General features: G+C 55.2%; 65 protein-coding genes, 1 tRNA gene and 1 other RNA gene (1 of these 67 cut by a window edge). 10 read left to right on the top strand and 57 right to left on the bottom strand.

Annotation, left to right across the window (positions count from 1 at the left end):
* Positions 1-218: part of a hypothetical protein coding region (locus J3U88_RS27805; protein ID WP_207862277.1), annotated on the top strand (this coding region is incomplete at its 5' end). Its footprint begins 1,710 nt before the window's first position; the window shows 218 of its 1,928 annotated nt.
* A gap of 381 nt (positions 219-599) precedes the next feature.
* Here J3U88_RS27805 and J3U88_RS35445 read toward each other — a convergent pair.
* From J3U88_RS35445 to J3U88_RS27785, 4 genes are all read right to left on the bottom strand, one after another.
* A complete protein-coding gene (locus J3U88_RS35445; RefSeq protein WP_423842089.1) occupies positions 600-947 on the bottom strand; it encodes an integrase core domain-containing protein in 348 nt (115 codons plus the stop codon).
* Positions 948-1,254: 307 nt separating this feature from the next.
* A complete protein-coding gene (locus tag J3U88_RS27795) occupies positions 1,255-2,325 on the bottom strand; it encodes a hypothetical protein (protein WP_207862275.1) in 1,071 nt (356 codons plus the stop codon).
* A 206-nt stretch (positions 2,326-2,531) separates the two neighbouring features.
* Positions 2,532-2,837, bottom strand: coding sequence for a hypothetical protein (locus tag J3U88_RS27790; RefSeq protein ID WP_207862274.1), 306 nt, complete (start codon positions 2,835-2,837; stop codon positions 2,532-2,534).
* Between the two features lie 299 nt (positions 2,838-3,136).
* Positions 3,137-3,436 carry a hypothetical protein gene (locus J3U88_RS27785; protein WP_207862273.1) on the bottom strand — a complete coding sequence of 100 codons (300 nt, stop codon included), beginning with the start codon at positions 3,434-3,436 and terminating at the stop codon, positions 3,137-3,139.
* Between the two features lie 204 nt (positions 3,437-3,640).
* Here J3U88_RS27785 and J3U88_RS27780 point away from each other — a divergent pair, with 204 nt between their 5' ends.
* Both J3U88_RS27780 and J3U88_RS27775 read left to right on the top strand, forming a co-directional pair.
* On the top strand, positions 3,641-5,323 hold the full coding sequence (locus J3U88_RS27780) for an acyl-CoA dehydrogenase family protein (protein WP_207862272.1): 1,683 nt from the start codon (positions 3,641-3,643) through the stop codon (positions 5,321-5,323).
* Between the two features lie 21 nt (positions 5,324-5,344).
* The gene (locus tag J3U88_RS27775) at positions 5,345-6,394 is read left to right on the top strand and encodes a metal-dependent hydrolase (RefSeq protein ID WP_207862271.1); all 1,050 of its coding nucleotides are present in this window, start codon (positions 5,345-5,347) and stop codon (positions 6,392-6,394) included.
* An 11-nt stretch (positions 6,395-6,405) separates the two neighbouring features.
* Here J3U88_RS27775 and J3U88_RS27770 read toward each other — a convergent pair whose 3' ends face one another.
* Positions 6,406-6,876 (bottom strand): cytochrome c-type biogenesis protein CcmH, encoded by a 471-nt coding sequence (locus J3U88_RS27770; protein WP_207862270.1) that lies wholly within the window; start codon positions 6,874-6,876, stop codon positions 6,406-6,408.
* A gap of 91 nt (positions 6,877-6,967) precedes the next feature.
* On the opposite strand from J3U88_RS27770, the gene J3U88_RS27765 reads away from it, so the two are divergent.
* On the top strand, positions 6,968-7,615 hold the full coding sequence (locus J3U88_RS27765) for a cyclase family protein (protein ID WP_207862269.1): 648 nt from the start codon (positions 6,968-6,970) through the stop codon (positions 7,613-7,615).
* Positions 7,616-7,830: 215 nt separating this feature from the next.
* Here the strand turns inward: J3U88_RS27765 and J3U88_RS27760 are convergent, their stop codons facing one another.
* The 39 genes from J3U88_RS27760 to J3U88_RS27570 all read right to left on the bottom strand — a co-directional run bounded on the left by J3U88_RS27760 (position 7,831) and on the right by J3U88_RS27570 (position 34,590).
* A complete protein-coding gene (locus tag J3U88_RS27760; RefSeq protein WP_207862268.1) occupies positions 7,831-8,544 on the bottom strand; it encodes a glutamine amidotransferase-related protein in 714 nt (237 codons plus the stop codon).
* 48 nt (positions 8,545-8,592) lie between these two features.
* Positions 8,593-8,991: a 50S ribosomal protein L17 gene (gene rplQ, locus J3U88_RS27755; RefSeq protein WP_207862267.1), complete on the bottom strand. Its 399-nt coding sequence runs from the start codon at positions 8,989-8,991 to the stop codon at positions 8,593-8,595.
* A gap of 6 nt (positions 8,992-8,997) precedes the next feature.
* A complete protein-coding gene (locus J3U88_RS27750; RefSeq protein ID WP_207862266.1) occupies positions 8,998-9,978 on the bottom strand; it encodes a DNA-directed RNA polymerase subunit alpha in 981 nt (326 codons plus the stop codon).
* A 75-nt stretch (positions 9,979-10,053) separates the two neighbouring features.
* Positions 10,054-10,452 carry a 30S ribosomal protein S11 gene (gene rpsK / locus J3U88_RS27745; protein ID WP_207862265.1) on the bottom strand — a complete coding sequence of 133 codons (399 nt, stop codon included), beginning with the start codon at positions 10,450-10,452 and terminating at the stop codon, positions 10,054-10,056.
* 18 nt (positions 10,453-10,470) lie between these two features.
* Positions 10,471-10,839: a 30S ribosomal protein S13 gene (rpsM, locus tag J3U88_RS27740; RefSeq protein ID WP_207862264.1), complete on the bottom strand. Its 369-nt coding sequence runs from the start codon at positions 10,837-10,839 to the stop codon at positions 10,471-10,473.
* Positions 10,840-10,880: 41 nt separating this feature from the next.
* The gene (infA, locus tag J3U88_RS27735; RefSeq protein WP_207862263.1) at positions 10,881-11,099 is read right to left on the bottom strand and encodes a translation initiation factor IF-1; all 219 of its coding nucleotides are present in this window, start codon (positions 11,097-11,099) and stop codon (positions 10,881-10,883) included.
* Between the two features lie 116 nt (positions 11,100-11,215).
* Positions 11,216-12,640: a preprotein translocase subunit SecY gene (gene secY, locus J3U88_RS27730; RefSeq protein WP_207862262.1), complete on the bottom strand. Its 1,425-nt coding sequence runs from the start codon at positions 12,638-12,640 to the stop codon at positions 11,216-11,218.
* A gap of 35 nt (positions 12,641-12,675) precedes the next feature.
* Positions 12,676-13,119 carry a 50S ribosomal protein L15 gene (rplO, locus tag J3U88_RS27725; RefSeq protein WP_207862261.1) on the bottom strand — a complete coding sequence of 148 codons (444 nt, stop codon included), beginning with the start codon at positions 13,117-13,119 and terminating at the stop codon, positions 12,676-12,678.
* A 12-nt stretch (positions 13,120-13,131) separates the two neighbouring features.
* The gene (gene rpmD, locus J3U88_RS27720) at positions 13,132-13,308 is read right to left on the bottom strand and encodes a 50S ribosomal protein L30 (protein ID WP_207862260.1); all 177 of its coding nucleotides are present in this window, start codon (positions 13,306-13,308) and stop codon (positions 13,132-13,134) included.
* Positions 13,308-13,784, bottom strand: coding sequence for a 30S ribosomal protein S5 (gene rpsE, locus J3U88_RS27715; protein ID WP_207862281.1), 477 nt, complete (start codon positions 13,782-13,784; stop codon positions 13,308-13,310). The genes rpmD and rpsE overlap by 1 nt, the downstream gene beginning before the upstream one ends.
* Positions 13,785-13,837: 53 nt before the next feature.
* Positions 13,838-14,200 carry a 50S ribosomal protein L18 gene (rplR, locus tag J3U88_RS27710; protein ID WP_207862259.1) on the bottom strand — a complete coding sequence of 121 codons (363 nt, stop codon included), beginning with the start codon at positions 14,198-14,200 and terminating at the stop codon, positions 13,838-13,840.
* A 15-nt stretch (positions 14,201-14,215) separates the two neighbouring features.
* Positions 14,216-14,767, bottom strand: a complete 552-nt coding sequence (rplF, locus tag J3U88_RS27705; RefSeq protein WP_207862258.1) for a 50S ribosomal protein L6 — start codon at positions 14,765-14,767, stop codon at positions 14,216-14,218.
* Positions 14,768-14,778: 11 nt separating this feature from the next.
* The gene (rpsH, locus tag J3U88_RS27700) at positions 14,779-15,180 is read right to left on the bottom strand and encodes a 30S ribosomal protein S8 (protein WP_207862280.1); all 402 of its coding nucleotides are present in this window, start codon (positions 15,178-15,180) and stop codon (positions 14,779-14,781) included.
* Positions 15,181-15,253: 73 nt separating this feature from the next.
* Positions 15,254-15,796 carry a 50S ribosomal protein L5 gene (gene rplE, locus J3U88_RS27695; RefSeq protein ID WP_207862257.1) on the bottom strand — a complete coding sequence of 181 codons (543 nt, stop codon included), beginning with the start codon at positions 15,794-15,796 and terminating at the stop codon, positions 15,254-15,256.
* Positions 15,797-15,839: 43 nt separating this feature from the next.
* On the bottom strand, positions 15,840-16,151 hold the full coding sequence (gene rplX, locus J3U88_RS27690; RefSeq protein WP_207862256.1) for a 50S ribosomal protein L24: 312 nt from the start codon (positions 16,149-16,151) through the stop codon (positions 15,840-15,842).
* A 36-nt stretch (positions 16,152-16,187) separates the two neighbouring features.
* Complete coding sequence (rplN, locus tag J3U88_RS27685; RefSeq protein ID WP_207862255.1) at positions 16,188-16,556, bottom strand: 50S ribosomal protein L14; 369 nt, start codon at positions 16,554-16,556, stop codon at positions 16,188-16,190.
* 29 nt (positions 16,557-16,585) lie between these two features.
* Positions 16,586-16,840, bottom strand: a complete 255-nt coding sequence (gene rpsQ, locus J3U88_RS27680; RefSeq protein ID WP_207862254.1) for a 30S ribosomal protein S17 — start codon at positions 16,838-16,840, stop codon at positions 16,586-16,588.
* 18 nt (positions 16,841-16,858) lie between these two features.
* The gene (gene rpmC, locus J3U88_RS27675; protein ID WP_207862253.1) at positions 16,859-17,056 is read right to left on the bottom strand and encodes a 50S ribosomal protein L29; all 198 of its coding nucleotides are present in this window, start codon (positions 17,054-17,056) and stop codon (positions 16,859-16,861) included.
* A 3-nt stretch (positions 17,057-17,059) separates the two neighbouring features.
* Positions 17,060-17,476: a 50S ribosomal protein L16 gene (gene rplP / locus J3U88_RS27670; RefSeq protein ID WP_207862252.1), complete on the bottom strand. Its 417-nt coding sequence runs from the start codon at positions 17,474-17,476 to the stop codon at positions 17,060-17,062.
* Between the two features lie 78 nt (positions 17,477-17,554).
* Positions 17,555-18,169 carry a 30S ribosomal protein S3 gene (gene rpsC / locus J3U88_RS27665; RefSeq protein WP_207862251.1) on the bottom strand — a complete coding sequence of 205 codons (615 nt, stop codon included), beginning with the start codon at positions 18,167-18,169 and terminating at the stop codon, positions 17,555-17,557.
* Positions 18,170-18,181: 12 nt separating this feature from the next.
* Entirely contained in the window at positions 18,182-18,523 is a 342-nt protein-coding gene (gene rplV / locus J3U88_RS27660; RefSeq protein WP_207862250.1) for a 50S ribosomal protein L22, read from the bottom strand.
* Between the two features lie 11 nt (positions 18,524-18,534).
* Complete coding sequence (gene rpsS, locus J3U88_RS27655) at positions 18,535-18,819, bottom strand: 30S ribosomal protein S19 (RefSeq protein ID WP_207862249.1); 285 nt, start codon at positions 18,817-18,819, stop codon at positions 18,535-18,537.
* Between the two features lie 25 nt (positions 18,820-18,844).
* On the bottom strand, positions 18,845-19,669 hold the full coding sequence (rplB, locus tag J3U88_RS27650) for a 50S ribosomal protein L2 (protein WP_207862248.1): 825 nt from the start codon (positions 19,667-19,669) through the stop codon (positions 18,845-18,847).
* A gap of 23 nt (positions 19,670-19,692) precedes the next feature.
* Positions 19,693-19,989 (bottom strand): 50S ribosomal protein L23, encoded by a 297-nt coding sequence (gene rplW / locus J3U88_RS27645; protein WP_207862247.1) that lies wholly within the window; start codon positions 19,987-19,989, stop codon positions 19,693-19,695.
* Positions 19,986-20,612: a 50S ribosomal protein L4 gene (gene rplD, locus J3U88_RS27640; protein ID WP_207862246.1), complete on the bottom strand. Its 627-nt coding sequence runs from the start codon at positions 20,610-20,612 to the stop codon at positions 19,986-19,988. Before rplD ends, rplW begins: the two co-directional genes overlap by 4 nt.
* An 11-nt stretch (positions 20,613-20,623) precedes the next feature.
* Complete coding sequence (gene rplC / locus J3U88_RS27635) at positions 20,624-21,247, bottom strand: 50S ribosomal protein L3 (protein WP_207862245.1); 624 nt, start codon at positions 21,245-21,247, stop codon at positions 20,624-20,626.
* Between the two features lie 39 nt (positions 21,248-21,286).
* Complete coding sequence (gene rpsJ, locus J3U88_RS27630) at positions 21,287-21,610, bottom strand: 30S ribosomal protein S10 (protein ID WP_207862244.1); 324 nt, start codon at positions 21,608-21,610, stop codon at positions 21,287-21,289.
* On the bottom strand, positions 21,607-23,709 hold the full coding sequence (gene fusA / locus J3U88_RS27625; protein ID WP_207862243.1) for an elongation factor G: 2,103 nt from the start codon (positions 23,707-23,709) through the stop codon (positions 21,607-21,609). The genes rpsJ and fusA overlap by 4 nt, the downstream gene beginning before the upstream one ends.
* A gap of 152 nt (positions 23,710-23,861) precedes the next feature.
* Positions 23,862-24,332, bottom strand: a complete 471-nt coding sequence (gene rpsG, locus J3U88_RS27620; protein WP_207862242.1) for a 30S ribosomal protein S7 — start codon at positions 24,330-24,332, stop codon at positions 23,862-23,864.
* 19 nt (positions 24,333-24,351) lie between these two features.
* Positions 24,352-24,732: a 30S ribosomal protein S12 gene (gene rpsL, locus J3U88_RS27615; RefSeq protein WP_207862241.1), complete on the bottom strand. Its 381-nt coding sequence runs from the start codon at positions 24,730-24,732 to the stop codon at positions 24,352-24,354.
* A gap of 482 nt (positions 24,733-25,214) precedes the next feature.
* On the bottom strand, positions 25,215-26,351 hold the full coding sequence (locus tag J3U88_RS27610) for a M20/M25/M40 family metallo-hydrolase (protein WP_207862240.1): 1,137 nt from the start codon (positions 26,349-26,351) through the stop codon (positions 25,215-25,217).
* Positions 26,352-26,552: 201 nt separating this feature from the next.
* Positions 26,553-27,080, bottom strand: coding sequence for a cysteine dioxygenase (locus tag J3U88_RS27605; protein ID WP_207862239.1), 528 nt, complete (start codon positions 27,078-27,080; stop codon positions 26,553-26,555).
* A gap of 476 nt (positions 27,081-27,556) precedes the next feature.
* Positions 27,557-28,273 carry a hypothetical protein gene (locus J3U88_RS27600; RefSeq protein ID WP_207862238.1) on the bottom strand — a complete coding sequence of 239 codons (717 nt, stop codon included), beginning with the start codon at positions 28,271-28,273 and terminating at the stop codon, positions 27,557-27,559.
* Positions 28,273-30,024 (bottom strand): GWxTD domain-containing protein, encoded by a 1,752-nt coding sequence (locus J3U88_RS27595; RefSeq protein WP_207862237.1) that lies wholly within the window; start codon positions 30,022-30,024, stop codon positions 28,273-28,275. The genes J3U88_RS27600 and J3U88_RS27595 overlap by 1 nt, the downstream gene beginning before the upstream one ends.
* A 216-nt stretch (positions 30,025-30,240) precedes the next feature.
* Positions 30,241-31,326 (bottom strand): molybdenum ABC transporter ATP-binding protein, encoded by a 1,086-nt coding sequence (gene modC / locus J3U88_RS27590; protein ID WP_207862236.1) that lies wholly within the window; start codon positions 31,324-31,326, stop codon positions 30,241-30,243.
* A complete protein-coding gene (gene modB, locus J3U88_RS27585; protein ID WP_207862279.1) occupies positions 31,313-31,999 on the bottom strand; it encodes a molybdate ABC transporter permease subunit in 687 nt (228 codons plus the stop codon). Before modB ends, modC begins: the two co-directional genes overlap by 14 nt.
* A 22-nt stretch (positions 32,000-32,021) precedes the next feature.
* Positions 32,022-32,708 (bottom strand): molybdate ABC transporter substrate-binding protein, encoded by a 687-nt coding sequence (modA, locus tag J3U88_RS27580; protein ID WP_341535202.1) that lies wholly within the window; start codon positions 32,706-32,708, stop codon positions 32,022-32,024.
* Positions 32,709-32,793: 85 nt separating this feature from the next.
* On the bottom strand, positions 32,794-33,942 hold the full coding sequence (locus J3U88_RS27575; protein WP_207862234.1) for a sensor histidine kinase: 1,149 nt from the start codon (positions 33,940-33,942) through the stop codon (positions 32,794-32,796).
* 360 nt (positions 33,943-34,302) lie between these two features.
* Positions 34,303-34,590, bottom strand: coding sequence for a hypothetical protein (locus tag J3U88_RS27570; RefSeq protein ID WP_207862233.1), 288 nt, complete (start codon positions 34,588-34,590; stop codon positions 34,303-34,305).
* A gap of 238 nt (positions 34,591-34,828) precedes the next feature.
* On the opposite strand from J3U88_RS27570, the gene J3U88_RS27565 reads away from it, so the two are divergent.
* Together J3U88_RS27565 and J3U88_RS27560 are read left to right on the top strand one after the other, a co-directional pair.
* Positions 34,829-35,542: a DUF445 domain-containing protein gene (locus J3U88_RS27565; protein ID WP_423842088.1), complete on the top strand. Its 714-nt coding sequence runs from the start codon at positions 34,829-34,831 to the stop codon at positions 35,540-35,542.
* A gap of 193 nt (positions 35,543-35,735) precedes the next feature.
* A complete protein-coding gene (locus tag J3U88_RS27560) occupies positions 35,736-36,203 on the top strand; it encodes a prepilin peptidase (protein ID WP_207862231.1) in 468 nt (155 codons plus the stop codon).
* 189 nt (positions 36,204-36,392) lie between these two features.
* Here the strand turns inward: J3U88_RS27560 and J3U88_RS27555 are convergent, their stop codons facing one another.
* The 10 genes from J3U88_RS27555 to J3U88_RS27510 form a co-directional block, all read right to left on the bottom strand.
* Positions 36,393-37,223, bottom strand: coding sequence for a TIGR00282 family metallophosphoesterase (locus tag J3U88_RS27555; protein WP_207862230.1), 831 nt, complete (start codon positions 37,221-37,223; stop codon positions 36,393-36,395).
* Between the two features lie 23 nt (positions 37,224-37,246).
* A non-coding RNA gene (gene ssrS / locus J3U88_RS27550) (6S RNA) lies at positions 37,247-37,426 on the bottom strand.
* A complete protein-coding gene (locus tag J3U88_RS27545) occupies positions 37,413-37,730 on the bottom strand; it encodes a cell division protein ZapA (protein ID WP_207862229.1) in 318 nt (105 codons plus the stop codon). Before J3U88_RS27545 ends, ssrS begins: the two co-directional genes overlap by 14 nt.
* Entirely contained in the window at positions 37,727-38,011 is a 285-nt protein-coding gene (locus J3U88_RS27540) for a hypothetical protein (protein ID WP_207862228.1), read from the bottom strand. The genes J3U88_RS27545 and J3U88_RS27540 overlap by 4 nt, the downstream gene beginning before the upstream one ends.
* A 33-nt stretch (positions 38,012-38,044) precedes the next feature.
* Positions 38,045-40,048: a phenylalanine--tRNA ligase subunit beta gene (gene pheT, locus J3U88_RS27535; RefSeq protein ID WP_207862227.1), complete on the bottom strand. Its 2,004-nt coding sequence runs from the start codon at positions 40,046-40,048 to the stop codon at positions 38,045-38,047.
* 2 nt (positions 40,049-40,050) lie between these two features.
* On the bottom strand, positions 40,051-41,073 hold the full coding sequence (gene pheS, locus J3U88_RS27530) for a phenylalanine--tRNA ligase subunit alpha (protein ID WP_207862226.1): 1,023 nt from the start codon (positions 41,071-41,073) through the stop codon (positions 40,051-40,053).
* Between the two features lie 179 nt (positions 41,074-41,252).
* Positions 41,253-41,612: a 50S ribosomal protein L20 gene (rplT, locus tag J3U88_RS27525; protein WP_207862225.1), complete on the bottom strand. Its 360-nt coding sequence runs from the start codon at positions 41,610-41,612 to the stop codon at positions 41,253-41,255.
* A gap of 30 nt (positions 41,613-41,642) precedes the next feature.
* Positions 41,643-41,840 carry a 50S ribosomal protein L35 gene (gene rpmI, locus J3U88_RS27520; protein ID WP_207862224.1) on the bottom strand — a complete coding sequence of 66 codons (198 nt, stop codon included), beginning with the start codon at positions 41,838-41,840 and terminating at the stop codon, positions 41,643-41,645.
* A 62-nt stretch (positions 41,841-41,902) separates the two neighbouring features.
* Positions 41,903-42,442, bottom strand: coding sequence for a translation initiation factor IF-3 (gene infC, locus J3U88_RS27515; protein ID WP_207862223.1), 540 nt, complete (start codon positions 42,440-42,442; stop codon positions 41,903-41,905).
* Between the two features lie 59 nt (positions 42,443-42,501).
* Positions 42,502-42,576, bottom strand: a tRNA-Val gene (locus J3U88_RS27510).
* 381 nt (positions 42,577-42,957) lie between these two features.
* Between J3U88_RS27510 and prfB the strand changes: the two genes are divergently transcribed.
* The gene (prfB, locus tag J3U88_RS27505; RefSeq protein ID WP_423842087.1) at positions 42,958-44,103 is read left to right on the top strand and encodes a peptide chain release factor 2; all 1,146 of its coding nucleotides are present in this window, start codon (positions 42,958-42,960) and stop codon (positions 44,101-44,103) included.
* A 252-nt stretch (positions 44,104-44,355) separates the two neighbouring features.
* Here prfB and J3U88_RS27500 read toward each other — a convergent pair whose 3' ends face one another.
* Both J3U88_RS27500 and J3U88_RS27495 read right to left on the bottom strand, forming a co-directional pair.
* On the bottom strand, positions 44,356-46,827 hold the full coding sequence (locus J3U88_RS27500; protein ID WP_207862221.1) for a DUF4388 domain-containing protein: 2,472 nt from the start codon (positions 46,825-46,827) through the stop codon (positions 44,356-44,358).
* 245 nt (positions 46,828-47,072) lie between these two features.
* Positions 47,073-49,622, bottom strand: a complete 2,550-nt coding sequence (locus J3U88_RS27495; protein ID WP_207862220.1) for a M14 metallopeptidase family protein — start codon at positions 49,620-49,622, stop codon at positions 47,073-47,075.
* Positions 49,623-50,357: 735 nt separating this feature from the next.
* On the opposite strand from J3U88_RS27495, the gene J3U88_RS27490 reads away from it, so the two are divergent.
* Both J3U88_RS27490 and J3U88_RS27485 read left to right on the top strand, forming a co-directional pair.
* Positions 50,358-51,293 carry a type 1 periplasmic-binding domain-containing protein gene (locus J3U88_RS27490; RefSeq protein ID WP_207862219.1) on the top strand — a complete coding sequence of 312 codons (936 nt, stop codon included), beginning with the start codon at positions 50,358-50,360 and terminating at the stop codon, positions 51,291-51,293.
* A 181-nt stretch (positions 51,294-51,474) separates the two neighbouring features.
* A complete protein-coding gene (locus J3U88_RS27485; protein ID WP_207862218.1) occupies positions 51,475-52,482 on the top strand; it encodes an NAD(P)H-dependent glycerol-3-phosphate dehydrogenase in 1,008 nt (335 codons plus the stop codon).
* 6 nt (positions 52,483-52,488) lie between these two features.
* On the opposite strand, the gene J3U88_RS27480 is transcribed toward J3U88_RS27485, so the two are convergent.
* Positions 52,489-53,376: a GumC domain-containing protein gene (locus tag J3U88_RS27480; protein ID WP_207862217.1), complete on the bottom strand. Its 888-nt coding sequence runs from the start codon at positions 53,374-53,376 to the stop codon at positions 52,489-52,491.
* 304 nt (positions 53,377-53,680) lie between these two features.
* On the opposite strand from J3U88_RS27480, the gene J3U88_RS27475 reads away from it, so the two are divergent.
* A complete protein-coding gene (locus J3U88_RS27475; RefSeq protein ID WP_207862216.1) occupies positions 53,681-54,967 on the top strand; it encodes an O-antigen polymerase in 1,287 nt (428 codons plus the stop codon).
* The last annotated feature ends 992 nt before the right edge of the window (positions 54,968-55,959 follow it).

Genomic DNA, 55,959 nt, shown 5'->3' with positions numbered 1-55,959 from the left:
ACGGCAGCCGCATCGAGTACGCCTACGACAGCGGGCACCGCCGCATCCGCGCCGCCACCGAGGGCAACCAAACCCCGCTGATCTTCTCGTACCAAGGTTCAAAACTGATCGCGGTAGGCCGCAAAGAAGGCGACGGAGAGCGCTGGACCCACGCGGTGGCCCACGACCCCTTCGGCCCAGCCTTCATCGTCGACCTAGAAAATTCCGACAAGATATGAAAGGCTATCTTCACAACAGATCGGAGCTTCAAGGAGTTATACTGAAGTATGGAGGACTCCTGTTGAGTAAATTGAGACCATTCGAGGGACTAGTAAGAAATCTAGAAGGAAAAATCCCTAAGAGCCAAACTCGTCTGTTCATGGAGAAAGAACAAGCTTATCAAACTTTAAAAAGGAAAACTGGTCAAGATTTTGGATTTGACTCAAAGCAGTGGCGCACTTGGCTCAAAGAGAACGGGTATCTTTAGTCTAAACTACTCACCAAGCTCATAATGTCCCAAAAATAACCGTGCCATCATTTCACACTATAATCCGCTCCTCGCAACGAGATTCAACAGTTGGATTCAGGGAAAACTGCCGATTATATTGTCAGAGAGTAGGCTATTTTTCGTGGAAACGTATTATTTGGACGCACCTCGGCCCCCAAATGCCAACCGAATCCACATTATTCACAACCTGAAACACGATCATAAAAACTGAGCAGACCACCCAGGCGGGTTCGTCGCCTGATCCTTCCCTCTGGCTGGTACTCTGCCGGCCGGACACCAGCCGATTCGCAAGACCATGGCGTGGGCGCTCCTCGTTGTAAAATTCGGTGTACTCACGCAAAAGGTATTCAAGTTGTCCTTTGGAGAAAATCACAAACCGATCCAGGCATTCTTCCCGAATGCTTCGAATCACCCGTTCCACATGTGCATTCAGGTTCGGTGATCGGGGCGAAAACTTCACCGTGGTCACTTCAGCCGCCGCCAAGGTTTGCTTAAATCGGTCACCGAAAACCGTCGCCCGATCATGAATCACATGCAACGCGCGGGGGCAGATCGAGGCACTCAGCCACGGGACCGAACAGCCCACCGCCCAGGCGCCGCCCACCGCGACAGAGGATCGCAACAACCTCAACCTGTACCTCGGCTACGATGCGCGGGGCCGCTTACAAACCAGCATCGACCCGCGCGGTCTGAAGCTCACCCGCGCCTAGTAAGGCGGGTAGGAAGATCTTCAACCGCGCACCCAACAACGCGAACAAATATGCGGGCTAACGGTTGTAGGGATCGCGAACCACCAAGGAGCCGCGTGCGTTTTTGAGGCGGAGGCGGTATTTGGCGTTTTTGCGTAGGCCGGTCGGGTGTTCGTAGGTGAGGGTGTAGTGGCCCGCCATGGTGCCGTTGATCATTTTGACGGCGCGGTTCGGCCAGCGGAACAGGCTCCAGTAGGCGCCGCCCGTTTGGACCGATAATTTGGCCATGCCCTCGGCCAATGAGTGGTAATCGGCAAGGGTCAGGTCGAGAGAGAATACCGAAACATCCGCCTCAATCAATTCCTCCACCGCGCGGTAGTAGGTCCCGTTGTAACGCATCCCGGCCGACGGGCTCCAGCTCCCGATGCCCCAACCGACAAAGATCAGGTTCTTGGCACCGTTAAAGTTGCGCAAGGCTCGGGCAAGTTCGAGAAATGCGGTCTCTACATCAGCCACCTCGCGGCCGCGTTCCTCGGAGAAATAAGGCGTGAGGGTTGGGTAATTAGCCGCGTAAAAAACGACCTCGGGATCGGACTGGACCGCTTCCCACAAGGCGTCTTCGAGTATGTCTGTATCGCGGGTGAAATCACTTTTCATCTGGAGGTGGCTGTGGAAAGAAAAAACGGCGGTATAGCCGTCAGTCGGCAAACTGTCCACGACCTGTTGCGTGAAGCCGCGGCTGCGCACCATACCCGAAAGGCGCTCGGGGTTAATCGAACCTTGGAAAAAGACGACGGTAAACTTTTCTTTGCCGTAGCCCGGCTCGCCGGGCAGGGGCCCCATCTCATCAATAAAGGCGTGGTCGGTTTGCTCAAGCTCCGGCTTCCAATCGGGGTCAACAACAGCCCGTTCGACCGGGAGACGACGGTCAACCCATTCACAATCGAGAATGGGTACCGCCTTTTTTCCAATTTTCAATTGGAAGTTCTCGGCCTGAAGGCCTGCGACGGGTTGGCCCAGGCGGTCCACGACACGCACCTCAAAAACGACCCGGCCCACGGTGAGATCTTCCTGGATTTCCAACTCTTGTGCCGAAAACCCGAGTGGGAATAACAACAACCCAATCAGCCAATGTACCTTGGAGACCACCACCACCTCCCTAGGGAGAAAACGTTGAACCGCGGAACGGGCAAACATACTCCTTAAAACGCGTCAACGGGGTTGCACCCCCAACGCGAGATCAGAAGCTGCTGATCTCGACGTTGTGAAGCAACCCCGCTGCACAGCACGTAAACCTCACAAGCGTGAGCCCTACGCGCCCAATTTTTGGCTTCAAGAAGTCCGACGGCGCAGCGTCAGTTCTTCAAAAACCCGTCCATGTCTTGCAAGCATTTACCAAGATCGGACATTAAGGGATGGTAACAATCCCAGGTCCATTGGAACGCCCGAAGCCGCTCTTCCTTGTTCATGCTTTCAAGCGCAAGACGAAAGACTTTATATTCACCGGAAAACAATTTCTGGTCCTGTGACTCACGCAGAATTTGTTTGGCCCAGTTACGTTGGAAGGCCTCATTGAGACGGCGCAGGTTGCGACTACGAATCGCCTGGCGCACGGCCTGCAACGTGGTGGTTTTTTCAAGGTCCGTATCGAGTTCAATCATCGACGGCCTCCAAAGATCGTCTTTCAAACTAAATCGACCGTGGCAACGAGAACCATAAGAAATGCGGCATGGCCATGCAATTGCGTTCTCACCACCCAAGACTGTGCCCGACAGAACTTGGTTCGATTCAACATTCTTTTTCATAAGAAAAAGCTTGAGTAGCTTCCATTTTAAGGGGAGGCCGGCGGTGCATCAAGACGCTTTGCGCCAAAAATTCTCAAAGTTGCATTGAATCCAACAACAACAAAAGATAACAGAAGACGGCTCTTCACCCGTGCTTCTGACATATCTGCCATGGATCACCGTGACGCCTTGAAAATAACTGCTAACTGCTTACAAAGGGTTTCATCAGCCAGGACATGACGCAAGGCACCTGCCCCGCCAAGCTCCTGAAACCGTTGGTACTCCAAGGGGTCTAACTGAAGAGCGACCACTTTTTTCCGTTGTTCGGGCGGCGCGGGTTTCGGTTCACGCCCGCGCGCACGCGCACCGGCGGTTTGCGCTTGGTTACGGTGACCCTCAAAGGTGTTTTCTTCAACCTCGTCATGCTCCTTGGGCCACGGTTGGGGTTGACGGGTCGGCTTCTTGTTCTCGCTCATGGCGCGCTCCTCACGGCGTTTGCCCCATTGTAACCACGGCGAGGCCGAAACCCAAGCACACCAAAACGGCACCGGAATAGTGAATTCCTTGCGTAGCGACAAAAGCGCAAGCGCTTTGGGCTACAATGATTCTTTCCCTATCGCGGCGCGGTTGCGCTTGTCGCGGTTACGCTTACCGCGGTAGCCGCTTATCATGGAGATGCCATGGATCCCTTTTTTCAAGAAGCCCCAACCTTGGGCAATCCCTTTGAACGGGACACCCACCTGCAAGCGGTCATCAAACGCTTTTGCCCACCGAACGATCATGCGGCCTTGCAGGCAACCTTATCCGACTTGGGTTCACGCGCGGCGGGCGATCTGGCCGCCGCGGCGGCTTCGGCCGAACGAAACCCCCCGCGTCACATTCCCTTCGATCCTTGGGGTCGCCGCATCGATCACATCGAAACCGATACGGGTTGGCGCCGCCTCCAGGACGCGGCGGCCGAGCTGGGTATCATCGCGGACGCTTACGAACGTCCTCACGGCGCTTGGTCGCGTTGGCACCAGGCCTTAAAACTGCTCCTTTACCATCCCTCTTCGGCGGTGTTTAGCTGTCCACTGGCGATGACCGACGGCGCGGCAAGGGCGTTGGAACTCTATGGCGCGGGCGACGACCAACACGCCGTTTTCAAACATCTGACCAGCCGCGAGCCGGCCCATTTTTGGACGTCCGGTCAATGGATGACGGAACGAACCGGGGGCTCCGATGTGGGTGGAACCCAAACGGTCGCCCGACCAGACGGTCACGGCGGCTATTTGCTTCAGGGTACCAAGTGGTTCACCTCGGCGACCACTTCCGAAATCGCCATGACCTTGGCCAGGATCGAAGGCGATCCGGCGGGCAGCAAAGGGCTCAGCTTGTTTATGGTCAAACTGCGCGACGCGAAGGGCGCACTCAACCACATCACGGTTCATCGTCTAAAAGATAAACTGGGTACCAAGGCGCTGCCCACGGCCGAGCTAACCCTGGAAGGCACACCGGCGACCTTGATCGGCGGCGCGGGTGGTGGCGTGCGAAAAATAGCGTCTCTATTTAACATCACCCGCATTTACAACGCTTTATGTGCGGTTGGCGGCATGCGTCGGGCGTTGCTCCTGGCCAAGGATTACGCGGAGAAACGCACGGCGTTCGGTAAACCCATCATGGAACATCCCCTCCACCAAACCACCTTGGCCCGCTTGGATGCGGAAGCGAGCGCCTGCCTTTTGCTGGTGCTGCACACGGCGCGGTTGCTGGGGAAGGTGGAGTGCGGCGACGCGGACGACGGGGAAACCAAGCTTCTGCGCATCCTGACGCCGATTGTCAAACTGTACACGGCGAAAGTCGGTATCGCGGTCACCAGCGAGGCGTTAGAGTGTTTCGGCGGCGCGGGTTACGTGGAGGATACCGACCTGCCACGTCTGCTGCGCGACGCCCAGGTGCTTTCCATTTGGGAAGGGACAACCAATGTGTTGTGTTTGGATGTATGGCGATCAATTGAACGGGAGCACAGCCTCCAGGCGCTGGAAACCGAATTTTCCACCCGCTATCAAGCGATCCAGGATCCGGCCTGTCGCGAGCTTGCCGATCTTTTCAAAACCCGTTTCATGGAAGCCACGGCATTTTACCGCGAGGGAATCGCCCAAAACCCCCGACAGATCGAGGCGGCCATGCGCGAGATCGTCCTAGACTGGTCTCGTGCCTATGCGGGGCTGCTCCAGGTCGAACACGCCCAGTGGGAACACGCCCAGGACGGAGGCGAGGTGGGTTTGGCGGCGGCCAAGTTCACGGCCTCACCCAGCGGCTCTGGTTTGCGGAACCACCCGAACATCGCGCCCGAAACCCTGCGTCAGTTGGCGCGACGTTAATCCGATTAGCACGAGGCAGTCATGGATTCACTCACCCAGATGGTGCTCGGCGCGACGGTCGGCGAAGCGGTACTCGGTAAAAAAGCGGGACGGCGCGCGCTTTTTTGGGGCGCCTTTGCCGGAACAGTCCCCGATTTGGATGTCCTGGTTTACCCCTTGTGGAACGACGTGGAACGGCTGGTATTGCACCGCGGCTTCAGCCATTCCCTACTCGTTCTGGCCCTTGCCGCGCCGCTCCTAGGCGGTGCGGTAAAGCGCATCCACGGGAATTTGGACGTCTCCTGGCGGGAATGGTCGTGGCTGATGTTTTGGTGTCTTATCACCCATCCCCTCCTCGACTGTTTCACAACGTACGGCACCCAACTGGCTTGGCCGTTCAGCAGCTACCCGGTCTCCTGGAACTCCATTTTTATTATCGATCCGCTGTACACCCTGCCATTGTTGTTTGCGACGATTACCGGGTTGTGGTCGCCCAAAGATCGCGATACCCGCACACGCATCATTACGATGTCCCTCCTACTCAGCAGTAGCTACCTCGCTTTAACCCAGTTCAACAAGCACCAAGCCCTGGCGGTTTTTCGAGAAGCCATTGTGAAAGAACCCCAACTACGCGGCGATGGTCGGTGGATGACGATGCCGGGGGTATTCAACAACGTGGTTTGGCGCGGTTTGTACCTAGAGGACGATACCCTCTACGAAAGTTATTACTCGTTTTTCGGGGACAAGGAAAGGGTGCGGTTTCGGGTCATTCAGCGCGGGAAAGCGGTGCGCGCCCGGCTCGGCGAGCACGAACAGCTAGAGCGGCTCATTCGGTTCAGCAAGGGTTTTTACCTGCTGCGCCAAGAACCGGATCGCGTCGTATATACGGATGTCCGCTTCGGCGGTCAGGATTATTACGCGTTTCGCTACCAAATCCACCCCGATCAAACAGACAAAGACCGACAGGTTACGCGGCTGCCAAGGGCAAAACCACCCGAGGATTATTTGGCGAATGTGTGGCGACTCCTTAAAGGCGAGCCCTATTTACCGGCGGAACAAGCAAGCAATCAGCCACCTATTCCTAAAGAATAAGCCACCAATGCCTAGTGCATATCTTTCATAACGCGCTCACGCACGGAATCGAGATCAAGGCTCTCTTGTTTCTTAGGGCGCCGGGTGCCCATGAGGATGTAACCCATCACACAGCACATCAAAAAGATGAACCCAAAAGGGGCCATCCAGGCAAGCATACCCAGCCAATTTTTGTCGGGAATGGCGAAAATAACGCGGGCTTCCTCGTTGCCTTCAAATCGCATATCGCGAAGCAATTGATGGATCTCGGCTTCGCTTTTGCCGCCAACCACCCCGCTTTTGATTTCAGCCAAAACATCTTGGGCCATGGGGCTCTCGTGAAAAGCCACGGGGATCATGTTTTTGCAGCAGGGGGCCACCACGGAAATGGCGACTTTCTCATAAAGTTTGGCCTGTTTGGCGTCCAGCTCTTTGGGCACCACCAACTGCTGTCCATAAACGGCGAATCCCATCAACAATAAGCAACCGATTAAACCACGCATGCGTCCTCCCAGCGCGTTATTATACCCGAAGCGGGCGAAACCAACCGGAAGCGACCCAATCTATTTCACCGGCGAGCCGGAAGGAGCAAGGATGCCCCACTATTTCGATATTTCGCCTCTGATTTCGCCTGAACTGGCGGTATTTCCCGGAGACACGCCCTTTGAACGATTGATCGCCATGGATTTTGATCGCGGCGACCATCTCGGTTTGTCCAGTATTCGCGGCACGGTCCATCTGGGCGCCCACACGGACGCACCCAATCATTACGATCCCAATGGGGTCGGCATGGACGGCGTCGATCCCACGCTTTACCTGGGTCGTTGTCAGGTTTTTCGCGTGGCTTGTGCATCGGGCGCGCGCATCTGTGCAAAGGATTTTGCACTTGATAGGGTGAACTGCGCCAGGGTGTTGTTTGCAACCGGAAGCTTTCCCGACCCCAATCAGTGGAACGACGATTTTAACAGCCTTGAGCCAAACCTCATCCAAGCCCTTTACGACAAAGGGGTTCGCTTGGTCGGCATCGACACACCGTCCATTGATCCAGCCACCTCGAAAGCGCTGGAGTCTCACCAAAAGGTTAAAGACTTGGGGATGGGCATTCTCGAAGGCGTGGTCCTCCAGGATGTGTCCCCCGGGGCCTATATCCTCTCCGCGCTGCCACTAAAAATAAAAGATGCGGACGCTTCACCGGTAAGGGCGTTGCTGTTTCCAGCCGATAGCGATTGGCGCACCTGGTAAGCGAAACGGGTTAGCCCGCATTTCTCACAAGAAATTCTGCGACGAATCCGAAACCCATGCGATTACGAGGGGGCGGCCATCCGCATTACTCGGTCGGGCCGCCTTCGCCTCAGCTGCTACGCCGAATGGTCGGACCCCTAGCCGTCTCTCGGTCGTAATCTTCGTACTCACAAGGTTTTCTGCTTCTCGCGACGAATCCTTGTGAGAAATGCGGGCTAGCGGTACAGGAACCGCTTAAGGAGACGCTGCCACAAGGCGCGGTCCGGGGGAATTTCGGCAAGGGTTTTCAAGGCAACCGCGGCTTGTGAACGCGGAATGAGACCTTTTTTGGCACGGGTCCGCACCAAGTCTTCCACGATTTCGGCGTAATACTCGGGGTGCCCCTGCATACAAAAAACCTGGTCACCGATCATAAAAATCTGGTTGGGCGACTGTGGCGTGGTCCCGAGCAAGAGGGCACCGGGAGGTAATTCGTGGACCTCATCCTGGTGAGATTCGAGCACGGATAAAGCGGGCGGGAACCCTTCACTCAAAGGAAGCTCGAAAAAGGCGGGTTCAAGGCGGATATCGATAACGCCCACTTCCCAACCTTTCACGGCCCGGTCGGAGCGACCGCCCAAGGCGCCGGCGACGGCCTGGTGCCCAAAGCAAAAACCCAACAACTTGTGGCCGTCGGCAAAACGGGCACGAATAAAATCCTTGAGGCGATGGATCCAGGGTTCATCGGCATGGGCGTCGGAAGCGCTGCCGGTAATCACCCACGCGGAGAAGACGCTGGGATCCTCGGGGTATTCCTCGGCGGTGGCGTCAAACAAAACCCAGTTGTCCGGTGAATCCGCCAAGAGCTCGATGAACATCTCGCCGTAGGTTCCATAGTTTTTAAGGGTGAACTCGGTAGGATGACCCGTGATTAAAACGCCGACTTGCACAACCGTCCCCCCAGAAATCAAAAAAGCCCCGTTGCCGGGGCTTCTTAATTAAGCTTCGGCAGTTTCTTCCGAAGCTTGACCTTGCATGGGGTCGTAACCGACCAATTCGATGAAGGCCATTTCAGCACCATCACCTAAGCGACGTCCTTTTTTCAGGATGCGCGTGTAACCGCCGTTGCGGTCTTTGTAGGTGGGGCCGTATTCATTGAGCAATTTTTTGGTGATTTCTTTGTTTTGCAAACGAGAAAAAACCACCCGGTGTGCGTTGGGCGTCTGCTGTTTAGCGATGGTGATCAAACGCTCAGCATAACGACGCAGTTCCTTTGCTTTAGCAACAGTCGTAGTAATACGACCATGCTCGAACAAGGAAATCGCGAGACCTTTCAGCAAGGCTTTGCGCTGATTGGTGTTGCGGTTGAGTTTTGAGTATCCCTTTCTGTGTCGCATGATCTGTTACTTCCTAAGATTTTCTAAATCAATCTGCATCCCTAAGGTCAAGCCCATTTGAAGGAGAATCTCTTTAATCTCGTTAAGGGACTTACGACCAAAGTTCTTGGTTTTGAGGATTTCGGATTCCGTCTTTTGAACCAGTTCACCGATGGAGCGGATGTTGGCGTTTTTGAGGCAGTTGTGGGAACGAACGGAAAGTTCGAGTTCGTCGACGCTGCGTTCCAGCATCTCGCGCAACTTCTCTTTTTCTTCGTCTTTCTCTTTGGCCGGTGCATCCTCGGGAACGCTCTCGAAATGAACGAAAATGCTCAACTGCTCACGCAACAAGTTGGCGGCGTAAGCCAGCGCGTCTTTGGGATGTACAGAACCGTTGGTGGTGATCTCGATGGTCAGCTTGTCGTAGTTCGAGTTCTGACCGACGCGGGCACTGCCAACGGTGTATTTGACAATAGAGAGGGGACTGTGACCGGAATCAAGCGGGATAAAACCGATTTCGAAGTCATCGCGATAGTTGTCTTCAGCAACAACATAGCCGCGGTTCATTTCAACCATCAGTTCCATTTTGAGGTGGGCATTCTCAGCGAGCGTGGCGATATGAATCGACTTGTCGAGAATATCCACATCGGCATTGGTAACGATGTCATTGGAGGTCACATCGCAAGGACCGGTAACATCCAAGTGAATCCGTTGGGGTTCTTTGCTGTGCATTTTGATCGGAATGGTTTTGAGGTTAAGGATGATATCCGTAACATCTTCAGCCACACCGGGTACCGCCGTAAACTCGTGCAACACCCCGTCAATCTTGACGGCCGTAATGGCCGCGCCTTCGATTGAAGACAAAAGCGTTCTGCGCAAAGCGTTACCAATGGTGGTGCCAAAACCGCGTTCGAAAGGCTGACAGAAGAACTTGCCGTAGCTTTCGGTCATTTCCTCTTCATTGAATTCAATGCGTCGCGGTCTTTGGTAAGTTTTCACTTGCATCATAATGGCAATCCTCCGCCGTCGATTATCGGACCAATTAAACGTCTTGGTCGTGGGTTCTCGCTTGAAGAGCTGAGGTTAGACCCGACGCCGTTTGGGCGGACGGCAACCATTGTGGGGAATCGGCGTAACGTCTTTGATGCTTTTGATTTCAAAACCCAAAGCGTGCAACGCACGAATGGAAGATTCCCGACCGGCACCGGGGCCGGAGACCTCGATGTCAATCATTTTGACGCCGTAGTCTTTGGCTTTGGTACCCGCCGTGGAGGAGGCTACCTGGGCCGCAAAGGGGGTGCCTTTGCGGGAACCGCGAAAACCTTGACCACCGGACGACGCCCAAGAAAGGGCGTTACCGTCTTTATCGGTGAACGTAATAATGGTGTTGTTGAAGCTGGCTTGGATGTGAACCACACCGTGCACAACGGTGCGGCGATCCTTTTTGCGAGTGCCTTTTTTGGCCGCTTTACCTTTACTCATGAATCACTGGCTCCAATTCTATTTCTTCTTACCCGCAATCGCGATGCGGCGACCGCGCTTGGTGCGAGCGTTGGTGTGCGTCCGTTGACCGCGGCAAGGCAAGTTGCGCTTGTGGCGGTTGCCACGGTAGCAGCCAATTTCCATCAGACGCTTGATGTCCAAGCTGATGCGTTTGCGAAGGTCACCTTCAACCTCAGCACCCTCTTGAATCACGCGGCGCAAGGTAGAAGTTTCTTCTTCAGTCAGATCTTTTACTTTTGTACCGAAATCGATACCACACTCAGTCAAAATTTCGTGAGCGCGCATACGGCCAATACCAAAAATGTAGGTCAGGCCGATTTCAATTCGTTTATTGTGGGGTAAATCAACCCCGGCAATACGTGCCACAACTAGCCTCCAAAGAGATTCCACGACACAATGTACACGGATTATTTGTAGCGATAGACAATCCGTCCGCGGGTCAGATCATAGGGTGAAAGTTCAACAAGTACTTTGTCGCCTGGCAGAATCCGAATGAAGTTTTTCCGCATTTTACCGGAAATGTGAGCCAAAACCTTGTGTTTGTTTTCAAGCTCTACTTGAAAAGTCGCATTCGGCAGCGTTTCTAATACTACCGCCTGCATTTCAATCGCGTCTTCTTTAGCCACTTAAGTCACCCACTCCTTATGTTTTCCGAGTACGCGGACCACCTCTTGGGAAGCCTCACGCGGGCCAACTCGCAATCCTACCCTAATTAAAGGGTAGGAGCAACTGCAAAAACCTGCTACGCGTACCGACGAGTTCGAATCTTCGATCCACCCGCGGATGAGGTAAATCCATCGTATTTCCGCATCACTAGTTGGTTGTCGATTTTGTTAATAAAGTCCAGAGCGACGCTGATAATAATCAGCAAGCTGGTGCCGCCCAAGGCGTTCGCGAGCGTGACGCCCGTCCCGTCGTTCAGCATCGCCGGCAGGTATTCCGCGAAGAGGTCGCCGCCCATCCAGGAAGGCAAACGGTTCAACTGGAGACCCATCATGATGAAGCTGGGAACGATACTGACGATAGAGAGGTACAAGGCACCCCAAAACGTCAGACGGTTCAAAACACGCTCGATGTATTCCTGGGTTTCGATACCCGGGCGAATGCCGGGGATGAAACCACCCTGTTTTTTCAAGTTTTCAGCCGTGTCTTTGGGGTTAAACAACATTTCCACGTAAAAGAACGTGAAGAACATCGTTGCAGCAAAAAACACCACGTTACTCAGAGGTCGGCCGTAAGACAATTGATCCAAAATCGTGTACATGACCTGGTTGTTGGTCTCGTCTACCGTGTTTAACAACATGGAAGGGATTTGGATAATAGAGGCCGAGAAAATAACCGGAATAACGCCCGCGGAGTTGACTTTGAAAGGCAGGTGACTGCTACCGCCGCCACCTTGGCCTTCTTTGCCCATCCGCTTGGCGTATTGGATGGTGATTTTGCGAATGCCCAGTTCAAAGAACACAACGAAAACAATTGTGCCGGCGACGACGGCAAGAACCAAAGCCATGATCGGTGCGGGAATCGCGCCGCTCTGAACTTGGTTCCAAATTTCGCCCACGGAACCCGGAACAATAACAACGATACTCGCGAAAATGATCAACGAGATGCCGTTACCAATGCCGTTTTCGGTAATCTTTTCACCCAACCACATGATCAAAATGGCGCCGGTGGTCAGCGTGACCATCGCCACAACGCGGAAAGCCATGGTGCTTTCGAGTGTGATCATGGAGCCGTTGCCCTGATCCATGCTGATCAGGAGCTGGGTAATCCCCCAGGAGTGCAGGATTGCAAAGCCCACCGTCAAATAACGGGTGTAGCGATTGATCTTGTTACGCCCTTGCTCGCCTTCTTTGGCGAGGCGTTCTAGGTAAGGGACGGATTTCTGTAGGATTTGCAGGATGATGGAAGCCGTAATGTAGGGCATGATGCCCAACGCGAACACCGCCGCGTTGGCCAATGCACCACCACTAAACGTGTTGGCCATGTCCAACATGTTGCTGCCGGCCAAATCGAACAAATGCGCAATTTCCTTGCTGTCGATTCCCGGCACCAGCACCAAACAACCCAGTCGGTACAGAAATAGGATACCCAGCGTAAAGAAGATCCTCTGGCGGAGATCCTTAATTTTGAAAATGTTTTGGATGTTTTCGATTACCTTGTCCATGTTGTCGTCTCTTTAACAAGTGTATTGGCGCGAGGTTAACCCTCGATGACGACGCACTTGCCGCCGGCCTTTTCGATCTTTTCTTGGGCGGACTTAGAAAACTTATGCGCGTGGAAGGTGATTGCCTTGGTCAACTCGCCGTCGCCAAGAATCTTAACACCATCGCGTGTGTTTTTGATAAGCCCCAACTTGCGGTAGTCTTCCAAGGTGACTTCGCTTACGTCGCGATTTTCAAACATGGAAACATTTAAAACAACCCATTCTTTACGAAAGATGTTTTTGAAACCACGCTTGGGAAGGCGGCGCTGCAAGGGCATTTGACCACCCTCAAAGCCACGCTTACGGCTGTAACCACTGCGGGATTTTTGACCTTTATGGCCGCGGCCCGCGGTTTTACCGTTTCCTGACCCGGGACCACGACCGACGCGCTTTTTGTTGCGCGTCGCACCGTCGTTGGGTCGCAATTCATTCAACTTCATGGCCGAATCCTTTTACTCAACGATTTCCAGAAGGTAATCGATCTTTTTGATTTGCCCGCGAACCTCGGGGCAATCTTTCAGTTCTTTCACCTGGTTCACTTTGCGAAGACCCAAAGAACGAGCCACGCGCACGTGCGTTTTCAGTTTGCCGGGAAAGCCGCGTTTCAAACGAACTTTGATGGTGCTCATTACGCCCTCTCTTTCGTTAGATCACGACCACGAGCACGGGCGTACTCGGTGGGATCGTGCAGTGCTTCCAAAGCTTTGAAGGTGGCTTTGACAATGTTGATCTTGTTATCGGAACCAAGCGACTTGGTGACGATATCGCGAATGCCGGCGGCTTCCACCACCGAGCGAACCGCACCACCGGCGATAACGCCGGTACCTTCGGGAGCCGGTTTCAGGAGAACCTGGCCGGCGCCGGAGCGCTCGTTGACTTCATGAGGAATCGTACCGTCGATCAAAGGAATCTTGATCATGTTTTTCTTAGCGACAGCAACCGCTTTTTTAATCGCGGAAGGTACTTCCAAGGCTTTACCTTGACCGAACCCTACTTGGCCTTCGCCGTCACCGACAACCACCATGGCGGAAAACGCAAAGTTTTTACCACCTTTAACAACCTTGGTGACGCGACGAATGACGACTACACTGTCTTTGAGGTTCATCTCATTAACCGTTGCTTTGTTACCTTTCACCGTATGCTCCTTTGCGTGCCTGCTTAGAATTTAAGGCCGGCTTCGCGCGCAGCTTCGGCAACCGCTTTCACGCGACCGTGATACTGGAAGCCGCCGCGGTCGAAAACAACGCTGGTAATGCCTTTATCCATCAGGCGTTTGGCAATCGAGGAACCAATTGATTTGGCTGCGTCGATGTTGCCGCCGTAGTTGCCGGATGCTTTAAATTCTTTTTCCATGGTCGACGCGGAGGCAAGGGTGGTGCCGGTAACGTCGTCGATAGCCTGGACGTAGATTTGTTTCAAACTGCGGAAAACGGCCAAACGTGGGCGCTCGGAGGTGCCGGATACCGTTTTCCGAATGCGACGGTGAGAACGCTGTCTCAAGTCTTTTTTGCTCTTTTTCATCGAAAAACGCTCCTATTACTTACCGGACTTACCGGCTTTGCGCAGGATCTGTTCGCCGAGGTAGCGAACGCCTTTACCTTTGTAGGGCTCGGGCTTACGCAGGCTGCGAATGTTGGCGGCAACTTGTCCAACCAACTGCTTGTCAATACCTTCCACGGTTAGCACGATGGATTTGGTTTGACGATCCTGTTCGGACGTCGCTGAGATGCCGTTGGGCAAAGGGAAGTTGATAGGGTGTGAGTAACCCAGGTGCAACTCAACCGTTTGACCTTTGACGTTAACACGATAACCGACACCAATGATTTGGAGGGATTTTTTGAAACCCTCGGTTACGCCGACCACACAGTTATTGGCCAGGGCACGGGCAAGGCCGTGTTTGGCGCGGGTGGGGCCGTCGTCGTTGCCGCGAGAGAAAGACAGCTTGCCGTCTTCCATTTTCGCTTCGATCCCGGCGGGGATCGGCGCGGTCAACTTGCCTTTGGGGCCTTCGACGAACAAGGTATCGCCTTCGATTTTGGTTTTAACATTCGTAGGAATTGCGATTTCTTTAAGTCCAACACGTGACATGTTCGCCTCCCTTACCAGACCTGACAGAGGACTTCGCCGCCGACACCCAAGTAACGGGCTTTGTGGTCGGTCATGATGCCTCTGCTGGTCGTAATGATGGCAATCCCGATACCACCCAAAACTTTGGGAAGGTTGGCTTTGCCGGCGTAAACGCGGCGGCCGGGACTGGAGACACGGTTCAAACCGTTGATGAGCGGTTTACCGTTCGAGTCGTACTTCAAGTAAACGCGAATGATGGGATGGCTGCGCTTGGCGTCCACCACTTTAAAATTCTTAATGTAACCCTCTTCTTTGAGGATTTTTACAATGGCTTGCTTTTGCTTGGAACTGGGCACGTCCACTTTGTCGTGACCGGCCATGTGGCCATTGCGGATGCGGGTTAACAAATCAGCAATAGGATCCGTTACCATGATCGCTGCTCCTTAAATCAACATAAAAGTCGGCTTGGTCCGCGCGCCGGAATGGGAAGGGGGCGCGGAGCGGGACTTAGTTTTTACGGAATGGGAAACCCAGTTGCGCCAACAGAGCGCGCGCGTGGTCATCCGTTTGGGCGGAAGTCACAATACAAATGTTCATCCCGCGAGATTTGTCGATTGAGCCGTAATCGATCTCTGGAAAGATCAGCTGATCCTTTAATCCGAGAGTGTAATTCCCACGACCATCGAATGCCTTGTTTGAAACTCCACGAAAGTCACGAACACGGGGCAATGCGATATTCACCAGGCGATCAAAAAATTGATACATCCGTTCGCCGCGTAAGGTAACACGGCAGCCGATGGCCATCCCTTCTCTTAATTTAAAGTTGGAGATGGACTTTTTCGCCCGGGTTACCACGGCCCGCTGTCCGGCAAGTGCGGAGAGCTGTTCCACGGCGTTGTCGAGAACCTTGTTGTTCGCAATGGCTTCACCGACACCCATGTTAATCACGATCTTTTCAAGCTTTGGCACCTGCATGACATTGCGGAGTGCCAACTCTTCTTTCAGTTTGGGGCGAATAGTTTCCCGATAATTCTTTTCAATACGGTCCATTTTTGCCTCTTGGAGGTTGATTGCGTCGAACCGGTTGGTTCAGTTAGTCAATCACCGTGTTGGTACGTTTTGAAACACGAACTTTTTTGTCGTTGCGAATTTCAAAACCAACGCGGCATGGTTTGTCGTCACTGGGATCGACCAGTGCAACATTGGAGATGTGAATCGGTGCTTCGATATCGATGATACCGCCTTCTTGAACCTGGGAAGCACGGCGGTGCTTCTTAACCATGTTCCAGCCTTCGACCACAACGCGGCCTTTGGCGTGATCAACCTTGAGGACTTTGCCCTTTTGGCCGATGTCTTTGCCGGCGATAATCGCTACGGTGTCACCTTTTTTAATCTTTGCTGCCATTTCTACTCACCTATATCTGCCGAGGTTTCGGGTTGCTTAGAGAACTTCAGGTGCGAGGGAAACAATTTTCATAAATTTCCGGTCGCGAAGTTCACGTGCAACAGGGCCGAAAACACGGGTACCGATTGGTTCGCCGTCTTCTTTGACGAGCACGGCCGCATTTTCTTCGAAACGAATGTAAGAGCCGTCTTTGCGACGGTATTCTTTGCGCTGACGAACAATAACGGCTTTTACAACTTTTTTCTTTTTGACGGTGCCGCCGGGAATTGCTTCCCGCACGGAAGCCGTGATGATGTCACCCAACTGCGCCACGGACGCCGTGTCGCCACCGTGAGGGTGGATACACAGGATCTTTTTGGCACCGCTGTTATCGGCAACATTCAAGATGCTTCCCATTTGAATCATGGCTTGTTTTCCTTGAAATCAAACTTCGCTTACTTGCCCACAACGCGGACGAGACGCCAGGTCTTATCCTTAGACAAGGGACGAGACTCAATGATTTCAACGACATCACCGATTTTGGCAACGTTGTTCTCGTCATGAGCCTTGAATTTTTTGGACTTTTTAACGGTGCGCTTGTAGAGCGGGTGGTTCAACTTACGTTCGGTTTTGACAACAATGGTTTTGTCCATTTTGTCGGAAACCACCACACCGGTACGCTTCACCTTCTGACCTCTGGTATTTTCCATAAGTCTTTACCTATCCTGTTAGCTATTCTGCGTGGCGCGTTGCGTTTGAATGGTTTTCATACGCGCGATGTCACGCCGTTTTTGACGAATCTGGATGGGGCTCTCGACAGTGCCGATCGCGTTACCCAAACGAAGATGCATCAGTTCTTTTTCGGTGTTCGCGATGTGCTCGGCGATGGCCTCGTCCGTCATGTCGCGAATCTCTTTGATCTTCATGCGTTACTCCTCACCGTGGCGCATCACGAACTTGCACTTAATGGGCAACTTCTGAGCCGCGATATCAAATGCGGAGCGCGCCAGCTCGGGGCTGACCCCTTCCATTTCGAAAAGGATTTTGCCGGCATGGACTACGGTAACCCAGTGGTCAACGGAGCCTTTACCTTTACCCATACGGGTTTCGGCCGGTTTACTGGTGATGGGTTTGTCTGGAAACATGCGGATCCAGATTTTCCCGCCCCGTTTAATGTGACGGGTCATAGCGATACGGGCAGCCTCAATTTGACGACTGGTTAACCAGCCAGACTCCATAGCCTTCAGACCGTATTCACCAAAAGCTAATTCAGCGCCGCGGGTTGCGACTTTGAATTTCAAATTTTTCTGTACCTTGCGGTACTTGGTGCGATTGGGCATCAACATGACGCGTATCTCCCTCTATGCACACGCAAGGACACACAGCCTCAAAAGGAGGCCGTGTCGCCTTCGCGATGGATCGATTTAGCCCTTGTTAACCCAAACTTTAACGCCGATGATGCCGTAAGTCGTTAAAGCTTCAGCAAAGCCGTAGTTCACGTTGGCACGCAACGTCTGAAGTGGCATCTGGCCGGAAAGGTATTCTTCGGAGCGGGCGATCTCGGCGCCGTTCAGACGGCCCGAAACCTTGATTTTAATTCCTTTCGCACCAAATCTCAACGCATTTTCTTCAGCTTTTTTCATGGCACGGCGGAAGGAAATACGACGCTCGAGTTGTTGGCAGATGTTTTCCGAGATGAGCTGGGCTTCCAGTTCAGGTTTTTTGACTTCTTTGATGTTGATGGTGACATCTTGGTTGGTACGTTGAGAAATCCAGTGTTTGAGTTTCTCGACTTCCGAACCTTTCTTCCCGATGATGATACCGGGACGAGCGGTCAAGATGTTCAATTTCAATTTATTGGCTGCTCGCTCAATGTCGATGCGTGAAACTGACGCGTTGCGAAGTTTATTCTTCAAAACTTTGCGCAGATTCAAGTCAAGGTGCAGGTAGTCGGCATACTCTTGACGCGCGATCCACTTTGAGGACCAGTTTTTGTTCATAACCAGGCGAAAACCGGTTGGATGGACCTTCTGACCCACGTGAAACCTCCGTTACCCTTCTAATTGAGAGAGCTCAATGCTGATGTGATTGAAACGCTTGTTGATGCGGAACGCACGGCCCATGGCGCGCGGTTGGATGCGTTTCATGGTGGGTCCTTCGTCGATTACCGCCTTGGAGACGTACAGATCATCGGGATCGATGGTGCCGTCCTTTTGCATCGCGTTGGCAACCGCCGACTTGAGGCATTCTTCGATGTGGCGCGCCGCACGCTTGGGCGAGAAGGCGAGGATGGACAGGGCCTTGTCGACCTTCTGACCGCGGATCTGGTCTACAACCAGTCTCGCCTTGCGGGCGGAACCACGAATGTATTTCGCTTTTGCTTTGGCAATCACGCTGTCACCCCTTACCTTCTGGAACCTTTTTGGTTTTTCTGGCCGGCGTGGCCGCGCCAGGTGCGCGTGGGCGAGAATTCACCCAGCTTGTGGCCAACCATGTTTTCCTGGACGTAAACCGGGATGAACTTTTGGCCGTTGTGCACGGCGAAGGTCATACCAATCATTTCAGGCACGATGGTAGACCGACGTGACCAGGTTTTAATCACTTTGTTGTCGCCACGCTCGGCGGCACCTTCGACCTTCGCCATCAAGTGGTGATCAACGAAAGGCCCTTTTTTTAACGATCTTGGCATTTCATGCTCCTTCCAGCGATCTCAATTACTTGTTGCGGCGGCGAACAATCATCTTGTCGCTGGCCTTCTTGCGGCGGGTTCTCCAGCCTTTGGTGGGTTTACCCCAAGGCGTACAAGGGTGACGGCCACCGGAAGAACGCCCTTCACCACCACCCATGGGGTGATCGACGGGGTTCATGGTGACGCCGCGGTTGTGGGGTTTTTTACCCGTCCAACGTTTGCGGCCCGCTTTACCAAGCTTCTTGATCTCGTTTTCCATGTTGCCGACTTGGCCGACAGTGGCACGGCACTCGAGGTGCACGTAACGCACTTCACCGGAAGGCAAACGCAAGGTGGCGTATTCGTTTTCTTTACCCAACAACTGCGCGTAAGCACCGGCGGAGCGTGCCATTTGGCCGCCTTTACCAATTTTCAGCTCGATGTTGTGGATCAAGGTACCGATGGGGATGTTGCGCAGCGGCAAGCAGTTGCCGGGCACGATATCGGCGTCGGCACCGGATTCAACGCGGTCGCCGGATTTGAGGCCGACAGGCGCGAGGATGTAACGGTACTCACCATCGGCGTATTTCAACAGGGCGATGTGGGCGCTGCGGTTGGGATCGTACTCGATCTGAACCACGGTGGCCGGAACGCCGTCTTTGGTACGTTTGAAGTCGATCATACGGTAACGACGCTTGTGGCCGCCGCCGCGGAATCGAATGGTGATGCGACCCTTGTTGTCGCGACCGCCGGACTTGGACAGACCTTGGGTCAACTTCTTTTTCGGGCCGGTTTTCGCCAACTCCTTGTTAATGGGCAACTTGAGACTGCGCACACCCGGGGAGGTTGGTTTAAATGATTTCATAGCCATTGGAACTACTCCTCTCTGTTTCCTTAGGTGCCTTCGAAGTACTCGATTTCACCTGAGCCGGGCTTCACGGTCACGTAGGCCTTTTTCCAAGCGGCGGTTTTGCCAATGTGGCGACCGACACGGCGTTTCTTAGGCTTCACGTTGGACGTACGAACATCGGTCACTTCCACGTCGAAGTGTTTTTCGACAGCGGCTTTGATTTCGATCTTGTTGGCGTCGGGACGGACACGAAAGACATAAACGTTGTCTTTGCTTTTTTCGGCCATGCTCTTTTCAGTTAAGTGCGGGGCCTGCAGAATACGAGTCAGACGTTCACTCATTTCTTCAATACCTCCTGGAGATGCAGGGCGGCCTCTTTGGAAATGACTAACTGATCGTATTTCAACAGATCGTGGATGTTCAGACCCAAAGTGGTGACGTGCTTGACGGTGGGGATATTGTTGGAGGCGCGCTCCAGGTTTTGGTTACCCTGCAAGTCCACCACCAGAACTTTGCCTTCTTGACCCAGGGTACTGATCACACCGATCAGGTTGCGGGTCTTGTGGTCGGCGAGCGCCAGTTCGTCAACGATCTTGATTTGACCGTCGGTAACCTTGGCAGACAACGCGGAGCGCAATGCGCCACGACGTTTTTTCTTGGGGAAGGCATAGTCATAGCTACGCGGTTGTGGGCCGTGAACGGTACCACCGCCACGCCACTTGGGGGTGCGGATCTCACCGACGCGGGCACGACCGGTGCCTTTCTGTTTCCAGAGCTTGCGGCCGGAACCGGCAACCTCGGAGCGAACTTTGGTTTTGGCAGTGCCTGCCCGGCCTTTGGCCAGGTAGTGGTTCACCGCTTCCCAAATCAAATGGCGATTCAATGGAGCGGCAAACACCTCGTCGGCCAATTCAACTTCGCCGACTTTTTCGTTTTTCAATGAAAAAACTTCTGCTTTGGGCATTTCCCTTCTCCTTAACCTTTGCGAATCGCGACCAAGCCGCCCTTGGCACCGGGAACCGCCCCTTTAACCAACAGCAAGTTTTGATCTTCGATAACCTGAACGATTTTCAGATTTTTCACGGTCACTTTCTTCGCGCCCATGTGGCCTGGCAATTTCTTACCGGGAAAAACACGGCTGGGCGTGGCACACTGGCCGATAGAGCCTGGTGCACGTTTGAAGTGGGAACCGTGGGTCATGCGACCGCCACCGAACCCGTGACGTTTGATAACACCCTGAAAACCTTTACCTTGAGAGGTAGCGGTTACGTGGATTTTCTCGTCAACTTCAAAGCTGTTGACCAGAACTTGATCGCCCACGTTGACGGCGTCGCCGGCGTCGATGCGAAACTCTTTCAAGTGGCGCATGGGTGCGATGTTGTTTTTCTTCAAGTGACCCTGTTCGGCCTTGGATTGCTTTTTGGGAGCTTTTTTCTCTACCAAGCCGATTTGCGCAGCCGTGTAACCATCATTCTCGAGGGTTTTCACCTGCGTGACCACGCAAGGACCCGCTTCGATAACAGTGACGGGTACGACGCGTCCAGAGTCGTCATAAACCTGGGTCATGCCCAGTTTTTTGCCTAGAATTCCTTTGATCATCCTCTCACTCCTAACTTACGCTAACCGAACGGCTGCTGCTTACTTGGTTTTGGCGTAGGTTTTGATTTCCACATCTACCCCGGCAGGCAAGTCGAGCTTCATAAGTGCTTCAACAGTCTGTGAGGTCGGTTCGAGAATGTCGATTAACCGTTTGTGGGTGCGAGATTCAAACTGCTCGCGAGATTTTTTATCGACGTGAGGCGACCGCAAAACGGTGTACTTCCGTATTCTGGTAGGCAGCGGTACCGGGCCGGCGATAACGGCGCCGGTGCGCTTGGCCGTGTCGACAATCTGACGCGTCGACTGATCCAGAATTTTGTGATCGAAGGCCTTCAATCGAATTCGAATGGTTTCATTGATCATCCCATACTCCTGATTCCATCGCCAGATACGCCCATTTGAGGTGCGTATTTCTCCTGAATGGCTCTCGGTGCTTCCGCGTACTGCGAAAACTCCATGGAGAACGTGGCTCTCCCTTGAGAAACCGATCTTAAGGCGGTTGAGTAACCGAACATGTTTGCCAAAGACACATGGGCCCGCACCACGTGCAAGTCACCACGGGATTCCATATTCAGGATGCGACCGCCGCGCGTGTTTAAATCGCCGACAACCGATCCCATGTACTCTTCCGGTGTGGCCACCTCGACGTTCATCACGGGTTCGATAAGAACCGCTTGCGCTTCGCGTGCCGCCCGTTTGAACGCCATGGTTGCGGCTACTTTAAAAGCCACATCGCTGGAGTCCACGTCGTCGAAAGACGCGTCGTGCAACGCTACCTGAACATCAACCATTTCAAAACCGGCGATGGCACCGGAACGCGCGGCTTGAAGCACGCCTTCCTGAACAGCGTCGGCAAAGACTTGGGGTAAGGTGGTCTCGTTGGTGAGGTTTTCGAAGCAAACCCCGGCGCCGCGTTCGGCCGGTTTGACCGACAATGCGACGCGCGCAAAAATGCGCTTCCCGGTGAGCTGACGCTCGTAGGTCTCGTCGACCCGCGCCTCGCCAATCACCGTTTCGCGATAGGCAACCTGGGGTTTACCCACATTTGCTTGCACGTTAAAGTCACGAATCATCCGCTTCACCAAAATTTCCAAATGGAGTTCGCCCATGCCGGAAATAATGGTTTGGCCGGATTCTTCGTCAACCCGCACCTGGAAGGTGGGATCTTCGAGGGCCAATCGATCCAGGGTCTGACTCAGTTTGTCCTGATCCGCCTTCGTTTTCGGTTCAATCGCAATGTGAATTACCGGCTCGGGGAAATCCATGCGTTCGAGCAAAAGCGGTGAATCGGGATGACAAATGGTGTCCCCGGTGACCACGTTCTTGAAACCGGCGATGGCGACAATGTCCCCGGTCGCGGCTTCTTTAACTTCTTTTTGTTTGTTGGCGTGCATTTGGAAAAAGTGGCCAATTCGTTCGTCGCGGTTTTTCGCAACGTTAAACACTTTTTCACCGGACTTCACCACACCCGAGTAGATACGGATGTAGGCCAAATCGCCGTACTTGTTACCGGCAATCTTGAAAACCAACGCGGAAAACGGTTCGTCGTCGCGGGCTTCGCGGCGAACTTCCTCGCTGTAGTCGAGTGAATGCCCCACAACCGCGCCGATATCGGCGGGTGAAGGCAGGTAGTCGACCACCGCATCAAGCAGTGGCTGAACCCCTTTGTTCTTAAATGAAGAACCACACAGAACCGGCACACCTTGTAAGGTCAAGGTCAGCCGGCGCAAGGCGGTTTTCATTTGCTCGACCGTCAACGCACCTTCTTCGAGGTAGGTTTCCAGCAGGGCCTCGTCGGTTTCGGCCAACGACTCCATCAGCGCCTCACGAGCCGCGTCCACGGTAGCACGATGTTCATCGCTAACCGGCAACCGCTCAAAGGTGCTGTCTTTGTCGTCGCCTTGCCAACTGATGATTTGGTTTTCAACCAAATCAATCACGCCGTTAAATGCATCCTCAATCCCAAGGGGAAGCTGGATGACAAAAGGAACGGCATTCAAACGCTCGGCCATCATTTCGACGACGCGCGCATGATCGGCACCGGCTCGGTCCAATTTATTAATGTAGGCGATCCGTGGAACACGGTACTTGTCGGCCTGACGCCATACCGTTTCCGACTGGGCTTCCACGCCCGCCACCGCGTCATAAATCGCGACGGCACCATCGAGAACACGCAAGGAGCGTTCCACTTCAGCCGTAAAATCAACATGACCGGGTGTATCGATAATGTTGATCCGGTAATCGTTCCAGTGACAAGTGGTAGCGGCGCTGGTAATCGTAATACCGCGCTCTTGCTCGTCTTCCATCCAGTCCATGGTGGCGGTGCCGTGATGCACTTCCCCGACTTTGTAGTTCACACCCGTGTAATACAGAATGCGTTCCGTCGTCGTGGTTTTGCCGGCGTCAATATGCGCCATGATCCCGATGTTTCGATATTTTTCGAGAGACAGATCTCGACTCACGCGCTTGCTCCACAAGTCTCCGAACACTTAAACCGCAATTCGGAGCGAAAATTTCAAGCCAACCCGAGGGTTGTTCTTGCTTGCTTTTTTCTAGGTTGCTTTGCCGGGCGCTTATGTCCCGAAGTTAACTTGTCAAAGAAATAAGAACTCGTTTACCAACGGTAGTGGGCAAACGCTTTGTTGGCTTCCGCCATACGGTGGGTATCTTCTTTTTTCTTTACGGCACTACCGCGACCATTGGCGGCGTCCAGAATTTCGGCTGCGAGTTTATCGCGCATGGTTTTTTCACCACGCTTCGACGCATAGTCGATCAGCCAGCGGATTGCGAGGGATGATTGACGACGGGGGCTAACTTCTACCGGTACTTGGTAGGTTGCGCCACCCACACGGCGTGATTTTACTTCCAACATGGGGCGGATGTTTTCCAAACCCTTTTTGAAAACTTTCAAAGGATCTTCACCCGTTTTCGAGCTGATCACTTCAAAAGCACCGTAAGTAATGTTCTGAGCAGTAGACTTCTTGCCGGAGATCATCAAGCAATTGACGAATTTCGCCAAAAGCGTTGAGTTATAAACCGGATCGGGAAGGATCTCGCGGGGCGGAATACTTCTTCTTCTTGGCATGCGCCTCTCCTAATACCTTCTACTTCTTTACCTTCGGGCGCTTGGTGCCGTATTTGGAACGACCGTTGTTACGATCGGCCACACCGACAGAATCCAAGGTACCGCGAATGATGTGGTAACGTACACCTGGCAGATCCTTAACACGACCACCACGGATCAACACAATAGAGTGCTCCTGGAGGTTGTGACCGATGCCGGGAATGTAACTGGTTACCTCAATGCCGTTGGTTAAACGAACACGCGCAACTTTCCGCAGTGCGGAGTTGGGCTTCTTAGGAGTAGTGGTATAAACCCTGGTACAAACGCCGCGGCGCTGGGGGCAGGCATGCAAAGCAGGAGATTTCGTTTTGTCGATCTGCTGCTCACGACCTTTTCGAATAAGCTGATTGATGGTTGGCACTGAAAGACTCCTCAATGTACAACAAAGTTTTTACAGCCCAGGGCGCAAAAACCTGTCGATCCTATCACCACGCCCTAGAGGTGTCAAACAAAAAGATGGGTGTAACAAAATTCTCGCATTGGGATGACTTGGGTTGGGGTTTTGTGGTTTTTTTTGAATTCGGGATGATCCGTTGTTGATTTCTCTGGTGTCAACGCCTTCAGCTCTTTCCTCGCGGTTCCCGGCGAGAAAAGGGCTAAACGCAATCTTTGATTGCGTTAGGAGCGTTTTACCGTTCGTGAACCCCCGGCACCCCGGGTACGAACATTTCCAATGACCGCACCCGGGGCTAATTTATGGAATCCCTTCAGGATTCGTCCAGAGTGGCCGGGCGAGCCCGGCGTTTATTCAAAGCATGGTCCCCGCATGGGGTGGTGCGGCCCGCTTCGGGGGCGCACACGCAAACGCGTGTTTGGGGCGTACCGGGTCATTTAAATTGCCGGCTATTGGTGCAACAAGGCGCGGATCAGCGCGACGTTTCTTGCAAAGGTAGGCCACAGCTGGTCTACCTGAATGTGTTCGTGGTCGGCGTGTTCGCCCGCACCCGGTACGCCCAAACCGTCGAAGACCTTCAAGCCCGCCTTTGCCAGGAAGTTGCCGTCCGAGGCGCCGCCCGCCTTTCCCAACTGAAACGGGATGCCTTGTTGCTCGCATACCGCGGCCAGGTGTCGCCAGGCCTCATGCTCGGCATGCATTGGTGGGATGACCGGTTCATAGGTCATCTTTAGAACAACACCCCGCTCGTCGCGCCAGGCGTTGAGAAAATCCTGTACCTCTTGCCATTGGTTTTCTTCTTCGATGCGCACGTCCACGGCCATGCGCGCGTAACCCGGTCGCGTGTTAACCGCGCTTCCTCCTTGGAGCAGGCCGACATTGACGGTTTTACCCCGAGCTAAGTCGGTTTCCCCTTCCAACACCGGTAACAAACGCGCGGCGGCGGCCAAGGCACTTTTGCCCTCGGCGTAGTGATTGCCCGCGTGGGTCGCTTTGCCAACGAACTCAATGGTGCAACGACCGATCCCCTTGCGATGCTGCTTAAAGGCACCGGCCGCGGTCGGCGGCTCGAATACCAAGGCATAAGCCGCACCAGCCGCCCATTGGCGCACCAGGTTGCGCGAAACGGGGCCCATGGTTTCCTCATCCGGCGAAGATAAGAAGCGGATGCGCGGACCCAAATCGGGAAAGGCTGTATATATATAATGTATGGCCATGATTCCCAAAGGTATACCGGCCTTCATATCGTAAATGCCCGGCGCGAACCAGCGCGCCCCTTCTCGGCGCATGTTGGGAAAGCCGTCCAGCGGCCATACGGTATCGTGGTGGTAGACCATCACCAATTCCGGCGAAGGTGCGTCGGGAAGGGTCCCGACAACCAACGCGGCGGAATCTTCCACCCGCGGCAGTTCGGTTCGGAGACCGATCTCAGCTAAATCGGCCGCGATTAAGGCCGCCATGGCGTCGCAGCGCGCGGGCTCGGCGGTGGGCGACTGACAGCGAACATAGCTGTCAATGCGGCCGTGAAGCCAATCGGCGCGCGTATCAAAAAAACCACGCGCCTCGTTTAAATCGAAGGCGACCAATATTAAAACCTAAACTGAGCGATTCTTGCCGGCAAACTTGCAAAAGTATCGGCGCGCCCTGCGCCGAGAGTTGGGCGGCAAGGTGCCGTAAAAATGCTCGACGTACCTTCCTGCGCTTTTTCCAACACCTTCGCTCCATCCCTCGGCGCGTCCTGCACCGATACTTGCTCAATTACGTCCACCCGAATCGGACACTTTAGGTTAAAGGTTGTTCTCAACCGGCAGACCGGTTTTTGGATCCCAGTACCGCACTTCGACAATCCAAGGGAAGTAAACGTGCAAGCTGGCGGCGACCCCTTGGTGACCACCGCCGTGACCCATGGCGTGAATCAAGTCGTGGGTGACCGGAACGGTGGAACCGGTTTCGGCGATCAGGCGCTCACCGGGGCGAACGGTTCCGTCTTCCTGCAATGCGTAAATCTGATTAAACAGGTTACCCTGTAGTACTTTTACCACGCCCTGGCTGTTTAGAGAACCGTGGTCGTGAACCAAGGTGCCGCCCCCCACGGGCCAGGTCGCCAGGACGATTTCAAAACACTTGGCCTGATGGAGAAGCGTGCGGTGGTAGCCGCTCTCCGGCAAGGGATTGGGTAAGTGTTCCGCCAACCAATCTTCGCCAAGCTCCAAACTCGCCAGGATGCGGGTTAGAGAATCGATACACAAATCCGTTGTGCTTCCACAACAGTCAATTAAGGACGTAATCGAGTCCAATTCTGTAGCTACCTTCATGGTCCCCCCAAAGGTTGTTGTGCCGTTTTCACGGCGATCCGTACCACGGTTCGCGTGGCGTATTGAAAAAGCGTTTTCCCCAAAAAACGCGTTTCAGGGCCGAAGCGGGCAGAGCACAGGGGCGCCATAAAGTAAGTACACGGCAGCCGACACAAACCTCACCTATCCTAACATGCCGCCTCTTAATGGGGAATCCGGCGGGTGGGGTTCCATCTAAGAAGCCGGATAACGGCCGGTAATTTCAGCTAAGCCGCATTGCTCACAAGGATTCGTCGCGAGAAGCTGAAAGCCTTGTAAGTACGAAGATGACGACCGAGAGACGGCACAGGGGGCCGACCTTTGGGCTACAACGGCCTGTCAAAACGCTTGCCGTACCCAACGGGCACGGTCGTGCGTAACCCCTGCTCGCTTTTACCAAACCATGTTACAACAGATCTTTAGAAAAAAAGAACCAACGCTTATCGCGCCACTTAGGTTCAATACGCGAGATCGCCGCGTCGATAGCCCTTGGGAATTTCAAACAATTGTGGCTCAAAATCCTGGCGTCGCTCGATCACGGTGATGGTGCTGGTGGTGACAATTTGGAAACCTTCCTGTTCAATTTCCGAGACGATCTGAATCGGCACACCTTTTAGCTCCCGCATCAATGAACCGAGGATGTAACGCACATCCTGGGGTGGGTTCACCCCTGCCGCGGCATACCATATCCTCAAAAAGGTGCGCGGACTGATGAACACGGGCAATTCAGAGGCGTAGATCTTGGTCGTCAGGCCGAAATCTTCCGGGTAATTCAGCTCAAAGGCGCGACAATTAAAATCACCGATCTTGCGCGTTTCTTTTAGCGGGGTCACGAACTTGCCCCGTTTCACCAGCATCCCGTTCTCTAAGGCGGCCAACCCAAACAACGGCCGTTGCGCCACGCGGCGGTCACTGCCCGAGGTGGCGAAAACGTACTCGCGCTTGCGGTGATCCAGCAAAAACATCGAGTTGATACCCTGCGCGTAGATCATGCTGGTCCCGTCTTTAACGTTGTCGATGCGCATCCGCCGCAGACCGATCCAAATATCGCGATGCTTGACCTCCACGACCCCGTCGGGCAACCGCATCTCTATTTCCTCGCGAAGATAGAAAATGGTTTTTTGGTCCAACTGGAGCAGCAACGCGTGAACGGAAAAAAGGAAGAGCAAGGTCATTAGCGAATCTCGATCATCATCTCGCGCGCCAGCAATTCCCCGTCGGCCAAGGCCATTTCAAAACGCAAGGTATAGGCACCGACGTCCAGTTGTCGGCTCTCCAACACGGGGTGTACCAACACGGTTCCCTGTTGGGTCGCCGACATTTCCTCAGGGAAAAGTTGCCATTCCCGCACCAAAGAATCACCACGAAACACACTAAACACAATGGAGTCGAGAATTTCGCTGGAAGGATTTCCAGAAAGCTCCAGCACGGGGTAAAAAGCGGAACCCTGGCGGATGTTCGGCGACAAATGAAGCGCAAAAGGTTGGTTGCGAATTTGGAACGTGGCTTCTCCCTGACCGATATTCGGGTCCATCAACACAAAGTCGACGACCTGAACGCGATCCTCGGCAACGGATTTGAGTTCAAAGGGGATTTGGTGGTACGAGGTTGCCGCATTATTTTGGTCAACCAGCTCCATTTGCAATACATAACGGTCGGGTTTCAGCACCAGGGCGAAATCCTCGGTGAAATAACTGCCCGCGCGTTCGATTTGTTCTTTTTTGGGAACCAAAATTCGTCGCGAAACCTGCTGGTTGAGCACCTGTTCGCCGGCGGCGTTGATCACGGCGTAACGCAGCAGAAACGGCGCCTCGTACTGCTCGCGATGGTATTGGAAGTCGAGGTTTTTCAAGGGGAAACCCAAGCGCCCCATGAACAAACCCTGGTCCTTACCCCGTTTGAACCAACCGTGGTTGGCCAAAAAGCCGACATCGTTGGATGCGGCGCGGTTAAACTCCGCGGGCGCATCACCCTTGGGCAAACTGGGTGTGGTGGGCACCGCCAGGGTGGAACCTTCCGGTGCTTTTTCAGCCGCTTTACGGCGCGTGAAACCTGGCGTGGTCGGGACCACGACCTTGCCGGTGCCGGCCGGCTCCACCGCACCAATGCGCGGCGTGGCGGCGGCCGGGGTCGCGGCGGGCTCGGGCGTCGTGACAGGCTCCGGCGACGCCGCGGGTTTGGTGGTCACCGCGGTCTGGGTCGGCGTGACGGTCGGTCCACTCACCTGACGCGGCGGAACCAACTGTTCGTCCGGCAATTCGGGCAAGGTATCGGGATCGGCCAAGGTGTAATTTTCTTCGTCCAACGTCTCCACCGGGGCCATTTCCAGCTCGGGGTTCACGATGAACTTGTGCTTCAAGGAGCGAATCCAGTGGGCGGTATAGGGGTCAGTCACCGAATAGTAATCGCCCCATTGGTTAAAAGGAATGAACTGAACACGCAGGCGTTTGGGTCGATAGTCGTAGGGAAGCTCGTGGTAAATCCACAGTTCAGGCCGGTGGTTAAGCAGGCGATTGACGTTGCGAAAACCCATTAAACCCCAATCAATGCGGTACTCAATTTTGGCGGGTTTGCCCAGCAACAGCAAAATATGACTGCGCGGGGTGATCGGTCGCTTGCTTTTGGCTCGCTCGAAATGGGCCATGACGAAGTCGTATCGGGCCAGGTAACCCTCTTTGAAAGGATTGGTATCGTCGTTGAGGTCGGGATCACGCTTGGACCAAAACAACGCGATAAAGCGCTTGCGGTCATGATGGGTACGCAGGCGTTTGCGAAACGTTTTGAGCTCGTCGGAGGTAATGATCAGATCGACTTTGTTCAGCCAATCGCGCTCTTCCTCGTTGAGCTTCAGCCGTTTCTTATTGGCGGCGCTCAACGGGACAACAAACAGCAGCAGGGTTGCAACGATGATCCACGAACATTTCAAGCAATCCTCCTTGGGACACGACCGCCAATCGGGTGCGCACGTCGGAAAACGAACCCACGCGCGCAACATTTAGGACACAGGGTTCACATTCAACAACGCACCAAAAGCGGCGGACTCCCAAAAGGGCTTTCTCCAACACGGGCCGTGTCGGGAACCCCACTGGGTTGATAACCGATGATAGGCTCCATTATTGTCGCCCCGGCCGCATAATGCAAATCAGTGTTGCATGCCTAACAGATTGACGGCGCGCGCTTTAAACAAACAAAACACCTTCCGGCCGACGCTTAGCGCCAACTGTTCGGCACCACGACAGGTGAGCGCCACAACCAGGGGCACCCCGGCGTCAAGCCGGCACAGGACGCGTCCTTCGCGCCGAACCAGCCCGGTCACCACGGCCTGCACCTGGTTTTGTACGGAAATCACGGGCACCCGCTCGGGTACCAGGGCAATTTCGTCGGCGCCAAGCGCCACCATCACCTTTGCGCCGAGGGGGGCCTCAAATCGGGCGGCAAACCAGGGCTCGCCGACGGGAGACAGGACCAACTCGGTGGTGCCCTCCGCCTCTTGGTGCGCCCGAACCACGGCTTCGACCACATTCACCAGCACATGATCGCCCGCGTTGGGCGCCAGCCAGGCGTCCAGACCACCGCCGTGGTAATCGCCGCGAGCCACGAGCCGCCCTCCCTCCATAATCCACACCTGGGAGCCCAATTGCAAAATCTCCCCCAAATCATGGCTGACATACACCATGGGCAAGCGGAAATGATCGCGAACCCGTCGCAAGAACGGAAGAATGCGGTTTTTCCGTCGGTCATCCAAGGCGCTCAAAGGTTCATCGCACAGCAGCAAACGCGGTGAGCACAGCAAGGCCCGCCCGAGCGCCACCCGCTGGGCCTCGCCCCCCGACAGGGAACCCGGCTGCCTGCCCAACAGGGTTTTCAATTCGAGTAGGTCGATGACTTCGTCGGGTTGAATGAAACGTTGATCCGGGGGTACCAGGCGGTGGCCATAAAGCAGATTTTGTTGGACGGAAAGATGGGGAAAGAGGCGGGCATGCTGAAAAATCATGCCGATGCGACGCCGATGCGGCGGTACCCAAATCCCGGCCTCAGGGTCACACAAAACCTGGTCGCCGACTTGAATGCGACCCCGTTGCGGCTTCAACAAACCGGCAACCAGCTTGAGCAAGGTGCTTTTACCACAACCGGATGGACCGAACACCCCGACCACCCCGCTTTCGGCTTGGGCGTTCACGACCAGTTCGAAATCACCGCGCCGAAAGCAGAGATCAAGCGCCAACATGGGCCCCTCCCAAACGAACACGCAGGCGCCGGTTACACACCTCGGAACCCCAGAGCGCGGCCAGGGAAACCGCCAGGGACAAGGCGACCAGAAACCAAACCGTCGCTTCAGCGTCGGGCTGTTGAAGGTAGGTGTAAATCGCCAAGGGTATCGAGCGCGTTTCGCCCTGGATGTTGCCGGCAAAGGTAATGGTGGCACCAAACTCCCCCAGGCAGCGCGCAAAGGCAAGCATGGTCCCGGTCAAAACCCCCGGCGAAGCAAGTGGCAGGGTTATCCCGAAAAAAACGCGCCAAGGCGACGCGCCCAAGCCGGCGGCGGCTTCTTCCAAACGAGGATCAACGAGTTCAACAGCCAAACGCACGGAACGAACCAGCAGGGGGAAGGCAATCACGGCGGCGGCCAGCACGGCGGCAGTCCAGGTAAAAGGGACCAGGATGCCGAAATCGGCCAGCCAACGCCCCAGCCAACCCTTGCGGCTGAAGAGCACCAACAAGAGGTAACCGGTAACCACGGGCGGCAACACAAGCGGGGCGTAACACAAGGCCTCAACCAAGCTTTTACCGGAAAAGGAAAAACGGGCGAGCACGTAAGCAGCGGCCACGGCGGGCACTAGGGCGGCGAGCACGGCACAGATCGCCACGGACAAGGATATTTGCAAAATCTGCCACACCATTTCGTAAGACACGGGCCGCCCCTCAATCGCCGGCGGCTTGCGCCGCGGTGGTGGGTTCGAGCGGCACCAGACCAAAACGCCGCCAAATCGCGGCGGCGTTTTCACCACGGAGATAGGCGACAAAAGCGGTCGCCTCGGGCGCGGCACCGGGCATGGTGGCGATTTGGTAACGGATCGGCTCGTGGTCGTCTTCCGAAAACAGGGTGACCACGTGCAAAGACGCGGCCTGATGCACGTCGCCGGCATAAAGCACGGCCAAATCCACTTGCTGAAGCTCGAGTAATTGTCGGGTATGCCCGGCGTTTTCGGTGGTCACGCGGTAGGGTTGCCAGGCCGTCCAGGTCCCCTGTTTCTGCAACGCCTGTCGGCTGTACCAACCCAAGGGTACGTGGTCGGCATCGGCCAGGGCGATGCGCAGGCCGTCACCTGGCTCGGCCAAGGTCACCGGAACATCGCGATGACTGGCCAGAACCAGACGATTGCCGACCAAGGGATGGACCCGTTCGACCTCGGCACGCTCAGTTAAATAAGTGATCCAGCGAGGATGGGCGCTGATAAAAAGGTCGGCGGCGGCACCGGCCTCAATCTGCCGGGCCAAGACAGAACTGGCGGCGCTGTTGATGCGCACCTCGGCCCCACCCCGCGCACGAAAATCGCCTGAGGCGGCCGCTAAGGGTGCGGCCAAACTGGAGGCCGCATAAAGGTCCACCACGGGGAGCGGATTGGATCGGGAGCATGCCGGCAGCAACAGAACCCAGAGCAAAAACGAACCGAACCCAAGGCGGGCGTGCGGTTTAGGAGAAACTCGATCCGGTGGCGGCGAGATGATCGGGCAAACATTCACGCGGCAAGGTAACCGAAAAACAGGAACCAGGGGTTTTTGGTTTTTTTTCGAGTTCCAGACGGCCGCCCAACAGGCGCGCATACGCCCAGGAAATGTGGAGCCCCAAGCCGATGTCGTTGATGGGTTCCGCTTTACCCTTCCATGGGCCGTCGGCGTCTCCGGGAAATCGCAGCAAGGCTTCAATGGACTCATGTTCTACTCCGGGACCGGCATCGTCGACGGTAATCCTAAAATATCCCTCGCCACATTTCAGCCGCAAAAGCACCTCGCTGCCGACGGGTGAGAATTTGGCGGCATTCTCCAGAATGGGTTCCAGCACATCCCATACCTTGATGGGATCAGCCAAGGTGAGGCAATCAGGGTCCAGCTCACAACGCAAGCGCTGTTGTTTGGCGTCCAAATGGGTTTGAAATTCCTCGGCATGGGCGGCAAGCATTTCACTCAGGTTCACCGGTCGGTTCTCCACGGCGATACGCCCCTCCAGGGCGGCTTCGATCTTTTCGAGCTTTTGAAGCGTGCGCAACATGGTTTCGGCATAACGCCGCAAGTCGCGACCTTGTTCGCCGTAGAGGTCGCCCTCAAGAGAAAGCTTGCCCAGAACCACGGTCAATCGGGTGCGGATGTCCTGGGCGGTAAGCTTCAAAGCCTGCGCATTGCGTTGCTGGGCCTCGAACAAGCGGGTATTTTCCTGTTTCAATCGGTCATTTTGCAGGCACAACTCACGGCGCAGCCGCAGCAAGGAAAGATGGGTCTCCACATGGCGCCAAACGTCCTCGGCTTGCAAGGGCGCGGCGACAAAGTCAAAACTGCCTGGCTGGAAACGGGCCTCAATCTCGCGGCGTCGGCGCACATGACCCAAAATCAACAGAACCCCGCCATCGCGCGCAATCGCTTCCTGGATGGCGCGAATCGAACCGGCCCAATCGGCCCCCAAGAAAGCCACATTCACGAGAACCAAAGTGGGTTCACCGTTCGGTTCGCGGCTCAAAAGCGGCGCGACAGCCTTGGGATGATGGATCTCTAACTGCTCCTCCGCCAGCCGATCAATCAACGATTGATGGTCGGGCGACAGTTCATCGATCATCCAAAATTGTACCAATGGGCACTCCCACATCTTCAGAAGCCGGGCGAGGAAAAAGCGCATGTCGTGGTTCACGACAAAAAGCCGGCAAGGGCTTTACATGATGTATCGGATAAAGGGCGACAGGCGAAGAGGAGAACGACTGTATTTTCAGCATTTTTTCGAACGTGACTCAACAAAAAAACACCTGGCAAAGATCGGAAAGGGTTCGAAATGGGTCTGAGGATGGGCGGGATCCGGCATGGTGTGTTTTGTTTCTTTGGCTTTTCAGGATGCGCGGGGCGGTGAATTGGCGGGGTCCGCGTTGGACGGCGCGGGCGATTTGGCCGGGTATCTCTTTTTGACGCGGTCCGCCACGCAGGTTGCCGGTGCTTCGTTTTATTTCTCAGGATCTTGCGAAGGTTTGAGGATGGGCGATTTTACCCTGTCTCCCCTTTTTAGCTGGATTACGCCGCGGATGATGCCGTCACTTTGTTGATCTCGTTCAACAGTTGTGAGGCCGTGTGCCTTCGCTACCCTGAACCCGCCCGAGCAGTGGTATTTCGATAAAAACGACGCGGCACCGCCACATCCCAATGCGCGCCCCGCCAATACCGTGGGTGGCCGCCAAATCGCTTCCCGTTCATCCAAGGCGTAACCACGCATCGGCTGGCAGAACGGCTCCATCGCCCATCCTCATTTCATCCGAACATCCTTAGAAATTATGCATGGCAACCCATGCCCCCATCGGCACCCCTTCATTCCATCAAAACATCCTGAAAAATAGCGCCTGCCAACTCATGGTACCGGCATCCAAACATCACCCATCAATTCCCTTTCCAAACATCCTCGCCGCCTGTTTGGGGTATACTTCCCCTTTTTGGCGAAGTTCATGCTGAACAGAAGGGTCACTATGGAAGAGAAAATTAATAAAAGCGCGCTGGTGAACGGGATCTGTATCGTCGTCATTATCTTGGGACAGACGGTGGTTCCCGATCCGTTTCGCGAACACGTCTTGGGCGCCGGCTACTTCGGCTTTTCAGGCGCGATCACCAACTGGCTGGCGATCCACATGCTGTTTGAAAAGGTACCCGGTCTCTATGGATCGGGCATTATCCCCCTTAAATTCGAATCGTTTAAAAGCGCCATCCGCAACATGATCATGAATCAGTTCTTCACGGTGGAGAACATCCAAAAATTCATGAAAAACGGCGCGAAGAAACAGATCAATCTCGATCCCATTATCGACAACCTCAATTACGACTACATCTACGATTCTTTTATCGAGGTCATCAAAGCCTCTAAGTTCGGCGGCATGCTCGGCATGCTCGGCGGCACCAAGGCCCTGGAACCCATGCGCGATCCCTTCAAACGCAAACTCCAAGAGAAATTGCGCGAGATCGTCAAGCAACCCGAATTCCTGGAGTCCATTGCCAAAAATGAGGAATCCGCGGGCGAACTGTACGCGGCGTGGCAGGAAAAAATCGAGAGCATGGTCCAAAGCCGCCTCGAGGAACTCACGCCCGAAATGGTCAAACAAATCATTCAGGACATGATTCGCAGTCACCTCGGCTGGCTGGTCGTCTGGGGCGGCGTGTTTGGCGCACTGATCGGCTTCATCACCAGCTTCCTCCCATAGGGTGGCCCGCATTTCTCACAAGGCCTCGTCGCGAGAAGCTGTAACCTTTGGGAGTACGAAGATTATGACAGAGAGCAAACGGAGGCGTAGTTGTACTACGTCGAGAATTGATCGACCGAATAAGCGAAGTAATCGCAAAGGTTTCTGCTTCGTAGCAGAGGCCCTTGTGAGAAATGTGGGCTAGGATCAAACCATGGGTACCTCGCTCCACGATTGGATATTTTTCTACAATCCCTTTTTCGCCTTTGTGATCGGGGCCTGTGTCGGCTCCTTTCTCAACGTGGTGATGTACCGTTATCCGCTGGGCCGCTCGGTGGTTTCACCGGGCTCGGCCTGCCCCAACTGCGAACACGACTTGGCCTGGTACGACAACGTACCCGTCTTCGGCTGGATGTGGCTACTGGGCAAATGCCGTTATTGCAAAATCCCGATCTCGCCGCGTTATCCTTTTTACGAAGCCTTGTACGGCCTAACCACCGCGCTGGCGATTTGGTGGTTCCCCATCCAACAATGGCAGCAAGGTTTGGCGACGGCCGGTTTAATCCTCGCCGGCACACCGATGGTCCTGCTACTGATACGCCACCGCAAGGCCCCTTGGTACTTGATCTTGGTCAGCCTCGCCGCGGTCACCGTTTTGGTTCGCTTCAGGTGGTGGGGCTAACCCGCATTTCTCACAAGGATTCGTCGCGAGAAGCTGAAAGCCTTGTGAGTACGAAGGTTACGACCGAGAGACGGCACAGGCGTAGCAGCGCTACGGCGAAGGCGGCTCGACCGAGTAATGCGGAAGGCCGCCCCCTCGTAATCGCATGGCTTTCAGCTTCGTAGCAGAATTTCTTGTGAGAAATGCGGGCTAAGCCGAGGCGGCGGTTTCTAAATCGTCCTCGGTCAGGAACAGGTTTTTGATGGCCACGCAAGCACCGGTCTCGCGGTCCAAATCGAGGAGACAGCCGCCCAGGCGACAGTCGCCCTTGGCCACTTCAAAACGCAACCGGTTCTGACTCAGAAAACCCTCAATCACCGGCTCCTTGATCATGCCGATCACCGAATCATAGGCACCGGTCATGCCCAAATCGGTTTGGTAACCGGTGTGTCCGTCTAAAATGCGCGCGTCGGCGGTGGGAACATGGGTGTGGGTGCCCCACAGCGCGGAAATGCGTTTGCTAAGGTGCCAACCCAGGGCGGTTTTTTCCGAGGTGGCCTCGGCATGGAAATCGACCAAAATCAGCGGGGTCAGCTCGCGAATCGCGGGCAACAGATTGTCGGCGGTTCGGAAGGGACAATCGTAGGGACGCATAAAGGTGCGTCCGATCAGGTTCATTACGGCCAACTTCTGGCCGCCGCCGCAATCAAACAGGTTGTAACCCAGACCCGGTGCGCCCGGCGGCCAATTGGCGGGAACCAACATGCGGGTGGCGTCATCCATCCAGGTCTCGCCGCCTTTTTTGTCGTAGATATGGTTGCCGGAGGTCATGATATCAACGCCCATGCCCAAAAATTCGCGGTAGGTGTCTTCCAACATGCCGAAACCGCCGGCGGCGTTTTCTACATTCACGACGCTGATATCAAAAGAAAAATGTGCTTTGAGGCGCGGCAGCATGCGCTCCAACAAACGACGCCCAGGGCGGCCGATCACATCACCGACGGCTAAAACCCGTAGCAGATTTTCAGTATTCGGCTGCATCTTTCCCCCAGACGGCCCAAAAGAGAAACCCCGCCTTGACCGTGTGACGAAATACCGTTGAACCTACCTCTGTAGGTGGGTGTCTCCCCCCAGGTTTTAGGCTCCCTGTACAATAGGGCATGCTCACCACCCAGGTTTTCGACTCCCTGAAACGGTGCGTTGGTTCACCATGTCTTTGGTCATCACGAATCAGGCAGGGGTAATTGGAGGCTCTTCATCAAGAGCAGAATCAATCATTTCAAGGAGCGTCTCACGCTCGGCACTGAGCCGGCGGATTTGCTGTTCATAGTGTTCGCGAGCGCGGGTGTATTCATCGGCGAGGTTTAAGGCCGTTAAAACGGCGACACGGACGGAATCAACTGTTTTGGTTGCCGCCCCAACCTCTTCCATCTTTTCGTCGACCATTTTAGCAAGATTTTCGATGTATTGCTTGTTATCTTTGGCGCGGATCAGGTACGTACGCCCGAAGATTTCGACAGGGATCGATTCGCTGTGACCGGTGTTCACGATAAAAGCTCCTGCTCCAAAGCATTTAGCCGAGCCAAGGCATTTTCCAGTTTGCGCTTGGCCAGCTTGCGCTCGTCTTTCATCTGCTTGAGCAGGAAACGATCCTTGTCCATCTCATCCACCTGCGCCCGCAAACTGTTGCACTGGGCTTCCAGCTCGCGGATCAGCAGGTTTTGGCGGTGTACTTCGCGGTCGAGTTCGCGGTTGCTTTGTTGTGCGCTTTGGTAACGCTGAATCAACTCGGCCAACCGCGTTTCAAGGCGCGATGGTTGTTCGTCCATCCCGGCGCTCCTCGTCCTTTTTCCGTTATCGAATTAGATCCGAATCACGGCACCAAAGGTTTTGCGCACGGATTCTACAACGGTTTCCATCACTTTGGCGACCTCTTCGCTCACCAAGGTGCGTTCCTTGGCACGGAAGTGGAAACGGAAACCAACACTTTTCTTTCCTTTTTCCAGTGGCTTACCTTCGTAGACGTCAAACAATTCAAGCAGTTCGAGGAATTCGGGGTTCAGGCCGAGAATATGTTGCTGAATCGCACCCACCTCGTGATGCCGGTCCACCACAAACGCCATGTCCTGGCGCATCGCGGGTTGATCCGACAACTCGGTCACATTGGGCAAGGGCAGATCGTGATCGGCCAAGAAATCGAGCGACAGTTCCGCGACCACCAAGGGCTGATCGAACTCGTAGAACTTCACGATTTTGGACGACACACACCCCATCCCGCCGATTAAACGCTCACCGAGATAGATGCTGACGGCCTCGCCTTGCTGCAGCCAAGCGGGCACGTCGGAACGGAAGGTCAACGCGAGACCCAACCGCTCGGCCAAAGCCTCAACAAAGCCTTTGATGTGGTAGAAGGGATGCTGCTGGTCACCCTCGAACCAACTGGCGCGATCACGGTCAAAACCGAGCACCATCGCCAGGTGATGCGGCTCGCGGCCGCCGTCAAACACGTGACCGATTTCGAACAACTGCTGGCGACGCAAACCGCGCTTGGCGTTGGTGGCCACACAGGCCAGGAGCGTCGGCAATATGTTGCGACGCATGACCGCTTGTTTAATGTTCATCGGGTTGCGCACCCGCATGGGTTCACCGCCGGCGGCGAATAAGGCCTCGGCATCCTCGGGCGCAAACGAAAAGCTAACCGCCTGTTGCAGGCCCATGCCCACCAAAACACCGCGACACAAACGCTCGCCGACCAACAAGGGTTGCGGTCGGTAGCTGCTGCCGCCCATGGCGGGCAACTCGGAGGTCAATAGGTCGAAACCGGCAAAACGGATCAATTCCTCGATGACGTCGACCTCGCGGGTCACATCCACCTTGTAGCCGGGCGGCAGAACGCGCCAACCCTGATCGATTTTTTCGGGGCGAAAAGCCATCCGTTGCAGGAGTTCCATCACCTGTTCGTCCGGCAAGGAAATGCCGAGCAACTGGTCCAAACGTTGGCGGCGCAGGACCAGAGACTTACGTTCAAAGGGCGCCACATTCATATCGAGCAAACCGATCACCCGTGCATCGGGCTGTTGTTCCAGCAACAGGTGCAGGAAGCGACGAATGATGCGATCCATGTTCTCGCGATCAATACCCCGCTCAAAACGGTGGCGCGCATCGGAATGGATCTGCTTATCGCGACCGGTGTAACGAACCTGGACGGGATCAAAAGCGGCCAGTTCCAACAACAACCGGGTGGTGTTCTCATCAACCTCGGAGTTGGCGCCGCCCATGACACCCGCGAAAGCAACCGGCCGTTCGGCGTCGGCGATACAGAGGTAGCCCTCGGCTTTATGGTCATTGCCGTCAAGGGTGGTTAAGGTCTCGCCTTTCTCAGCGAAACGCACGCGAAGTTGGTTGCCGGCCAGTTTGTCGGCATCAAACGCGTGGGAGGGATGACCGAATTCCCACAACAGGAAGTTGGTCAGGTCCACCAAAAAATTGTGGCTGGTTTGCTCAATGGCGGTCAGGCGATCCACCAACCATTGCGGCGACGGTTCGGCTTTCACGTTTTCCACCAAGAGACCCATGTATTGCGGGCACATGGCGGGATCGTCACTGGAAATGGTCCAGCCTTCCAAGGCAGCGATGTCGCCGCCAAACAGCTTGGGCTCACGCAAAGGCGAACCGTTTTTAACGGCAATTTCGCGAGCAACACCGTAATGGCTCATGGCGTCGGGACGGTTAATGGTGTGTTCGATTTCTAAGCCGTCACCCTTGCGTTCGGTCTCAAGACCGGTGGCATTCAGGATATCCATCATACGATCAAGGGTTGGCGCGTTTTCGAGGTATTGGGCGACCCATTCATATTGGAAGTACATAGTTAACCCACCTTGAATTGATCGAGGAAACGACGATCATTTTGATAAAGGTAGCGAATGTCGGGGATGGCGTACTTAAGCATGGCCACCCGCTCAATACCGATCCCCCAGGCGAAACCGGTCACTTTTTCGGGATCGTAACCCACGGCTTTAAAGACGTTGGGATCCACCATGCCGCAACCGAGGATTTCGATCCAGGTGGTGTAACCACAAATACGGCAACCCTCTTCGCAGAACACGCAACTGACGTCGACCTCGGCGCTGGGTTCGGTGAACGGGAAATAACTCGGGCGCAGGCGGATGTTGGCTTTTTCGCCAAACATGTGACGGGCAAAATCTTCCAACGAACCCTTGAGGTGGCCGAAATGGATGCCCTCACCGACAACCAAACCCTCGAGCTGGTGGAACATCGGCGAGTGGGTGGGATCGTCGTCGCGGCGGAACACCTTGCCGGGCGCAACCATGCGGAAGGGCGGTTGATGGGTTTCCATGTAACGAATCTGGGTACCCGAGGTTTGGGTACGCAGCAGCAAATCGCCGCTGGGATCTTCAATGTAAAAGGTATCGGCGTCGTCGCGCGCGGGGTGCGAGGCGGGCGTGTTCAGCGCTTCAAAATTGTAAAAGTTGTTTTCGATCTCGGGGCCGTCGGCCACGTCGTAACCCAAGCGGCTGAAATAGTCGAGCATGGCGTCGAGGGTCATGCTGAGCGGGTGCACGCTGCCCAGATCGGGGCGAACGCCCGGCAGGGTGAGATCAATGCCGTGCGCCTTTTGCGCCGATTTGGCGGGCTTGCGCGCTTTGAAGGACTGCTCGATATGTTTTTTAAACAGATTGATATCTTTACCCAGCTTGGGTTTCAATTCACGCGGCGCGTTGCGCAGGGCGGTCACCAATTGCGTACACAAGCCGTTTTTCTTGCCTAAATATTCGAGCCGTAACGCTTCTAAATCGGCGTCACTTACCTCGGCCAGCCGCTGGTTGAAATCGGCCAGACTCGCTTCGTAATTCCAAGTAGAAAGATCCATAAGCGTGAAACCTTTAATGGTGGGGGTTCAGACGCGCGCGGCATCGAAAAAGCGAGCCGCCGGGCGAATAATGGGCCATAGCTTATACCAGAACGCACCAAAAACAAAAGCCGGCTTTTTGAGAAGCCGGCTTTCATAAAGTTTTGGGTGGGCCGTGAGGCCGCAAAAAAAGGTCGTCGCTAAGCTGCTAGCGCTGCTTTGGCTTTTTGAACCAACTGACTGAACCCCTGGGGATCACGAACGGCGATTTCGGCAAGGACCTTACGATCCAAGATGATGCCCGCTTTTTTCAGGCCGTTCATGAAAGAGGAGTAGGAAGATTGATTCAACCGTGCAGCTGCATTGATGCGGACGATCCAGAGTTTACGGAAATCCCGTTTCTTTCTGCGCCGATCACGGTAGGCGAACAGCATGGCCCGATCCGCCGCTTCGCGGGCGTAACGGTACAGGTTCTTCTTGAAACCAAAGAAACCTTTGGTAACGCGAAGGTACTTTTTGCGTTTAATTCGCCGTTTGTTTCCTCTTTTAACTCGAGACATGGGTTGGTGCTCCTTGAACTAGAACCGTGGTTAATTGTTTGGCAACATTTCCACTACGCGTTTGTGGTCGCTTTTGTCGACCAGACCGCCCTTACCAAGGTTGCGCTTTTGTTTGGCGCTTTTCTTGGTGAGGATGTGGTTTTTGAAAGCCTTTTTTCGTTTGATCTTACCGCTACCGGTGAAGGTGAAACGCTTCGCGGCACCGCGGTGGGTCTTCAGCTTAGGCACGACTTCGCCCCTTAATGTTTGAAATGGTCAATCGGTGTATCTTCAGACGCGCGCGACGAAAGTTATTTACCTTTCTTTGCTACATCCTGAGACGTCAGGATAATCGCGGTTTGGTTGCCTTCGTTGGTGATCCCTTTCTCAACAGCGCTGACATCCTGAGTTTCCTCAATGACACGCCGGAGTAGTTTGACCCCGATATCGCGGTGCGCCATCTCCCGCCCACGAAAATGAACAAAGACACGGCATTTGTCGCCGTTCCCAATAAACTTGCGAATGTGGCGAACTTTTGTCTGAAAATCGTGTTCGTCAATGCGAGGCTTGAACTTGACCTCTTTGACTTGAACGTGTTTCTGTTTGCTCTTGGCATCTTTGGCTTTTTTGCTTTGTTGAAATTTGAATTTGCCGTAGTTCATCACCTTACAAACAGGTGGATCACTATTGGGCGCAATCTCAACAAGATCCAGGCCACTCTCTGAAGCCAGATCCATCGCTTCCCGGACGGTCATAATACCCGCTTGTTCGCCGTCGGCGCCGATAACACGGACGACCTTGGCGCGAATGGCATCGTTTACACGCTGGGTATCTTTGTTGTTTCTTCTCAAAAAACCTCCTAAAAGAAACGTGGCAAGCAGGCTCCAGAACTCGGGCCCAAACGCAAAAATGGTAGACACGGGCGGATTTGAACCGCCGACCCCTACCGTGTCAAGGTAGTGCTCTACCCCTGAGCTACGTGTCTACAACCTCGCGTTGGCGAGACGCTGAAATTTAGCACCGCCCCCACGGCATGTCAACACAGTTTTTTAACTTTTTTCCAAAGCCAAACAAGCCCTGTTTCGAAACCGCCGGGGTTCTCACCTGGGCCACGGGCACTTTAAAGGAATTAGGTAGGGTGACATTTTTAACAACATAATCGCGTGAAAGACGACTCGTCAAGGTGATTTTCAATATAGGAGTAAGGAAAGGACGAGACGGTAGGGTTATCATGCACCAAAATTAGCCCGACCTTTGATTCCCCCATCCAATCACCGCCGAGCCCCCCGGCGTTTTTCCTCTTGCGAGGGCGGTGGCGTTTGTGGTTCTCTACCTAGCGGCCCTTTTTTTTGGCGGCCATAGCCTTTTGTTAAAAGGAGGTCCAAGATGCTGGACACACTATTACAACAACTTGAGGCCCAGAATACGCGCGCGTCGCGCATCCGGAGTTACCTTTGACCTACCCGGTAACGCGCGAAAGCTGCTCGAACTGGAAGCCCTCTCCACCGACCCCGACTTTTGGAGCGACAACGAAAAAGCCCAAAGTGTTCTGAGGCAGCGCAACGCCATTCAGCAAGATATCGATCTGGCCAAAAAATTTGAGACCCTGATTGAAGATATCGAGGTTCATCAAGAGTTCATCAAAGAAGGCGAAGACGTCGCCGACGATCTGGTTGACCTGCTGCAAACGTATTATCAACTCATCGAGGACAACGAAATCAAAATGATGTTGTCCGGTCAATACGACGACAATCCCGCTATTTTGGTCATCCACCCCGGCGCGGGTGGTACCGAAAGCAACGACTGGGCCGAGATGCTGCTGCGCATGTATGTCCGTTACTGCGAGAAACAGGATTTTAAATGTGAAATCCTGGAACGGCAGGAAGGCGACCAAGCCGGGGTAAAATCCGCCATGTTGCGCATCGACGGGCGTTACGCCTACGGCATGCTCAAGGCCGAATCCGGCGTGCACCGCCTGATTCGCATTTCGCCCTTTGACGCGGCCAAGCGGCGACAAACCTCGTTTTGCTCGATTCACGTGACCCCCGAAATCGAAAACGATGAAGAAGTGGATATCGATGAAAAGGATCTGCGCATTGATACCTTCCGTTCCTCCGGGGCGGGTGGTCAGCACGTCAACACCACCGATTCCGCGGTTCGCATCACCCACTTGCCCACCGGTATTGTGGTGAACTGTCAAAACGAACGCTCGCAGATCAAAAACCGCGCCACGGCCATGAAGGTACTGCGCTCCCGTTTGGCGGAAGTCCAACGCCAAGAGCACGAGGAAACCGTGCGCTCCAGCGCCGCCGCCAAAATGGACATCAATTTCGGCAGTCAGATCCGCACCTACGTCTTGTTCCCGTACCGCCAGGTTCGCGATCACCGCACGGAGACCGAATCGAGTCAGCCGGACAAGGTCCTTGAAGGCGATTTGAACGACTTCATTCGCGCCTTTCTGCTCTCGCAATCCGCCAAGGAAAAGGAAGACAACGAGCTCGCGGTCGAATAATCCCCTGTCGCCTAGCCCGCATTTCTCACAAGGAATTCTGCTGCGAAGCCGAAAGCCATGCGATTACTTCGTTTACTCAATCGAGCAATACTCGACGTAGCACTGCTACACCTCCGTTTGCTCTCGGTCGTAATCTTCGTACTCACAAGGCATTCAGCTTCTCGCGACGAATCCTCGTGAGAAATGCGGGCTAGCCCGTGTCGCTACCTCGGCACGGGGTTTTTTGGCGGTGCCACTTGGCCGCGCGCCCGGCTACAGCAACTTTTTAACTTGGTAGACCTCGACCTTGGTCAAGCTTTCGACAATGCCGGCAGGCAATTGTTGCCGATACTCCAACGCATCCAAACGACTGTCGAACACGCCCCAACACACGCTGTAACAATTTTTGCCGCGAAACTCGCGCGGCAACACATAAAAAGAGGGGTCCGTGCCCGCGACGGCCCGCGCTTTCTCCACGGAAGAAGCCTGACAGGCCAAAAACAAGCGCAGGGTGTACTTTTCTCGACGGGAATCCAAGGCGGCTTGACTGGCGCGCATTAAATCGGCGAACCGATCCTTGTTGGGCACGGTTCGCGGTCGTTGCGGCGCGGTGGTTGCCCCGGCGTCGGGCTTGGGTTGTGGTCGCGACGCGACCTTTACGGCCGCCTTGACGGCGGCACCCTTACCGCCCGCGTCATCGGCGACGGTAAGCGCCGCCGCGGGTAGCGGGGTTCCCGGCTCGCGACGGGCCAACAGCGCGGCCCAGGGTGACCCGGCCTCGGGCTCGAACAGAGCCCGACCCGAAAGCGGTAGGTCCGGCACCTCAAAACCCGGTGCCCGGGTGGAGACAGCCAAGCTCAAACCACCGGGAACCGGCCTCCCCGTGGTGGGATCCCACCCCCCGGCTACCGGGCTAATAAAACGTTCCGCCGGGCCGGGTGTCGGCGCGGCCTCGGCGACCGCGGCATCGGGCGCCTCGGTCAAGTCGTTTGGTTCAACGGGCTCGGGTTCATCCGGGGTGGCGGCCGCGGCGGTTTCAGTCGCGTCAGGCTCAGGCCTGGGCGGTGGCTGCTCCGGCTTTTTTTCCGCGACGACCTGACTGTCTTCCGGGAGATTTTGCGGGCCCTTCTCCTGGTTTTGCGCGCTTTGCGCGACGGAGCCTGGATCCTCCGGTTTTGACGCGGCGTCCTCGGTTTGGGCCGCTTCGGTGGTGTTATCCACCGCGGCGGCGTTGACGTCACCGACGTCGGCAACGTCAACGACGCTGGGATCATCCTCGATCATCGCCAAGTCGGCATCGGGATCAACCGGGGCTTGCGTGCTGTCGGCCGGCCCCAAAACGTTGAGACCCAAGCGGGTCAACGGCCGCACCGGGTCAACCACCCCCCGTTGCCAGGCGAGGGCGAAGCCCCCCATCACAAGCAGGAGCAAACTAAAAAGCATGCGTCGTTGGTAGCTTGGATCGGCACCGACCGCAACCGTTTCTTCTTCCTCGGGGTCTTCCTCGTCCGATTCTTCGCCCCAGGAGGTTTCGGTCTCATCGGCAGGTCCATCGTCCAGCGCGGCACCCAGGGGGTGCGCCATCGCTTCCAGTTCTTTTTCGAGCAAGTCACTGGATAGGTCGTCAAAGCCGGCGTCGTCCTCTTCGTCAAAGGCACTGACCGGTTCGACCTCCTCGATTGCCTCCTCTTCCTCCGTTTCGTCCTCTTCCTCAAAGGCCGCTATCGCGGCATCGTAATCTTCCTCAGGCTCATCCTCGTCTTCATCCTCTTCCGCCTCGTCGTTATCCTCAAAGATGCTCTCCGGTTCGGACACCCCCAAGGACGCACGCGACAATTCAACGGTGGCATCCATCGCGGGAAAAGCCTCTTCCACGGCGCCCCCGGCGGCGCCGCCGATTTCCATGGTCTCCTCAAAACCAGCCATCCCCAGTTTTTCGACCTGCTCGTTTTGGCTAACGGCCTCGGCCAGTTCCTCGGCAAACACCGAGGCCTCATCGTCGTCCAACAAAGATTCGTCCTCGGGATCCAAAGCCGGTTCCACATCGACGCGAATGTAATCCATCGCCTTGAGCGCATAGAGAAACTTGAGCAGGGTAAAGTCTTCGACGTCCGTTTCAAAAGCCAAATGATTGCCGTCGGTTTCGCCGTCAATCATCTCGTAAATTTCTTGGGCAAAGTCGGCGACCTGAACCTGGTCAAAATGAACCGGGCGATCCTCAACCTTATGGGCGACAAACCCGAGATCTTCGCCAAACTGAGACGAAATCCAGGCGCGATCTTCCATTTCGAGAAAGGCTTTGAAGAAGTCGGCGGGAAACTCAAGCGGCAGGTTCACCACCCCGTCCGGGAGCTCGGCTTCCTGCACCTCGTAACGCCCCTCCCGCGCGGTCAACGCACCTTTAAAGGTGTGGTACACCTGAGCCCGGGCGCCCTCGATTAACTCTTGCTGGGTAATCAAACCCATGTCGACCAAATTGCGCCCAACGGAGATTTCCGGCCGGAAATTGGGCTCAACGGCCTCGAACTGCTCCTCGGTAAAACGGCCTTGGCCCATCAAGACCTGCGGTAGCTTGTCGGCAGGATCCTCGGAATTGGCAAAAATCACGACGCCGTCACGCAGAAACAGTTCTTTGGTGTAACCCCGAACCTCACCGCGCAGCACACCGGTCACACCGCGCTCCCAGCAGTCGCGCATGACCGCGTGCAGGGCGTAATTGTCGAAGGTTTCCATGGCGTCGGACATACATCACTCTTCGTTTTTGCGATTAGGACAAACCAAGCACGGGGGCAAGGGTCGCGGAGGCGGCCCCCCCTTGTCGGCACGCCCTTCAGGGCAAACCCGGCTTCTTCGCTCTTATCGGCTTTATCGCCAAAAGACGCATAAAAAGTTAACAAATTGCCGTTTTTATTCCCACACCACAAATCCACTCAGGAATGGTGCCACCTGGTGGCAAGCCATCCCAGCCCGCCTTTCCGCGGCCGTTCACGTCACAACATGTGGTTGAAGAACAAGCTGTTGAGCAAGAAGCGGTTGGTACCGCGCCAAAAACCCCGAAAACCCGGCTGATCCTGAATGACAATCACCTTGCCGCCCAGAAAAACCTGGACCGCAACTTTGTCATTCAAGGCTTCCACCATTTCAGGGTCGGCATAACCGCTGAGCAAGCCCCCCGCTTCATAACGAACCGGGGCAGTCAGCACATGATCGGCCGCGGTTAGACTGACGGTGTGGGTCCGCAAAAGCGGGATTTCGGGACGACGGTACCCAAAAGCCAAGGGATGGCTGAGGTCCATCTCTGCCGCAAAAATGGCACCGGACAGGCGCTTGCGTGCCCGGATCTTCTCACGGTCCTGCCAGCGGGGCCGCGCCGCCTCTTCCTTGCCTTTTTTACCAAGACCGGCCGACAGACCCGCCGACATATCGGCCAAATCGGCGCTGATCCACTTGGTTTGGTTGAGCCAACGCACGCTGCGACCAACAGCAACCAAACAACCGCCCTTGTCCAGCCAAGCGCGAATCGGCTGCAACGCCTTGCTGTCCAACCCCTCCAGAGAACCGTCAGGCACGACCAAGTGGGTTTTTTCCGACCAATCCACCAAATCCAAATCTTTGAGGGCCACCAACGAGGTCTCAAAACGGTAGTCGTGGTCCAGCGTGAACCACAGCTCACCCGCCCGGTTGGCCACAATCCCGCCTTCCACCGCCAAAACCACGCGCGGTTTTTCCAAATGGAAAAAGTTGCGCGAACCCAGGTCAATCCCTTGCGGGGTCAATCCGGTTTCAACCGCATACACGACCACCCCGCTTTCACGGGCCGCCTCGCGAACCATGCGGTCGACCTCCGCGACGCCAACAGGCTGGCCGCCGACGGGAACCAGCACCGCGCCGGGGGCCACATCGATCTCGCCGGATTGGGTCACGGCACGGAATGGCTTCGCAGCGCCAAACAGGGTCAAACCCTCATCCATCAAACGATAGGCCGCCTTGGGCGCAAAATACCCGGACCAGTCAATCACATAAGCGTAGGTCGCGGCTTTTTGCGGGAGCCGCGCTTGCGGGAACGCGGCCTTGGTCACGCGCTCGCCTAGCAGACGGGGTCGAAACGAGACCTCGTTCAGCGCGGCAAAGGGCAGGTTGTGGGCCATGGCGAAGTTCCAGGCCGAAACGTCGTAAAAGATGTTGTCTTCAAAGCGGGTTCTCTTTTCAAACAGGGAGGTGATCAAGGGAAATTGAGCCTGGCGGGTGGGAATCACGATCCCCCGCTCAATGGTTTGATCGCCCGAGGTGAAGGGCTCGGCCAAGGCATGGACCTCGATGCGGTGCGCCAACAAGTTTTTGAGCAGGAAATGAAAACGCACGGGATCGCCGTCATCGCCGACGACGTAAGCCTTAATACGGCTTTTGGCGGCGGTCGCCAACGCATCTTTGCGGCTTTGATTTTGATAGGTCAAAAGTTCGCGTCGCAGCGTATGGGCCGCCTCAAGCGTCGAAAGGGTGGTGGTCACCTGATTGTGAACCGCCTCGGCAAAGGTAATTTGGCCGTCAAACCGGTGCTGCACATGACCGCGCGCGCTGGCTTGCTCAAACAAAACCCCAATGGAACCCTGGGCGTCGGGGTAGGTGGAACCTTTGCCGAAGAAGAAATCGTCAAAACCCTCCTCGGTGAAGTAACGCTCCCCACGCGCGTCAAGCGCACGGGCGTGGAAACCGGCAATCTCACGGGTCAGTTCCAGGGTCTGGGTGGGAATCAACGGGTTCTGACGAGAAGGCACGCCGGGCTGAAAAAAGTAGGTCGAATGGGTTCCCATCTCGTGGAAGTCGGCCAAAAGGTTGGGACGCCATTTTTGGAACTGCGTAATCCGCGCCTGGGACTCGGGATGCTGGAGCAACAACCAGTCACGGTTCAAATCGAACCAATAGTGGTTGGTACGGCCGCGCGGCCATGCCTCGCGGTGCTCGCGAGAGAAGGCGTCGGGCACGGGCACCCTACCGCGATGGCTGTTCACCCAGGTCGCGAAGCGGTCCAACCCGTCGGGATTCAGGCAAGGATCCAGCAAAACAATGGTCCGACGCAGAAAATCGTCCTGATTTTGGGCGGCGGTGAGATGGTAGGCGGCGACCAAAGCGGCGTTACTCCCGGAAGCCTCGTTGCCGTGAATACTGTATGCGAGCCAGACCACCACGGGCATGTCGTCGCGTGAACGCGCGGTTTCCCCGGTTAACGCATGGTTCAGGTGCTCGCGGCGGAGCGCGTCCAACTTGGCATGGTTGTCGGGATGGGTAATCACCAAATGACCGAGTTCGCGCAAACCGTGCGTTCGCCCTAAGGATTGCCAGGTCGCGCGCGGCGACTCCTTGGCGAGCCTTTTAATATAGTTGAGGAGCTGATCATGCCGAACATGGTATTCACCGACGGGAAAACCCAAAACCGCCTCGGGACGGGTAATCGCGGTGTCGTAGGTCGTGCCGTCGGGCAGGTAGCGCAGGAGCGGATCGTCGTCGGCGAAAAGACCGCCCACCGAGCACCAAAAAATCAAGAAAAAAACTAAAATACACGGTCGAGCAACGCGCTTCATGCAAACCTACCTTTGGCTTAAGGGGATAGAAGAACATTTTTGGAAAAATCGGCATAACCCTCAAAAAAAACAAGAACCACCAGGCTTTCATTCCCTCCAAGAATTATCAGTCATATTAATCCCTGACAGGATTAGCATGATCATGGTACAAAAGCATTATCAGGTCCTTCTACGTCAAACAACCCACTTCCTTCGCTTAATTTTCGGAAAGGCTTTTCAGGTGGGCAATCACGTTTTCCGCCTGATCGGATTATCCGCCGGCTGGGCCCGCTTCGAACAGTCGTGGATCCATTCAGGCCTAAACCAGGGACCCGGCCCCATCCATTCGTCGACAGGGTTTTCAATCTCACCAGCATCTCTGATACCTATGCAACCGTTCACATTTAAGCAAACACCACCCAAAAAGAATACCTCTACCCCCTTTCGCAGCCGTCTCGTTGATGGGTGTGCGGACCGCCTTCACCCAAAGAGCGGTTACCACCTTATGCCCCAATCAACGGCTTGCATCCCGGTTCGTCCTGGAAATAATCACCTTTTCCCCTCATCCCCTCGTTGTTTTCGCGCGGTGACATCCGACCGGCGGCAACAAACCCAACCCATTCGCGTTGTCTTCCAGCGCCCTTTCAACCCCGGCTTCCACCCGACGTGTGCGGGCACCTTTCCCCATCATCCATCGATTGTTGCGACGAGGTCACCTTGATCTTCCTTTTCTTTATGCTCGTCGCCGAACCACCCACGATTCTGGTGGTGCGCTCGGAATCTCCGACTTACGAAACCTTCAATATCGCCTTCGAGCGCGAATTGGAAGCAGATTTCGGGCACTTCACCACGGAAACCCTGGTGGTTGAGCGAAAAAAAGGCCATGAACCCTTTTCCAAAGCCATGGCCAAGCCCCCCCGTGTCCTTGTGATGGTTGATCGCTGGCCCGCCGAGCTTTATACCTGGTGGCTCGAAGAGAAGGCCCCACCCGATTTCACACCTCCGCCCGCGATTCTGCTTTACAACGTCCAGATCGAAAAACACATTAATAAGATCCCCAATTCAACGGGCATTCGCTTCAACATCCCCGCGGTCACCGGCATCATTAATTTGCGAAGCATTTCCCCCGAAATTAAGCGGGTCGGCGTTTTGTACCGCCCCATCCTTGCGACCCAGTTTGAACGGGAACGCCGCTTGGCCAAACCCGAGGGCGTGGAACTGGTCGGGCACCAACTTTCCACCAAAACAACGGTCAATGAAATCAAAAGCGGGCTGCGCGCGCTGAAACGCAATAAGGTTCAGGCCTACTGGCTCTTTAACGACCCCCACATGTTAACGCCCGAGCTCTTGTCCAAAGCCTGGATTCCTCGCGTGGAACAGTACCGTATCCCGGTCATCGTCGGGGTCAACAGCTTGATGGGTCGCGTCAAACTCGGCAATTTGGCGATTTTCCCGGATATCGAAGGTTTGGCCGGACAAGCCTTCCAGATCGTCCTGGACCTGGAAGACAACGAATGGCAAGCGGCGGAAATCGGCCTCCAACACCCCCATTCGGTAAAAAAATATTTTAATCGCGCCAACTGGCCGCGCCGTTTGTTTATTAACGATCAAATTCTCAACGAGGAATTTGACGCCATTATTACCCTGGAATAAAACCGAAACATCGCCCCGCATTTTTAGGTAAGATCGCCCATGCTTCGCTTGCCGTAACCCTGGTTGAAAGCCCGTACCGGAGGCGGTCGCGATGCCGATCCATACCGGGTACAGGGCTTTCCAGGTCGCAGCAGAAGCCCTTGTGCGCCAAACGGACGAGGGAAACGAGGAGGTACATAACGTGAAATTGGCTATTTTGGGCGGCGGTTCGTGGGGCACGGCCCTGGCGATTCTTTGGGCCCGCCACGACCATCAGGTTCAGCTCTGGGCCCGCAAGCCGGAAGATGTCGTCGCCTTTAACGCCGCCGGCGCCAACACCAAGTATTTGCCGGAGGTCCCGTTTCCCGAGACCTTGGCCGTGGTCGGCGATTTGCAACAACTCGTCCAAACCAACGACCTGTTGTGCCTCTCAATCCCACTCCAGGCCTACCGCGCCTTTTTAATGCAAATAAAACCCTGGCTCAACCCACGCCACCGCATGATCCTTACCTCCAAGGGCATCGAGCTCGGCACCGGCATGCTCCCCCAGGAAATCGTCGAAGATGTGTTGGGCGATGAATGGTCCCAACGGGCTTACACCCTCAGCGGCCCCAGTTTTGCCAAAGAGGTTGCCGACGACAAACCCACCACCGTTGTTTTGGCCGGCCCCCATACCGATGAATTGGTCACCCTGCAGGAAGCGCTGACCACCCCGACCTTCCGCCTCTACCGCAACCACGATGTGATGGGCGTTGAGATTTGCGGCGCGCTTAAAAACGTGATCGCCATCGCCAGCGGCATGGTGCGCGGCTTGGACCTCGGCAACAACACCATGGCCGGTCTGATCACGCGCGGCCTCCACGAAATCTCACGCTACGGCGTGCGCCTGGGCGCGGAACGCGAAACCTTTGCCGGTCTCGCCGGCATGGGCGACCTCATCCTCACCTGCACCGGCGGCCTGAGCCGTAACTTGCGGGTCGGCATGGGTTTGGCCTCAGGTAAACCGCTCGAACAGGTGCTCCACGATCTGGGCATGGTGGCCGAGGGCGTACACACCTGTAAATCGGTGCGCCACAAGGCGCACGAACTCGGGGTCGAACTGCCGATCACCGAGGTGGTTTACCACATCCTTTACGAAGGTATGAAACCCCAGGAAGGACTGCGCCGCCTGATGACGCGCAGTCTCAAAGCCGAGGTACGCAAGCAATAACGCCCGTTACGCCGCGTTTCGCGCCTCAACGCGGGCCTTGGCCGCACGGAAACGCGGTTTGATTTGGGTGTCGACCAATTCCAAGAACAACGCCCAAACCGCACCCAAAACCGCGGCGGCCACCACGGCCGTCGCCAACACCACCGCCTTGCGGGGTTTGACATGCTTGTCGGGGACCTGGGGTTCGGCGGAAAGGCGTGTGCCAAAGGATTTGGTGGCGGCCTCCCCTTCTAACTTTAAGTAGTGGCGATCTTGAATAATCTGCTTCAAAAACTCGCGTTTCTCGGAAATGGTGTAACGCGCCAACACATGCGCCGGCCAGGCCTGACCTTCCTGAGGCGTGCGCAGGTTCTCGGCGGCAAACGCCTCGTCGGCGTCAATCGAGGCCTGTAACTCGTTTTCGTTTACCTTAAAAAAGCGTTCCATACTGCGCAAAACGTTGAGGGCGTCGTCTTTGAGCTTGTCATGCTCGCGCACCAACTGATCGGTAAGCGCTTTGAAAATCGCGTGACACTTCTCCGGGTCGTGGTACTCCACCGTCAGCAACACAATGCCGACATCCTTGGTTTTACGAACCTCGTTCAAGACGTGGGCGTCGATGTTGCGCTGCAATTTCATCGCGGACACCTCCAGTTCAACCTGGTTCATTTCCAACGCTTTTTTGATAAAGCTGTAGTCCTGCAACTTTTGGGCGACAAACTCACCCTCTTCCAACAGGTCCGTTTGAAAGCGGCCGACATAAATCGAACCACTCAGGCGGTACGTTTTCTTCGCGACGGCTAAATACGCAATCCCAAGCGCCACAACCACCCCAAAAACCAACAATGCTTGGTTCTTGCGCTTCCACAATACATACAGAAAATCCGCTAGGGACAAGAGTTCAGGTTCTTTCATGGGTCCGTCGAGCCTCCTCGGTCAGGTCGCAAAGACTTGCGATTATACCTAAGTTGATGGGTCATTGGTGATCGGATTGGGCGTCCCCCGCGATTCCAACCGTCTTTGGCGACAGCGACAGGTCCCCCGCGCCAAAAGGTTACTGATCACGGGCCGGCGATCAGTTACAATGAGCGGCTTGGGCCGCGCCGCATCACCGGCAACCCCATTGTTTGTTAAATCAAATTCGGTACCAACCCCTTTCGGCGAGGTTTGGTGCCGCTTTTGCTAACAAACGGCGCCCGACCACCTCGGAGTTTTCGGAATGATCTTTGTCACCCTCATGGCCATCGCTTTTTTGGGCTTGTTCCTCTCGAAATGGCTGTTCGACGACTTTTTCACGCCACCGGCCATTTACAACTTCTTCTGGAACCTGGCCATCGCATTCCTCTCGCTGAACCTCGTGCGTTACCACCCGGTCGGGACCGAGGCCTGGACCGCGATTGGTGCCTCCTACACGGCATTTATGGGTGGCTCCGCCTTGGTCGCGGTTTATGCATTGCAACGCCCAGCCTGGCTAACTAACCAAACGCGACTGGCTTACATCAATCGAAGCCGTTTCGAAACCGCCCTGTTCGCCATGTTCGCCGTCGGCATCTTGGGTTTTGTCATGCAGCTTTTCCACCTGCACCAGCAATTCGGTCTGGCCACCTTCTTCACCGACCCACAGCGCGCCCGTGAACTGCATAGCAACGTGCGCTTCCTCGGTTTCTTTAACCTGCTCAATGTCGCCAACTTCGTTTTCGGGTTGATGTATCTGGCGCTGTACCGCAAGCCGCGTCGCTGGATCATCGCCATCCTGTTCTGGTCGCTCGCCACCGCCTTTTTCACCACGGACCGCACCCGTCTGTTCTACATGGCGATTTGGAGCTTTTACGTGGTGGTCTACAGCCAACGAAGGGTCAACATCTCGTTTCGTTTCGCCTTGGCCTCCAGCTCGGTCGTGCTCGGCCTGCTCGGCATGTTCATGCTGATCGCCAGGCTTTATGTGAAAGAGGCGTATGACTATAACCGCCAGTTCTTGCGGTACCCGGAGTTGGGGCCGCTCAACGATATTTACATCTACCTGACCGGAAGTTTCCCCGTCCTACAGCAGTTCCTCACCGACAAATGGGATTGGACCTACGGCAAGCACACCTTCGCCCCGGTGGTCACCTTCATGGAATTGTTGGTCCCCCATTTCGAACGCGAGGTACTGGTGGGCAAGTTCTACTGGGTACCGATTCACCTAAATGTTTGTACCTACTTGGAAACTTTTTATAAGGATTGGGGTTTTTTGGGCCTGATTTTCGGCCCCTTGGTGTGCGGCATCGTCAGTATGTGGATCTACATGGCGATGCGCCAACGCCGCAACCTGTTCACGGTTTTTTTCGCCGGGCTGATTAGCTTCTGCGTCACAATTTCGGTATTTATCAACTTCTATTCTCAAATTGCGACCTGGTTTTTTGTGGCGGTCGGGTACATCGTCTATCGCTGGAGTTACAGCACCGAGCCAGAGGACCCGGCGCATTTCAGGGCCGGTGTCACCATGCCGCCGCCAAGCATACGCTAAGGCGGAAAACGCAGCGAGGCGCAGGCCCAAATGCACTTCGTTGCAATTGGATCGGGTGGGTATCACATCCAACAGGCTATTGGGTGGTCAATCCGTTCGACACCCTTTGCGCGGATTCAAACCACCGTTCAATGGGCATGTCCATCCGTTTGATACCCTTTTCGCGGATCCAAACCACCATCCGATGGACCTGTCCATCCGTTCGATGCCCTTTTCGCGGATCCGAACAACCATCCGATGGACCTGTCCATCCGTTCGATGCCCTTTTCGCGGATCCGAACCACCATCCGATGGCCCTGTCCATCCGTTCGATGCCCTTTTCGCGGATCCAAACCACCATCCGATGGCCCTTGTGATTCCGTTCGACGCCCTGTCCACGGATCCAAACCACCATTCAATTGGGTGCTTGATCCGGCGTGTGCTGAAGGTACACGCACACCGCCATGTAGGGACCACCTCTTCATTTAAACGTGAGGCGAAGCCGAACCACAACCCGCTGCCCTGAAAGGGCTAACTATGGCAGCCCAGGGTCAGGCCCTTTGAAAAAGGGTCTTACCCTGGGTCTTGGGGGTTCCCGAAAGGCAGGCGCTGAAAGTGCCGGCACAGCCCCACCGCAAAACAACACGCGGTCCACAGGAATAACCCGACCACAGCGGTCTTGTTGGGGAAAGGTGCCAATGCCAGTCCCTTCAGGACTGGGTTTGCGGTAAATCGTGGCGTCCTAGGGTGGCAGTCGCTTCGCTCCTTTACCCCAGGCTGTCATAGATAATCCCGTTGGGATAGCTGGAGGAGGTTCGGCTCCGCCTCACATTCAAATTAAGAATGGACCCCGCATTGCGGTGTGCGTGTCCCTACAGGACACGCGTCAACAGTCCCCGTTTTTTCCCTCCACATCCGTGATCCCTTTCCGTTTTTTTCCCGTCCCACATCCCTGATCCCGTTCCGTTTCCCCCCACATCCGTGATCCCGTTCCGTTTCCCTCCACATCCGTG

Origin of the sequence: Acanthopleuribacter pedis, assembly GCF_017377855.1 — a bacterium.
GTDB lineage: Bacteria > Acidobacteriota > Holophagae > Acanthopleuribacterales > Acanthopleuribacteraceae > Acanthopleuribacter > Acanthopleuribacter pedis.
The sequence above is the reverse complement of the archived record's forward strand: the minus strand, read 5'-3'. Positions and strand labels throughout refer to the sequence as shown.

What these genes read in the sequence shown, in the direction of transcription:
- rplD (WP_207862246.1), bottom strand. Translation starts at nt 20,612, where the DNA reads ATGCCCAAAGCAGAAGTTTTTTCATTGAAAAACGAAAAAGTCGGCGAA.
- rpsJ (WP_207862244.1), bottom strand. Translation starts at nt 21,610, where the DNA reads ATGATCAATGAAACCATTCGAATTCGATTGAAGGCCTTCGATCACAAA.
- rpsQ (WP_207862254.1), bottom strand. Translation starts at nt 16,840, where the DNA reads ATGGAAAATACCAGAGGTCAGAAGGTGAAGCGTACCGGTGTGGTGGTT.
- J3U88_RS27570 (WP_207862233.1), bottom strand. Translation starts at nt 34,590, where the DNA reads ATGGAGCCGTTCTGCCAGCCGATGCGTGGTTACGCCTTGGATGAACGG.
- J3U88_RS27750 (WP_207862266.1), bottom strand. Translation starts at nt 9,978, where the DNA reads ATGATGCAAGTGAAAACTTACCAAAGACCGCGACGCATTGAATTCAAT.
- rpsS (WP_207862249.1), bottom strand. Translation starts at nt 18,819, where the DNA reads ATGCCAAGATCGTTAAAAAAAGGGCCTTTCGTTGATCACCACTTGATG.
- secY (WP_207862262.1), bottom strand. Translation starts at nt 12,640, where the DNA reads ATGGACAAGGTAATCGAAAACATCCAAAACATTTTCAAAATTAAGGAT.
- rpmC (WP_207862253.1), bottom strand. Translation starts at nt 17,056, where the DNA reads ATGAAGATCAAAGAGATTCGCGACATGACGGACGAGGCCATCGCCGAG.
- J3U88_RS27785 (WP_207862273.1), bottom strand. Translation starts at nt 3,436, where the DNA reads ATGAGCGAGAACAAGAAGCCGACCCGTCAACCCCAACCGTGGCCCAAG.
- J3U88_RS27790 (WP_207862274.1), bottom strand. Translation starts at nt 2,837, where the DNA reads ATGATTGAACTCGATACGGACCTTGAAAAAACCACCACGTTGCAGGCC.
- rpsK (WP_207862265.1), bottom strand. Translation starts at nt 10,452, where the DNA reads ATGAGTAAAGGTAAAGCGGCCAAAAAAGGCACTCGCAAAAAGGATCGC.
- pheS (WP_207862226.1), bottom strand. Translation starts at nt 41,073, where the DNA reads ATGGATCTTTCTACTTGGAATTACGAAGCGAGTCTGGCCGATTTCAAC.
- rplF (WP_207862258.1), bottom strand. Translation starts at nt 14,767, where the DNA reads ATGTCACGTGTTGGACTTAAAGAAATCGCAATTCCTACGAATGTTAAA.
- J3U88_RS27560 (WP_207862231.1), top strand. Translation starts at nt 35,736, where the DNA reads ATGGGTACCTCGCTCCACGATTGGATATTTTTCTACAATCCCTTTTTC.
- J3U88_RS27605 (WP_207862239.1), bottom strand. Translation starts at nt 27,080, where the DNA reads ATGAAGGTAGCTACAGAATTGGACTCGATTACGTCCTTAATTGACTGT.
- rplT (WP_207862225.1), bottom strand. Translation starts at nt 41,612, where the DNA reads ATGTCTCGAGTTAAAAGAGGAAACAAACGGCGAATTAAACGCAAAAAG.
- rpsE (WP_207862281.1), bottom strand. Translation starts at nt 13,784, where the DNA reads ATGAACCTCAAAGACAGTGTAGTCGTCATTCGTCGCGTCACCAAGGTT.
- rplE (WP_207862257.1), bottom strand. Translation starts at nt 15,796, where the DNA reads ATGGACCGTATTGAAAAGAATTATCGGGAAACTATTCGCCCCAAACTG.
- rplN (WP_207862255.1), bottom strand. Translation starts at nt 16,556, where the DNA reads ATGATTCAAATGGGAAGCATCTTGAATGTTGCCGATAACAGCGGTGCC.
- rplQ (WP_207862267.1), bottom strand. Translation starts at nt 8,991, where the DNA reads ATGCGACACAGAAAGGGATACTCAAAACTCAACCGCAACACCAATCAG.
- rplO (WP_207862261.1), bottom strand. Translation starts at nt 13,119, where the DNA reads ATGAAGTTGAATGAATTGCGACCCAACGACGGTGCGACGCGCAACAAA.
- J3U88_RS27600 (WP_207862238.1), bottom strand. Translation starts at nt 28,273, where the DNA reads ATGACCTTGCTCTTCCTTTTTTCCGTTCACGCGTTGCTGCTCCAGTTG.
- modB (WP_207862279.1), bottom strand. Translation starts at nt 31,999, where the DNA reads ATGGTGTGGCAGATTTTGCAAATATCCTTGTCCGTGGCGATCTGTGCC.
- rplC (WP_207862245.1), bottom strand. Translation starts at nt 21,247, where the DNA reads ATGATCAAAGGAATTCTAGGCAAAAAACTGGGCATGACCCAGGTTTAT.
- J3U88_RS27775 (WP_207862271.1), top strand. Translation starts at nt 5,345, where the DNA reads ATGGATTCACTCACCCAGATGGTGCTCGGCGCGACGGTCGGCGAAGCG.
- modC (WP_207862236.1), bottom strand. Translation starts at nt 31,326, where the DNA reads ATGTTGGCGCTTGATCTCTGCTTTCGGCGCGGTGATTTCGAACTGGTC.
- J3U88_RS27780 (WP_207862272.1), top strand. Translation starts at nt 3,641, where the DNA reads ATGGATCCCTTTTTTCAAGAAGCCCCAACCTTGGGCAATCCCTTTGAA.
- J3U88_RS27480 (WP_207862217.1), bottom strand. Translation starts at nt 53,376, where the DNA reads ATGAAAGAACCTGAACTCTTGTCCCTAGCGGATTTTCTGTATGTATTG.
- rplB (WP_207862248.1), bottom strand. Translation starts at nt 19,669, where the DNA reads ATGGCTATGAAATCATTTAAACCAACCTCCCCGGGTGTGCGCAGTCTC.
- rplW (WP_207862247.1), bottom strand. Translation starts at nt 19,989, where the DNA reads ATGAGTGAACGTCTGACTCGTATTCTGCAGGCCCCGCACTTAACTGAA.
- rplR (WP_207862259.1), bottom strand. Translation starts at nt 14,200, where the DNA reads ATGAAAAAGAGCAAAAAAGACTTGAGACAGCGTTCTCACCGTCGCATT.
- J3U88_RS27765 (WP_207862269.1), top strand. Translation starts at nt 6,968, where the DNA reads ATGCCCCACTATTTCGATATTTCGCCTCTGATTTCGCCTGAACTGGCG.
- rpsG (WP_207862242.1), bottom strand. Translation starts at nt 24,332, where the DNA reads ATGCCAAGAAGAAGAAGTATTCCGCCCCGCGAGATCCTTCCCGATCCG.
- J3U88_RS27500 (WP_207862221.1), bottom strand. Translation starts at nt 46,827, where the DNA reads ATGTCCGACGCCATGGAAACCTTCGACAATTACGCCCTGCACGCGGTC.
- J3U88_RS27770 (WP_207862270.1), bottom strand. Translation starts at nt 6,876, where the DNA reads ATGCGTGGTTTAATCGGTTGCTTATTGTTGATGGGATTCGCCGTTTAT.
- rplP (WP_207862252.1), bottom strand. Translation starts at nt 17,476, where the DNA reads ATGTTGATGCCCAATCGCACCAAGTACCGCAAGGTACAGAAAAATTTG.
- J3U88_RS27555 (WP_207862230.1), bottom strand. Translation starts at nt 37,223, where the DNA reads ATGCAGCCGAATACTGAAAATCTGCTACGGGTTTTAGCCGTCGGTGAT.
- rpmD (WP_207862260.1), bottom strand. Translation starts at nt 13,308, where the DNA reads ATGAGCACCATCAAAGTTCGTTTGAAACGCGGCTTTCCCGGCAAACTG.
- J3U88_RS27475 (WP_207862216.1), top strand. Translation starts at nt 53,681, where the DNA reads ATGATCTTTGTCACCCTCATGGCCATCGCTTTTTTGGGCTTGTTCCTC.
- J3U88_RS27540 (WP_207862228.1), bottom strand. Translation starts at nt 38,011, where the DNA reads ATGGACGAACAACCATCGCGCCTTGAAACGCGGTTGGCCGAGTTGATT.
- rplX (WP_207862256.1), bottom strand. Translation starts at nt 16,151, where the DNA reads ATGGCAGCAAAGATTAAAAAAGGTGACACCGTAGCGATTATCGCCGGC.
- pheT (WP_207862227.1), bottom strand. Translation starts at nt 40,048, where the DNA reads ATGTACTTCCAATATGAATGGGTCGCCCAATACCTCGAAAACGCGCCA.